56 protein-coding genes, 2 tRNA genes, 1 other RNA gene and 3 pseudogenes (1 of these 62 cut by a window edge) are annotated in these 54,262 nt (G+C 67.9%); 30 read left to right on the forward strand and 32 right to left on the reverse strand.

The window, feature by feature from the left end; all coding sequences use genetic code 11:
* Window positions 1-35: 35 nt before the first annotated feature.
* The 3 genes and pseudogenes from ACQI46_RS24250 to ffs all read right to left on the reverse strand — a co-directional run.
* A pseudogene (locus tag ACQI46_RS24250) lies at window positions 36-1,316 on the reverse strand (DNA polymerase III subunits gamma/tau); the annotation flags it as partial.
* 26 nt (window positions 1,317-1,342) lie between these two features.
* Complete coding sequence (locus ACQI46_RS24255; RefSeq protein WP_427096606.1) at window positions 1,343-2,644, reverse strand: aminotransferase class I/II-fold pyridoxal phosphate-dependent enzyme; 1,302 nt, start codon at window positions 2,642-2,644, stop codon at window positions 1,343-1,345.
* Window positions 2,645-2,681: 37 nt separating this feature from the next.
* An RNA gene (ffs, locus tag ACQI46_RS24260) (signal recognition particle sRNA small type) lies at window positions 2,682-2,776 on the reverse strand.
* A 61-nt stretch (window positions 2,777-2,837) separates the two neighbouring features.
* Here ffs and ACQI46_RS24265 point away from each other — a divergent pair.
* The 4 genes from ACQI46_RS24265 (at window position 2,838) to ACQI46_RS24280 (ending at window position 5,892) form a co-directional block, all read left to right on the forward strand.
* Window positions 2,838-2,923, forward strand: a tRNA-Ser gene (locus tag ACQI46_RS24265).
* A gap of 68 nt (window positions 2,924-2,991) precedes the next feature.
* The gene (locus tag ACQI46_RS24270) at window positions 2,992-3,711 is read left to right on the forward strand and encodes a hypothetical protein (RefSeq protein ID WP_427096607.1); all 720 of its coding nucleotides are present in this window, start codon (window positions 2,992-2,994) and stop codon (window positions 3,709-3,711) included.
* Between the two features lie 45 nt (window positions 3,712-3,756).
* Window positions 3,757-4,776 carry a S1C family serine protease gene (locus ACQI46_RS24275; RefSeq protein WP_427096608.1) on the forward strand — a complete coding sequence of 340 codons (1,020 nt, stop codon included), beginning with the start codon at window positions 3,757-3,759 and terminating at the stop codon, window positions 4,774-4,776.
* A 48-nt stretch (window positions 4,777-4,824) separates the two neighbouring features.
* Window positions 4,825-5,892, forward strand: a complete 1,068-nt coding sequence (locus ACQI46_RS24280; RefSeq protein WP_427096609.1) for a dihydrodipicolinate reductase — start codon at window positions 4,825-4,827, stop codon at window positions 5,890-5,892.
* 92 nt (window positions 5,893-5,984) lie between these two features.
* Here ACQI46_RS24280 and ACQI46_RS24285 read toward each other — a convergent pair whose 3' ends face one another.
* Genes ACQI46_RS24285 through ACQI46_RS24310 form a run of 6 tightly spaced genes read right to left on the reverse strand, consistent with a single transcriptional unit; the run spans window position 5,985 to window position 10,046 of the window.
* Window positions 5,985-6,734, reverse strand: a complete 750-nt coding sequence (locus ACQI46_RS24285; RefSeq protein WP_427096610.1) for a thioesterase II family protein — start codon at window positions 6,732-6,734, stop codon at window positions 5,985-5,987.
* A gap of 11 nt (window positions 6,735-6,745) precedes the next feature.
* Window positions 6,746-7,195 (reverse strand): hypothetical protein, encoded by a 450-nt coding sequence (locus ACQI46_RS24290; protein WP_427096611.1) that lies wholly within the window; start codon window positions 7,193-7,195, stop codon window positions 6,746-6,748.
* 24 nt (window positions 7,196-7,219) lie between these two features.
* On the reverse strand, window positions 7,220-8,278 hold the full coding sequence (ligD, locus tag ACQI46_RS24295) for a non-homologous end-joining DNA ligase (protein ID WP_427096688.1): 1,059 nt from the start codon (window positions 8,276-8,278) through the stop codon (window positions 7,220-7,222).
* Window positions 8,278-9,318 (reverse strand): ATP-dependent DNA ligase, encoded by a 1,041-nt coding sequence (locus ACQI46_RS24300; protein WP_427096689.1) that lies wholly within the window; start codon window positions 9,316-9,318, stop codon window positions 8,278-8,280. The genes ligD and ACQI46_RS24300 overlap by 1 nt, the downstream gene beginning before the upstream one ends.
* Before the next feature lie 39 nt (window positions 9,319-9,357).
* Window positions 9,358-9,756, reverse strand: a complete 399-nt coding sequence (locus tag ACQI46_RS24305; protein ID WP_427096612.1) for a DUF302 domain-containing protein — start codon at window positions 9,754-9,756, stop codon at window positions 9,358-9,360.
* A gap of 20 nt (window positions 9,757-9,776) precedes the next feature.
* Entirely contained in the window at window positions 9,777-10,046 is a 270-nt protein-coding gene (locus ACQI46_RS24310; protein ID WP_427096690.1) for a metal-sensitive transcriptional regulator, read from the reverse strand.
* 140 nt (window positions 10,047-10,186) lie between these two features.
* On the opposite strand from ACQI46_RS24310, the gene ACQI46_RS24315 reads away from it, so the two are divergent.
* From ACQI46_RS24315 to ACQI46_RS24345, 7 genes are all read left to right on the forward strand, one after another.
* Window positions 10,187-11,566: an MBL fold metallo-hydrolase gene (locus tag ACQI46_RS24315; RefSeq protein ID WP_427096691.1), complete on the forward strand. Its 1,380-nt coding sequence runs from the start codon at window positions 10,187-10,189 to the stop codon at window positions 11,564-11,566.
* A 49-nt stretch (window positions 11,567-11,615) separates the two neighbouring features.
* Window positions 11,616-12,389 (forward strand): sulfite exporter TauE/SafE family protein, encoded by a 774-nt coding sequence (locus ACQI46_RS24320; RefSeq protein ID WP_427096613.1) that lies wholly within the window; start codon window positions 11,616-11,618, stop codon window positions 12,387-12,389.
* A 20-nt stretch (window positions 12,390-12,409) separates the two neighbouring features.
* On the forward strand, window positions 12,410-12,589 hold the full coding sequence (locus tag ACQI46_RS24325; protein WP_427096614.1) for a hypothetical protein: 180 nt from the start codon (window positions 12,410-12,412) through the stop codon (window positions 12,587-12,589).
* A gap of 219 nt (window positions 12,590-12,808) precedes the next feature.
* Window positions 12,809-14,200 carry an FAD-dependent oxidoreductase gene (locus tag ACQI46_RS24330; RefSeq protein WP_427096615.1) on the forward strand — a complete coding sequence of 464 codons (1,392 nt, stop codon included), beginning with the start codon at window positions 12,809-12,811 and terminating at the stop codon, window positions 14,198-14,200.
* Window positions 14,201-14,215: 15 nt separating this feature from the next.
* On the forward strand, window positions 14,216-14,839 hold the full coding sequence (locus ACQI46_RS24335) for a TetR/AcrR family transcriptional regulator (protein WP_427096616.1): 624 nt from the start codon (window positions 14,216-14,218) through the stop codon (window positions 14,837-14,839).
* A gap of 90 nt (window positions 14,840-14,929) precedes the next feature.
* Window positions 14,930-15,484, forward strand: coding sequence for a nuclear transport factor 2 family protein (locus ACQI46_RS24340; protein WP_427096692.1), 555 nt, complete (start codon window positions 14,930-14,932; stop codon window positions 15,482-15,484).
* Entirely contained in the window at window positions 15,478-16,269 is a 792-nt protein-coding gene (locus ACQI46_RS24345; protein WP_427096617.1) for an SDR family oxidoreductase, read from the forward strand. The genes ACQI46_RS24340 and ACQI46_RS24345 overlap by 7 nt, the downstream gene beginning before the upstream one ends.
* Before the next feature lie 3 nt (window positions 16,270-16,272).
* Here ACQI46_RS24345 and ACQI46_RS24350 read toward each other — a convergent pair whose 3' ends face one another.
* The 4 genes from ACQI46_RS24350 to ACQI46_RS24365 all read right to left on the reverse strand — a co-directional run bounded on the left by ACQI46_RS24350 (window position 16,273) and on the right by ACQI46_RS24365 (window position 21,055).
* Window positions 16,273-16,680: a cupin domain-containing protein gene (locus tag ACQI46_RS24350; RefSeq protein WP_427096618.1), complete on the reverse strand. Its 408-nt coding sequence runs from the start codon at window positions 16,678-16,680 to the stop codon at window positions 16,273-16,275.
* An 11-nt stretch (window positions 16,681-16,691) separates the two neighbouring features.
* Window positions 16,692-17,282 (reverse strand): sigma-70 family RNA polymerase sigma factor, encoded by a 591-nt coding sequence (locus tag ACQI46_RS24355; protein ID WP_427096619.1) that lies wholly within the window; start codon window positions 17,280-17,282, stop codon window positions 16,692-16,694.
* A 61-nt stretch (window positions 17,283-17,343) separates the two neighbouring features.
* Window positions 17,344-20,193: a helix-turn-helix transcriptional regulator gene (locus ACQI46_RS24360; protein ID WP_427096620.1), complete on the reverse strand. Its 2,850-nt coding sequence runs from the start codon at window positions 20,191-20,193 to the stop codon at window positions 17,344-17,346.
* Between the two features lie 103 nt (window positions 20,194-20,296).
* Window positions 20,297-21,055, reverse strand: coding sequence for an SDR family oxidoreductase (locus tag ACQI46_RS24365; RefSeq protein WP_427096621.1), 759 nt, complete (start codon window positions 21,053-21,055; stop codon window positions 20,297-20,299).
* 162 nt (window positions 21,056-21,217) lie between these two features.
* Here ACQI46_RS24365 and ACQI46_RS24370 point away from each other — a divergent pair, with 162 nt between their 5' ends.
* Together ACQI46_RS24370 and ACQI46_RS24375 are read left to right on the forward strand one after the other, a co-directional pair.
* The gene (locus ACQI46_RS24370) at window positions 21,218-21,937 is read left to right on the forward strand and encodes an SDR family NAD(P)-dependent oxidoreductase (RefSeq protein WP_427096622.1); all 720 of its coding nucleotides are present in this window, start codon (window positions 21,218-21,220) and stop codon (window positions 21,935-21,937) included.
* A 77-nt stretch (window positions 21,938-22,014) separates the two neighbouring features.
* Window positions 22,015-22,911 carry an MBL fold metallo-hydrolase gene (locus ACQI46_RS24375; protein ID WP_427096623.1) on the forward strand — a complete coding sequence of 299 codons (897 nt, stop codon included), beginning with the start codon at window positions 22,015-22,017 and terminating at the stop codon, window positions 22,909-22,911.
* Here the strand turns inward: ACQI46_RS24375 and ACQI46_RS24380 are convergent.
* Window positions 22,905-24,089 (reverse strand): cytochrome P450, encoded by a 1,185-nt coding sequence (locus ACQI46_RS24380; RefSeq protein ID WP_427096624.1) that lies wholly within the window; start codon window positions 24,087-24,089, stop codon window positions 22,905-22,907. The genes ACQI46_RS24375 and ACQI46_RS24380 overlap by 7 nt on opposite strands.
* 43 nt (window positions 24,090-24,132) lie before the next feature.
* Between ACQI46_RS24380 and ACQI46_RS24385 the strand changes: the two genes are divergently transcribed.
* From ACQI46_RS24385 to ACQI46_RS24395, 3 genes and pseudogenes are all read left to right on the forward strand, one after another.
* The gene (locus tag ACQI46_RS24385; protein ID WP_427096625.1) at window positions 24,133-24,984 is read left to right on the forward strand and encodes a TIGR03619 family F420-dependent LLM class oxidoreductase; all 852 of its coding nucleotides are present in this window, start codon (window positions 24,133-24,135) and stop codon (window positions 24,982-24,984) included.
* 90 nt (window positions 24,985-25,074) lie between these two features.
* Window positions 25,075-25,443 carry a hypothetical protein gene (locus ACQI46_RS24390; protein WP_427096626.1) on the forward strand — a complete coding sequence of 123 codons (369 nt, stop codon included), beginning with the start codon at window positions 25,075-25,077 and terminating at the stop codon, window positions 25,441-25,443.
* A 1,730-nt stretch (window positions 25,444-27,173) separates the two neighbouring features.
* Window positions 27,174-29,588, forward strand: a pseudogene (locus ACQI46_RS24395) (cation-translocating P-type ATPase); the annotation flags it as partial.
* A 47-nt stretch (window positions 29,589-29,635) separates the two neighbouring features.
* On the opposite strand, the gene ACQI46_RS24400 reads toward ACQI46_RS24395, so the two are convergent.
* Window positions 29,636-29,860: an Rv1535 domain-containing protein gene (locus ACQI46_RS24400; protein ID WP_427096627.1), complete on the reverse strand. Its 225-nt coding sequence runs from the start codon at window positions 29,858-29,860 to the stop codon at window positions 29,636-29,638.
* Between ACQI46_RS24400 and ACQI46_RS24405 the strand changes: the two genes are divergently transcribed.
* The gene (locus ACQI46_RS24405; RefSeq protein ID WP_427096628.1) at window positions 29,828-30,100 is read left to right on the forward strand and encodes a hypothetical protein; all 273 of its coding nucleotides are present in this window, start codon (window positions 29,828-29,830) and stop codon (window positions 30,098-30,100) included. The genes ACQI46_RS24400 and ACQI46_RS24405 overlap by 33 nt on opposite strands.
* Before the next feature lie 3 nt (window positions 30,101-30,103).
* Here the strand turns inward: ACQI46_RS24405 and ACQI46_RS24410 are convergent, their stop codons facing one another.
* Window positions 30,104-30,535, reverse strand: coding sequence for a VOC family protein (locus ACQI46_RS24410; protein WP_427096629.1), 432 nt, complete (start codon window positions 30,533-30,535; stop codon window positions 30,104-30,106).
* A 2-nt stretch (window positions 30,536-30,537) separates the two neighbouring features.
* Complete coding sequence (locus ACQI46_RS24415; RefSeq protein WP_427096630.1) at window positions 30,538-31,308, reverse strand: SDR family NAD(P)-dependent oxidoreductase; 771 nt, start codon at window positions 31,306-31,308, stop codon at window positions 30,538-30,540.
* A 93-nt stretch (window positions 31,309-31,401) separates the two neighbouring features.
* Here ACQI46_RS24415 and ACQI46_RS24420 point away from each other — a divergent pair, with 93 nt between their 5' ends.
* Complete coding sequence (locus ACQI46_RS24420; RefSeq protein WP_427096631.1) at window positions 31,402-32,076, forward strand: nitroreductase family protein; 675 nt, start codon at window positions 31,402-31,404, stop codon at window positions 32,074-32,076.
* Here the strand turns inward: ACQI46_RS24420 and ACQI46_RS24425 are convergent.
* Both ACQI46_RS24425 and ACQI46_RS24430 read right to left on the reverse strand, forming a co-directional pair.
* Window positions 32,073-32,996 (reverse strand): TIGR03564 family F420-dependent LLM class oxidoreductase, encoded by a 924-nt coding sequence (locus ACQI46_RS24425; RefSeq protein WP_427096632.1) that lies wholly within the window; start codon window positions 32,994-32,996, stop codon window positions 32,073-32,075. The genes ACQI46_RS24420 and ACQI46_RS24425 overlap by 4 nt on opposite strands.
* Window positions 32,997-33,022: 26 nt before the next feature.
* Window positions 33,023-33,769 (reverse strand): SDR family NAD(P)-dependent oxidoreductase, encoded by a 747-nt coding sequence (locus ACQI46_RS24430; RefSeq protein ID WP_427096633.1) that lies wholly within the window; start codon window positions 33,767-33,769, stop codon window positions 33,023-33,025.
* Window positions 33,770-33,841: 72 nt separating this feature from the next.
* On the opposite strand from ACQI46_RS24430, the gene ACQI46_RS24435 reads away from it, so the two are divergent.
* Window positions 33,842-34,666, forward strand: a complete 825-nt coding sequence (locus ACQI46_RS24435; RefSeq protein ID WP_427096634.1) for a mycofactocin-coupled SDR family oxidoreductase — start codon at window positions 33,842-33,844, stop codon at window positions 34,664-34,666.
* 83 nt (window positions 34,667-34,749) lie between these two features.
* Here the strand turns inward: ACQI46_RS24435 and ACQI46_RS24440 are convergent, their stop codons facing one another.
* Window positions 34,750-36,351: a GMC family oxidoreductase gene (locus tag ACQI46_RS24440; RefSeq protein WP_427096635.1), complete on the reverse strand. Its 1,602-nt coding sequence runs from the start codon at window positions 36,349-36,351 to the stop codon at window positions 34,750-34,752.
* 97 nt (window positions 36,352-36,448) lie between these two features.
* Between ACQI46_RS24440 and ACQI46_RS24445 the strand changes: the two genes are divergently transcribed.
* The 5 genes from ACQI46_RS24445 to ACQI46_RS24465 all read left to right on the forward strand — a co-directional run bounded on the left by ACQI46_RS24445 (window position 36,449) and on the right by ACQI46_RS24465 (window position 41,702).
* On the forward strand, window positions 36,449-37,492 hold the full coding sequence (locus ACQI46_RS24445; protein ID WP_427096636.1) for a S1C family serine protease: 1,044 nt from the start codon (window positions 36,449-36,451) through the stop codon (window positions 37,490-37,492).
* A complete protein-coding gene (locus ACQI46_RS24450) occupies window positions 37,489-38,577 on the forward strand; it encodes an ATP-dependent DNA ligase (protein WP_427096637.1) in 1,089 nt (362 codons plus the stop codon). The genes ACQI46_RS24445 and ACQI46_RS24450 overlap by 4 nt, the downstream gene beginning before the upstream one ends.
* A gap of 41 nt (window positions 38,578-38,618) precedes the next feature.
* Window positions 38,619-39,275 carry an MBL fold metallo-hydrolase gene (locus ACQI46_RS24455; RefSeq protein ID WP_427096638.1) on the forward strand — a complete coding sequence of 219 codons (657 nt, stop codon included), beginning with the start codon at window positions 38,619-38,621 and terminating at the stop codon, window positions 39,273-39,275.
* A 167-nt stretch (window positions 39,276-39,442) separates the two neighbouring features.
* Window positions 39,443-40,324, forward strand: coding sequence for a tRNA glutamyl-Q(34) synthetase GluQRS (gluQRS, locus tag ACQI46_RS24460; protein WP_427096639.1), 882 nt, complete (start codon window positions 39,443-39,445; stop codon window positions 40,322-40,324).
* A 13-nt stretch (window positions 40,325-40,337) separates the two neighbouring features.
* Window positions 40,338-41,702: a flavin monoamine oxidase family protein gene (locus ACQI46_RS24465; RefSeq protein ID WP_427096640.1), complete on the forward strand. Its 1,365-nt coding sequence runs from the start codon at window positions 40,338-40,340 to the stop codon at window positions 41,700-41,702.
* Window positions 41,703-41,705: 3 nt separating this feature from the next.
* On the opposite strand, the pseudogene ACQI46_RS24470 reads toward ACQI46_RS24465, so the two are convergent.
* Window positions 41,706-42,922: pseudogene (locus ACQI46_RS24470) on the reverse strand (cytochrome P450).
* A 207-nt stretch (window positions 42,923-43,129) separates the two neighbouring features.
* Complete coding sequence (gene tgt / locus ACQI46_RS24475) at window positions 43,130-44,326, reverse strand: tRNA guanosine(34) transglycosylase Tgt (RefSeq protein ID WP_427096641.1); 1,197 nt, start codon at window positions 44,324-44,326, stop codon at window positions 43,130-43,132.
* A gap of 245 nt (window positions 44,327-44,571) precedes the next feature.
* Between tgt and ACQI46_RS24480 the strand changes: the two genes are divergently transcribed.
* A complete protein-coding gene (locus ACQI46_RS24480) occupies window positions 44,572-45,033 on the forward strand; it encodes a lipoprotein LpqH (protein ID WP_427096642.1) in 462 nt (153 codons plus the stop codon).
* A gap of 1 nt (window position 45,034) precedes the next feature.
* Here the strand turns inward: ACQI46_RS24480 and ACQI46_RS24485 are convergent, their stop codons facing one another.
* On the reverse strand, window positions 45,035-45,379 hold the full coding sequence (locus ACQI46_RS24485) for a DUF732 domain-containing protein (protein ID WP_427096643.1): 345 nt from the start codon (window positions 45,377-45,379) through the stop codon (window positions 45,035-45,037).
* A 44-nt stretch (window positions 45,380-45,423) separates the two neighbouring features.
* On the opposite strand from ACQI46_RS24485, the gene ACQI46_RS24490 reads away from it, so the two are divergent.
* The gene (locus ACQI46_RS24490; protein ID WP_427096644.1) at window positions 45,424-45,807 is read left to right on the forward strand and encodes a hypothetical protein; all 384 of its coding nucleotides are present in this window, start codon (window positions 45,424-45,426) and stop codon (window positions 45,805-45,807) included.
* A gap of 4 nt (window positions 45,808-45,811) precedes the next feature.
* Here the strand turns inward: ACQI46_RS24490 and ACQI46_RS24495 are convergent, their stop codons facing one another.
* Window positions 45,812-46,828: a dihydrodipicolinate reductase gene (locus tag ACQI46_RS24495; RefSeq protein WP_427096693.1), complete on the reverse strand. Its 1,017-nt coding sequence runs from the start codon at window positions 46,826-46,828 to the stop codon at window positions 45,812-45,814.
* A gap of 71 nt (window positions 46,829-46,899) precedes the next feature.
* Here ACQI46_RS24495 and ACQI46_RS24500 point away from each other — a divergent pair, with 71 nt between their 5' ends.
* Window positions 46,900-47,817, forward strand: coding sequence for an NAD(P)H-dependent flavin oxidoreductase (locus tag ACQI46_RS24500; RefSeq protein WP_427096645.1), 918 nt, complete (start codon window positions 46,900-46,902; stop codon window positions 47,815-47,817).
* Here ACQI46_RS24500 and ACQI46_RS24505 read toward each other — a convergent pair.
* A complete protein-coding gene (locus ACQI46_RS24505; protein ID WP_427096646.1) occupies window positions 47,810-48,037 on the reverse strand; it encodes a hypothetical protein in 228 nt (75 codons plus the stop codon). The genes ACQI46_RS24500 and ACQI46_RS24505 overlap by 8 nt on opposite strands.
* Before the next feature lie 37 nt (window positions 48,038-48,074).
* On the opposite strand from ACQI46_RS24505, the gene ACQI46_RS24510 reads away from it, so the two are divergent.
* Both ACQI46_RS24510 and ACQI46_RS24515 read left to right on the forward strand, forming a co-directional pair.
* A complete protein-coding gene (locus ACQI46_RS24510; protein ID WP_427096647.1) occupies window positions 48,075-48,728 on the forward strand; it encodes an SGNH/GDSL hydrolase family protein in 654 nt (217 codons plus the stop codon).
* A gap of 79 nt (window positions 48,729-48,807) precedes the next feature.
* On the forward strand, window positions 48,808-48,981 hold the full coding sequence (locus ACQI46_RS24515; RefSeq protein ID WP_427096694.1) for a CsbD family protein: 174 nt from the start codon (window positions 48,808-48,810) through the stop codon (window positions 48,979-48,981).
* 52 nt (window positions 48,982-49,033) lie between these two features.
* On the opposite strand, the gene ACQI46_RS24520 is transcribed toward ACQI46_RS24515, so the two are convergent.
* The 3 genes from ACQI46_RS24520 to ACQI46_RS24530 form a co-directional block, all read right to left on the reverse strand.
* Window positions 49,034-49,124: transfer RNA gene (locus ACQI46_RS24520), tRNA-Ser, on the reverse strand.
* A gap of 110 nt (window positions 49,125-49,234) precedes the next feature.
* Entirely contained in the window at window positions 49,235-49,690 is a 456-nt protein-coding gene (locus tag ACQI46_RS24525; protein ID WP_427096648.1) for a nucleoside deaminase, read from the reverse strand.
* Window positions 49,687-50,208 (reverse strand): tRNA adenosine deaminase-associated protein, encoded by a 522-nt coding sequence (locus tag ACQI46_RS24530; protein ID WP_427096649.1) that lies wholly within the window; start codon window positions 50,206-50,208, stop codon window positions 49,687-49,689. Before ACQI46_RS24530 ends, ACQI46_RS24525 begins: the two co-directional genes overlap by 4 nt.
* A 109-nt stretch (window positions 50,209-50,317) precedes the next feature.
* On the opposite strand from ACQI46_RS24530, the gene ACQI46_RS24535 reads away from it, so the two are divergent.
* Window positions 50,318-51,262, forward strand: coding sequence for a prephenate dehydrogenase (locus ACQI46_RS24535; protein ID WP_427096695.1), 945 nt, complete (start codon window positions 50,318-50,320; stop codon window positions 51,260-51,262).
* Here the strand turns inward: ACQI46_RS24535 and ACQI46_RS24540 are convergent.
* The 4 genes in view from ACQI46_RS24540 to ACQI46_RS24555 are tightly spaced (at most 4 nt apart) and all read right to left on the reverse strand, a layout consistent with a single transcriptional unit that may run on beyond the window.
* A complete protein-coding gene (locus ACQI46_RS24540) occupies window positions 51,225-51,824 on the reverse strand; it encodes a putative glycolipid-binding domain-containing protein (RefSeq protein WP_427096650.1) in 600 nt (199 codons plus the stop codon). The genes ACQI46_RS24535 and ACQI46_RS24540 overlap by 38 nt on opposite strands.
* Window positions 51,821-52,603, reverse strand: coding sequence for an ABC transporter permease (locus tag ACQI46_RS24545; RefSeq protein WP_427096651.1), 783 nt, complete (start codon window positions 52,601-52,603; stop codon window positions 51,821-51,823). Before ACQI46_RS24545 ends, ACQI46_RS24540 begins: the two co-directional genes overlap by 4 nt.
* Window positions 52,600-53,268, reverse strand: a complete 669-nt coding sequence (locus ACQI46_RS24550) for an ABC transporter permease (protein WP_427096652.1) — start codon at window positions 53,266-53,268, stop codon at window positions 52,600-52,602. Before ACQI46_RS24550 ends, ACQI46_RS24545 begins: the two co-directional genes overlap by 4 nt.
* A gap of 4 nt (window positions 53,269-53,272) precedes the next feature.
* A protein-coding gene (locus ACQI46_RS24555) for an ABC transporter ATP-binding protein (RefSeq protein ID WP_427096653.1) crosses the window boundary here: on the reverse strand, window positions 53,273-54,262 show its 3' portion. Its footprint extends 123 nt past the window's final position; the window shows 990 of its 1,113 coding nt (coding positions 124-1,113); the start codon falls outside the window, past its right edge — the gene reads right to left on this strand; its stop codon occupies window positions 53,273-53,275.

A 54,262-nucleotide genomic window follows, 5' to 3' on the forward strand; every position in this document is an offset into this window, starting at 1 on the left:
GCCGGCGGGGACGCGACCGGCTAGGCGGGTTGCTGACGCGCCGCCGGCGCGGCCGGCTGACGCGCGGCCGGCTCGGCCGAGGGGGCCTCGCTCTTGCGGACGAACTGCTTGCGCGGGGCGGCCGGTGCCTGGCCACCGACGTCGTCGCCGCCCGGGATTGACATGTCCAGCCGGGTCTCGATGCGTTCCACCCGCTGCAGCAGTGCTGCTTCGGTGTCGCTGGCCGACGGCAGCAGCAGCCGCGCACATGCCACTTCGAGCAGCAGCCGCGGCGCGGTGGCGCCGCGCATCTCGCCGAGCCCGGCGTGCATGACCTCGGCGTAGCGGGTCAGCGTGGCGGTGCCCAGGCGGGTGGCCTGTTCCCGCATCCGCTCGAGCTCGTCTTCGGGTCCGTCGACCACGCCACGCGCCACCGCGTCGGGCACCGCCTGCAGCACGATCAGGTCGCGGAACCTCTCGAGCAGATCGCTGGCGAACCGGCGCGGATCGTGTCCGGCGTCGACGACACCTTCCACCGCGCCGAACAGGGCCGCGGCGTCGCCGGCTGCCAGCGCGTCGATCGCGTCGTCGATCAGGGCCACGTCGGTGGCGCCGAGCAGCGCCAGGGCGCGCTGGTAGGCGACGTGGTTGCCGTCGGCGCCGGCAAGCAGCTGGTCGAGCACGCTGAGCGTGTCGCGCGGCGAGCCGCCACCGGCCCGGATGACCAGGGGATACACCGCGTCGTCGACGGCCACGCTCTCCGACGCGACGATCTTCTCGATCAGTGTGCGCATGGTGCGGGGGGCCAGCAGCCGGAACGGGTAGTGGTGGGTGCGCGATCGAATGGTCGGCAGCACCTTCTCGGGTTCGGTGGTCGCGAACACGAAGATCAGGTGCTCCGGCGGCTCCTCGACGATCTTGAGCAGCGCGTTGAAGCCCGCCGTGGTGACCATGTGCGCTTCGTCGACGATGAAGATGCGGTACCGGGACTGTGCGGGGGCGTAGAACGCGCGGTCGCGCAGTTCGCGGGTGTCGTCGACGCCGCCGTGGCTGGCTGCGTCGAGCTCGGTGACGTCCATGTTGCCCGGCCCGTTGGGCGCCAGCGCGACGCACGAGTCGCACTCCCCGCACGGGGTGGCCGTGGGGCCCTGCTCGCAGTTCAGCGAGCGCGCGAGGATGCGCGCCGACGACGTCTTACCGCACCCGCGTGGACCCGAGAACAGGTAGGCGTGGTTGATCCGGCCCGAGTTCAGCGCTGTGGACAGCGGCTCGGTGACGTGTTCCTGGCCGACGACTTCGGCGAACGTCGCCGGTCGGTACTTGCGGTAGAGCGCCACGGAAGCAGGCTACCGACAGCGTCTGACTACTTCTCAGCCGGCAACGTCAGCAGGTGCTCGGTGGCCGACAGCAGCGCACAGGTCGCGAGGCCGTCGATGGCCGCGCGCAGGTCGTCGGCGCCCGGGAACGTCGGTGCGATGCGGATGTTCTTGTCGTCAGGGTCTTTTCGGTACGGGAACGACGCGCCCGCCTCGGTGACTGCGATGCCGGCGTCCTTGGCCAGGGCGACCGTCCGCTTGGCGGTGCCGGGCAGCACGTCGAGGCTGATGAAGTAACCGCCCTTGGGTTCGGTCCAGGACGCGATCTTGGAGTCGCCGAGCCGGTCGGAGAGGATCTCCAACGCCAGCGCGAACTTCGGCGCCAGCAGCTCCTGGTGACGGCGCATGTGCGCACGTACTCCATCGGCGTCACCGAAGAACTTCAGGTGCCGCAACTGGTTGACCTTGTCCGGGCCGATCGACTTCTTACCCGCGTGCTGCAGGTACCAGGCGAGGTTGTCCGACGAACCGCCCAGGAAGCTCACCCCGGCGCCGGCGAACGTGATCTTCGACGTGGACGCGAAGACCAACGGCCGGTTGGCGTGGTTGGCCGCCTCGGCCAGGCCGAGCACGTCGACCGGCGGCAGGAATTCGTCGGTCAGCGTGTGCACGGCGTAGGCGTTGTCCCACATCAACCGGAAATCGGTTGCGGCGGTGTTCATCTGGACGAGACGGCGGACGACGTCCTCGGAGTAGACCGTGCCGGTCGGGTTCGAGTACACCGGCACGGACCACATGCCCTTGATGGTGGGGTCGCCCGCGACGAGCTCTTCGATCTGGTCGACGTCGGGACCGTCTTCGCGCATCGGCACGGTGATCATCTCGATGCCGAGGCTCTCGGTGATCGCGAAATGGCGGTCGTATCCGGGGGCCGGGCACAGGAACTTCACGCCGGTGCCGTCGACGATGTCGTGGATCCACGGCCGCGGCGAGTCCACTCCGCCGTGCAGAAGCGAGTACACGATCACGTCGTGCATGAACTCGAGGCTGGCGTTGTTGCCGGCGATCAGGTTGGGGACCGGGATGCCGAGGAGCTCGCCGAAGATCGCCCGCAACTCCGGCAGGCCGTGCAGACCGCCGTAGTTGCGGGTGTCGGTGCCGTCCCCATCGCGGTAGGTGTCCTGCCCCGGCAACCCCAGCAGGCCGTTGGACAGATCGAGCTGCGCCGGCGCCGGCTTACCACGGGTCAGGTCCAGTTTCAGTCCCTTGGTCTGCAGCTCTGCGTAGTTGCGCTGCTGCAGCTCGTGCTGGGCGAGCAGATCATCTGAGCCCAGTGACTGAAAAGACACCGCTCGCCTCTCACCGTCGTGTCCCCGTGCCGAAAAGATCAGGGGACCCCGCGTACCCGCCAGAGCCCGTTGACCCTTGCTGCCTTCCGGCCCTGGGGGAGTTCACAGGATGGACGCCACGCGGGGTCCACGGCGAGTCTAGTACCGCCCCGGATTTGGGGAGTCGCGGGGCGGGTCCGCTACCATGGCCGACGGAGGATTCGCCTAGTGGCCTATGGCGCTCGCCTGGAACGCGGGTTGGGTTAATAGCCCTCGCGGGTTCAAATCCCGCATCCTCCGCACTCAGCCCGGGGCGTGACCGGCAGCGATGCGCGGTCGCGCCCCGGGCCACACGACCGAGGAGGGGTATGGGCCGCACCGCCGCGGTGATTTGGCACGCGTCGTTCTCCCTCGCCGCCGGTGTCCTCTACTTCTTCTTCGTGCTGCCCCGCACCTACGAGTTGCTCGGCGCCACCTCCCCCACGCTCGGCACGGTCCTGCGCATCGTGACCGCTGCCCTGATCGGGCTGGCCGCCGTGCCGGTGCTGTTGACGCTGCTGCGTACACGTCGGCCCGAGTTCGGGACGCCGCAGCTGGCACTACGCCTGCGGACCACCTCGATCGCGCTGCACGTGCTGGCCGGGGTGCTCATCCTCGGCGCCGCGATCAGCGAGATCTGGTTGTCGTTGGACTCGGCCGGCCAATGGCTGTTCGGTGTCTACGGCGCCGCGGCCGCGGTCGCCCTGCTGGCCATGTTGTCGTTCTACCTGGCGTTCGTCGCCGAACTGCCGCCACCGCCGCCGAAACCGGTGAAGGTCAAGGAGCGCACGGCGCGCGGCAAGGCCGCAGACACCGACGCTGCGGTGGCAGACGAGGACGGCGACGACGACCTCGGGACCGCCGACACGACGGACGACACGGCGGACGACGAAACAGTCGAGACCACCCAGGACGCCGACACCGCCGAGCCCACCGAGGACGCCGAAGAGCCGGCGCCCGGCAAACTGAAGAATCAGCGCCCTACGGGCAAGACGGCGCTGCTCGGACGCCGTCGGCGCACGCGCGGCGGCGTGGCGGTCGAGGACTGAGCCGAGGGGCTGCGTCGACAGCAGCCCACGTCGCAGCCACTATTGATGAGTATGAGCCCGATTCGCTCGACGAGACGTTTGATGATCGCGCTGGCCGCGGCCGTGGCCCTGGTGGCGCCAGTTGCGCCGGCGGCAGCTGTACCCGCCGACCCCGTTGCGGCGTCGTCGCAGGTCGAGGCCGCCGTGGTGCGTATCGACACCGAGGTGGACTACCAGGGAGTGCTCGGGCTCGGTACCGCCTTCGTCATCGATCCCAACGGTCTGGCGATGACGAACTTCCACGTGGTGCAGGGTGCTGACCGGATCACCGCAACCGTCAACGGCCGCACCTACCCGGCCCAGCTGCTGGGCTATGACCGCAAGCGCGATGTCGCACTGATCCAACTGGTGGGCGCCGCCGGACTCCCGGTGGTGACTCTCGGCGACGCGAACGCGCTGGTGCCCGGAGAGCCGGTGGTCGCCCTCGGCAACGCACGGGGCACCTACGAACCGCTGACGCGGGAAGAAGGCACCGTCTCGGGCTTCGGGCGCACGGTCAACGCCGAGGACACCCTCACCGGCACCTCCGACGAACTCACCGGTCTCATCGAGTTCGCGGCTCCCGTGCGCGCCGGGGATTCCGGCGGGCCGCTGGTCAACAGCAGCGGCCAGGTCGTGGGCATCACCACCGCGGCATCGGTGAACTTCCGGATGGGCCCGGGCGGCAAGGGCTTCGCGATCCCGATCAACGACGCGGTCGTCATCGCCGACCAGATCCGCGCCGGTATCCGTTCCCAGAACGTGCACATCGGCCCGCCGACACTGCTGGGCGTCGGGGTACGCACCGCCCCGCGCGACACCCCGGGAGTGGTGATCCAGGAGGTACTGCGCGGCGGACCGGCCGAGCAGGCCGGACTGCTCGGCGGTGATCTGTTGGTGGTGCTCGACGGCGTGACGCTGGATTCGGCGACGACGCTGACCACCGTGCTGGACCGCCGTTATCCGGGCGACGTCGTCGACCTGACGTGGATCGACCGGGCCGGGCAGACGCGGACCGGGAAGGCAGCGCTGACCGCCGGCCCGTGATTTCGCGAAACCGCCGAGCACGGCACAGCAAATCCCTATGCTGAGCAAGTGCCCAACACTGTTTCGTACCGCGTCGTCCAGTGGACGACGGGAAATGTCGGAAAGAGCTCTGTCGCCGCAATAGCGAACAACCCGCACCTCGAGTTGATCGGCGGCTACGCCTGGTCGCAGGACAAGGTCGGTCGCGATCTCGGCGAACTGGTCGGGATCGAACCTGTCGGTGTGACCGCCACCAACGACGTCGACGCGCTGCTGGCGCTCAAGCCCGATGTCGTCGTCTACAACCCGATGTGGATCGACGTGGCCGAACTGGTGCGGATCCTGGAGGCCGGCATCAACGTCGTCTCCTCGGCCTCGTTCATCACCGGAGGGAATCTCGGCGCCGACCGCGAGAAGCTCGCCGAGGCGTGCCAGCGCGGCGGTTCGACCCTGTTCGGCTCGGGTGTCAGCCCCGGTTTCGCCGAGCTGCTGGCCATCGTTGCGGGCACCGCCTGCGACCGCATCGACAAGGTGATCATCTCCGAGTCCGCCGACACCACCCTCTACGACTCCCCCGACACCGAGCGGCCGGTGGGCTTCGGCACCGCGATCGACGATCCCAACCTGCAGCCGATGGCCTCGAAGGGCACCGCGGTGTTCGCCGAGGCTGTACAGCTGGTCGCCGACGCGCTCGGTATCGAGCTCGACGAGATCAAATGCGTGCCGGAATACGCGCAGACCACCGAAGACCTGGTGATGACGTCGTGGACGATCCCCGCCGGTCACGTCGCCGGCGTGTACGCCAGCTGGCAGGGCATCTACCACGGTCGGACCGTCATCGACATCAACGTGCGCTGGAAGAAGGGTCAGACCCTCGACCCGGACTGGCAGCTCGACGGCGACGGCTGGAAGATCACCATCGAGGGCCGGCCGACGGTGAACATGTCGGTCGGGTTCCTGCCGCCGCAGGACATGATCGAGAACGCCAAGACGATCGAGGACTTCTTTGTACTCGGCCACATCATGACCGCCATGCCGCCGATCCACGCCATCCCGGCCGTGGTGGCCGCAGCTCCGGGCATCGCGACGTACAACGATCTGCCGCTGCCGAACCCGCGCGGTGTGGTGCCCGCCTGAGAAGGACACCGGCCGAACGCAACAGCGTCACCCTCCGTCCAGTGTTGGGTTGATGCACGTCTGGACGCGATTCGCGTGCATCAACCCAACACTCACCCGAGGGTGCGCAGCTTCTGCGCGACCACGTCGATGACGCGGGGCGCCTGCTTCTCCAGGTAGAAGTGCCCGCCGGTGAAGGTGTGCACCTCGACCGGTCCGGTGGTGTGGGTGTCCCAGGCCCGCGCGTCGGCTTCACTGGTCTTCGGGTCATCGGTGGCGGTCATCACCACCAGTGGGGTACGCACGCCGACTTCCGGTCCACGCTGATACGCGGCCAGCGCGCGGAAATCGTTGCGGAAGGGCGGCAGGAACGTCTCCAGCAGGTCGCGATCGCCGAGCACTCGTGGATCGGTGCCGCCGAGCTCACGCATGACGTCGATCAGGTCGGTGTCCGTGCGCGATCGGCCGTCGTCTTCGTAGCGGCTCGGCGCGCGCGACCCGGAGACGAACACGACCAGAGGTGCGCGTCCGGTCTCCTCAAGTCGCCGCGTCACCTCGAACGCCAGCACTGCGCCCATGCTGTGCCCGAAGAACGCGGTGGGCGACTCGGTGAGGTCACCCAGCGCGCCGACGACGCGGTCGGCGAGTTCGTCGATGTTGTCGACGAACGGTTCGCTGTGCCGGTCCTGCCGACCCGGGTACTGCACCGCATACACATCGAACTCGGGCGACAACGCTCGTGACAGCGGGAAGTAGTAGCTGGCCGATCCACCCGCGTGCGGGAAGCACACCAGGCGCATACGGGCGTTCGGCGCGGGCGAGAAGTTGCGGATCCAGCGGCCGCGGTCGGACGATGTCGTCATAGCCGACTGTTCTACCCGATCACCCGCAGCACGTTGACCGACAGCACCGCACCCGGCGGGCCGTCGACGACGACGTCCTTGAGGACCTGCGCCTGCTGGCCCTCGACGGTGAACTGGCCCGGCTGCGGTTGATGCCCCCCGACCACCTCGTACTCGACGGTGAACGGGGTTTCCGGAAACGGGTGCAGCCCCACGTATTTGGGGTCGATCGTGTAGGTGTACCGGCACAGCCCGGCAGGGTCGCACTCCTGCGCGGTGACCTGGACCCCGATGAGGAACTCCTTGACCGTCGGCACCGACGGTGGCGGCGGAGTCGGTGGAGTGCGCACGGGGGCGGCCTGCTCGTCCGGCCTGGAGAAGATCATCACCGAGGCGATACCGACGCCGCTGGCGAGCATGCCGAAGATGGCCAATGCGGCGAGCAGTTTGCGGATGGTGTTCCACCTCTGAGGGGACGGCATGCACAGCAGGGTATCGTCGCCCCGCTAATCCTCTACACGGTTACCGTCTTCATCCCAGTGCGCGGCGACTTTCTTGCTCGGCTGCACCCGCGGCGGTTCGCCCGGCATCTTCGGATAATTCGGCGGATACGGCAGATCGCCGAGGCCCTGGTCGGCGTCCGCGTCGGCCATCTCCAGAAGCTTCGCGATCGACTGGGCCTCGTTGTCGATGTCGGCCCACGGGTCGGGCCGGCCGGCGAGAAAGTCCGGCACGGTGCGGATCGTGTAGTCGTCCGGGTCGGCGTCGCGCAGCTCGTCCCAGGACAGTGGGGTGGACACCGTGGCGATCGGGGTCTTGCGAGCCGAATAGGCCGACGCGAACGTCCGGTCGCGAGCGTTCTGGTTGTAGTCGATGAACAGTCGCTTCCCCCGTTCTTCCTTCCACCACGACGTCGTCACCGCGTCCGGTGCGCGCCGCTCGACCTCCCGCGCCAGCGCGATACCGGCGCGACGCACCGCGATGAAATCCCAGTCGGTGGCGATGCGCAGGAACACATGCACTCCGCGGCCGCCGGAGGTCTTGGGATAGCCGACCAGCCCCAACTCGTCGAGCAGCGGCTTGAGCACGTCCACCGCGACGCTGCGGGCCTCGGCGAAACCAGTTCCTGGCTGCGGGTCGAGGTCGATGCGCAGCTCGTCGGGATGTTCGGTGTCCGGACAGCGAACCTGCCAGGGATGCAGTGTCACCGAACCCATCTGGGCCGCCCACGCGATGGCCGCGGGATGGGTGATCTTCAGCGCGTCCGCGGTGCGTCCGGACGGGAACGTCACGGTGCAGGACTCGAGATAGTCAGGACGTTTCTGCGGCAACCGTTTCTGGTAGATCTCCTCGCCGTCGATGCCGTCAGGGAAGCGCTGCAGATGCACCGGCCGGTCGCGCAGCAGTGCCACCATCCGGTCGGCGACCGCGAGGTAGTAGTCGACCAGCTTGCCCTTGGTGCCGTCATTGCCCAGCTTCGGGAAGTACGGCTTGTCCGGGTTGGTCAGCCGGACCTTGATGCCGTCGACGTCCAGTTCGGTTGCGGCGGAGCTCTTTCCGGCCATCATGATCCTTCCAGCACGTCGTTCAGGTCGTAGGTCAGCGGGACGTCGAGTTGGACGAACGTGCAGCTGGCCGGGTCGCGGTCGGGGCGCCAGCGCAGGAACTTCACCGCATGACGGAATCTGTCGCCTTCCATCTGGTCATAGGCGACCTCGCAGACCCGTTCGGGACGCACCGGGATCCAGCGTTTGTCGGCGGCGGAGTTCCATCGGCTGGGTTCGCCGTCGCGCACATCGTCACCGATGCGCAGCGGTTCGAGGTCGGCCAGCAGCTTCAGCCGCGCTTTCGCGGTGAACGACGCTGCTCCACCGACCATCTGGAGTTCTCCGGCGTCGCGGTACAGCCCGAGCAGGATCGATCCGATTCCCTCCCCGCTCTTGTGGATTCGGTAGCCGATGGCCACACAGTCGGCATCGCGATGGTGTTTGACCTTGACCATCTCACGCTTGCCCGGCAGGTACGGTCCCTCGAGGCGTTTGGCGATCACCCCGTCCAGGCCTGCGCCCTCGAACTCCTCGAGCCAACCCGCGCCGATCGCCGGGTCCTCGGTGGTGCGGGTGACGTGACACCACGTCTTGCCCGTGACCGCGTCGACCAACGCCGCCCGCCGAACCCGGAAGGGTTGCTTCATCAACGACTCATCGCCGACGGCCAGGGCATCGAACCCGATGAAGTGCGCCGGGGTTTGTTCGGCGAGCATCGTGATCCGACTGGCCGCCGGGTGGATGCGCTGGCTCAGCGACTCCCAGTCCAGCCGGGTCCTCCCGGACATCTCCCGGGGGACGACGATCTCGCCGTCCAGCACACAGCGGGGTACGAGCTCGTCGCGCACCGCGTCGAGAACCTCGGGGAAGTAGCGGCCGAGGTCTTTCCCGCTGCGCGACAGCAGCACGACGTCGTCACCGTCGCGGAACACCAACGCCCGAAAGCCGTCCCATTTGGGCTCGTAGGACCAGACTCCGGCCTCGTCGGGCACTTTGGCCTGGGCTTTGGCCAGCATCGGTTCCAGGGGCGGCGTCACGGGTAGGTCCACGGTCTCCATACTCACGTAGACCGCCGCGCCGGGCCAGTGTCATCGCAGTCATGCAGTCAATGCTGCGATGGCGGCCTTGAGCTTTTCGGTGACTTCCTGGGCGACCGGTTGCAGTTGCGGCTCTTCGGTGACATCGACGAGGAGCTGTGGATTCATGGCCTCCACCAGCGTGGTGTCGGGATCGCCGGGGTCGCTGCGCACGACGACGTTGCATGGCAGCAGCATGCCTATCTGGCGGTTCGCCTCGATCGCGCGGTGCGCCAGCGGCGGATTACACGCTCCGAGGATCAGGTAATTCTCCATGTCCTCATCGAGCTTGTTCTTCAGCGTCGCCTTGACATCGATCTCGGTGAGCACGCCGAAGCCCTCGTCCGCCAAGGCTTTTCGAGTTCGTGCGACGGCGTCGTCGAAGGGGGTTCTGAGACTGGTGACCAATCCGATATCCATGATCGCTCCTTTGTTCTCGTTCAGGCGAGCGCGAGGAAGAGCTTCTCCAGTTCGGCTTCGGTCATGGGCCGGTCCTCGCCGCCCTGCTCTCCGGTAACGCATTCCCGCAATCCGGTGGCCACAATCTTGAAGCCGGCGCGGTCGAGAGCGCGCGAGACAGCCGCCAACTGTGTGACGACGTCTTTGCATTCGCGCCCCTGCTCGATCATCGAGATGACGCCGGCAAGTTGCCCTTGCGCCCGGCGCAGCCGGTTGAGCACTGCATCGATGGCTTCTTGGTCGCCGACCATGGTCATTCCTTTCGTTGCGACTTCACCACCTTACCCCCTGGGGTATACAGGAGGGGGGAATAAATACCCCTAGGGGTATTGTCGTAATGACCGTCGGGCGGCGCCTTCCTCCGCCCGGAACGAGCGACAAGGAACCGTCGATGATCCTGGAGCAGTACTACATCGAATGCCTCTCCCATGCGTCGTACCTCGTCGGCGACGAGACCACCGGCCGCGCGGTCGTCGTCGATCCGCGCCGCGACATCAGCGACTTCCTGTCTGATGCGCGCAGGTTCGGGCTGACCATCGAAGGGGTGATCAACACCCACTTCCACGCCGACTTCGTTTCGGGGCACCTCGAACTGGCCGATGCGACCGGCGCGTGGATCGGATTCGGAGACGCGGCAGAGACCGATTTCCCGATCCGCAGGTTGGCCGACGGGGAGCGCGTGTCACTGGGCGAGGTCGAGCTGGAGATCATCTCGACACCTGGTCACACCTGGGAGTCGATCAGCGTGCTGATTCGCGATCGCGCAGATGCCGACCCGGTGGCCGTGCTGACCGGGGACTCGTTGTTCATCGGCGACGTCGGTCGGCCGGACCTGGTCAACATCGGCGACAGCTCGACCAGCGATCTCGCCCGCGCGATGTATCACACCATTCACAACAGACTCCTGACGCTGCCCGACAGCGTTGTGGTGATGCCCGCCCATGGCGCTGGCTCGTCGTGCGGAAAGAACCTGTCCGCAGAACTCACCTCGACCATCGGCGAGCAGCGATTGAGTAATCCGTCGGTGCAACCGATGACCGAAGGCGCCTTTGTCGCAATGCTCACCGGCGGTCAGCCCGCGGCACCGGCGTACTTCGCGTCCGACGCCGCCCTGAACAAGCGGGTGCACACGCTGTTGCAGCCCGATCGCAGGATTCCGGCCATGACACCGCAGCAGATGCGCTCCGCCTTGGAGGGCGGTGTCCGTGTCCTCGATGCGCGCACCGTCGACGATTTCGCTGCCGGACATCTGCGCGGGTCGGTCAACGTCGGCTTCGACGGCCGGTTCGCCGAGACCGGCGGCATGGTCGCAGACATCGGAGAGCAGATCGCGCTGATCACCTATCCGGGCGAGGAGCAGGAGGCGGCGTTACGGCTGGCCCGCATCGGCTCGGACAACGCAATCGGCTATCTGAACGTGGATCGCGACGGAGCGTTCCCCGCCGAACTCGCCGACCTGCGCCAGAGGGCACCCAGGACCTCGGTGGCTGAACTGGACAAGTTGCTGGCCGAAGGCGCGGTGACGCTGATCGACATCCGTAATCCCGGTGAGCGCGAGGGCGGTGCCATCCGCGGCTCACTGCACATGCCGCTCGGCGGGTTGCGCCTGCATGTCGACGACATTCCCACCGGCAAGCCGATCGTGGTGCACTGCGCGGGTGGCTGGCGTTCCAGCGTGGCGGCATCTCTGTTGCGCGCCAACGGTTTCGAGCAGGTGTCCGACCTGCTGGGTGGATATCACGCATGGGTTGGCGCGCATGCGTCTGCGTGAAGCCATACGCGTGACGTCATTCCGCAACTGAACTGGGTAGGGAACTGTCATGGCAATCGCGACAGGGCTGACGCTCGGCGCGTTGATCGGCGTGCTGCTGGGCCTACTCGGCGGGGGCGGCTCGATTCTCGCCGTGCCGGCACTGGTCTACGGCCTGGGGTTCGACATGGAACGCGCGATCCCCATCTCGCTGATCGTCGTCGCCGCGGGCTCGGCGGTGGCGGTGCTACCGAAGATCCGCGCCAAACAGGTCCGATGGCGCATGGCCGGCATCTTCGCCGCCGCCGGCATCCCTGCCACCATCGCCGGCAGCGCCCTCAGCCGTCACCTGCCGCAGTCGGCGCTGCTGGTCGGCTTCGCCATCGTCATGGTGATTGCCGGCATCCGCATGCTGACCGACCAGGACACCACCGGCACGGCCTGCAAGGTCGAATCCGGTCAGGTGAACTGGCGCCGCTGCGCCCCGCGCTCGATCGGCGCCGGCCTACTGGTCGGGGTGCTGACCGGACTGTTCGGCGTCGGCGGCGGATTCCTCATCATCCCCGCACTCGTCGTGGTGCTCGGTGTCGAAATGTCCACCGCCATCGGGACATCACTCCTGATCATCATCGCCAACTCCGCCGCGGGCATCCTCTCGCACCTGCAGTCGATCAGCGTCGACTGGCAGGTCACCGGCGCGTTCATCGCCGCGGCGATGACGACCTCATTGGCCGCCGGACACCTCGGCACCAAGACCGACACCGCTCGCCTGCAGCGCTGGTTCGCCTACCTCGTGTTCGCAGTCGCCGCGTACGTCCTGGCCGACACCTTTCTTCTGAACTGACGCAAGACATAGGAGCAATCATGGACGTCTCGATCATCGAAACCTCGGGACTCGGTGACCGCAGCTATCTGATCACCCACGACGGCATCGACCGCGGCGTCTTCACCGGTGGTTCGACGCTGTACGGCACCACCGGATGCACCGATCTGATCAGCCCGGATGCCACCACAGTGGCCGTCAGGTCGCGACGACACGCGTGACGAATGGGGTCATGCCCGAGAGGCGGACCGGCGACACCTCGACGGGTTCCTCCCGGCCGCGACCCCCGTCGTCGTGGCAACTCCTTCCGCCCCTTGGTTAGGTGTATTTACTGGCGTAATTGACATCTGGTCGACTTGTGGCGAATGCGCGTTGGGACTGCTACCGTCGCCCTATCGCTGGTCCGGTGGGACGGATCAGGCACGGACGCAGGGGGCGCCATGCCGGTGCTGGGTGAACGGGCAGTCGTGTTGGGCGCGAGCATGAGCGGGCTGCTCGCCGCGCGGGTTCTGGCCGAGTTCTATCGCGACGTCACGCTCGTGGAGCGCGACGAACTGTCCGACTCCCCATCCCCGCGGCGCGGGGTACCTCAGGGCCGCCACCCCCACGCACTGCTGGCCAGGGGCGCGCAGACGATCGGCGAGTTGTTTCCCGGGATCTTCGACGATCTCGTCGCCGAAGGAGCGCCCGTCTGGGACTTCGCGATGTCCAAGATCTACATCTGCCTCAACGGTCACCTGGTGGTCCGATCCGGGCGGGCCGCCTACGACGACGACGCCACCCCGATGTACCAACCGAGCCGTCCGCTCCTGGAATGCCACGTGCGGCGACGGCTGCGCGCACTGCCCAACGTCACCATCGCCGACGGACACGAGGTCACCGAGCTGTGCACCTCACCTGACCGCGCCCGCGTCACCGGTGTCCGGCTCGTCGATCGCGAGACGTCCGCCGAGACGGTCATGCGGGCCGACCTGGTCGTGGATGCCATGGGCCGCGCCGCACGCACACCGGCATTGCTCGACCGCCTCGGCTACCAGCGACCGGTCGAGGAATGCGTCACGATGCACACGACCTACATGAGTCAGGCGTTACGGATCCCACCCGGAACGCTGCACGAGATGCTCGTGGGCATCGGTCCTGCAGCTGCTCAGCCGACGGGAATGTTCCTGGTGCGCAACGAGAACGATCAGTGGATCTTCACCGTGTTCGGGATGGGCATCGAACCACCCCGGGATCTTCCCGGCATGATCGCGTTCGCGCGGGCCCGCGCTCCCGAACACGTTCTCGCCGGGGTGGCGGCCGGCGAACCGCTTGGCCCGGCGGTGCCGCACAAGCTGCCCTCGAGCCAGTGGCGCCGTTACGACAAGTTGCACCGGTTCCCCGGCGGACTGTTGGTGATCGGCGATGCGATGTGCAGCTTCAACCCGATCTACGGACAGGGAATGTCGGTGGCGGCGACAGAAGCGACCGCGTTACGAGAGGCCCTGCGAAGGGGTTCTCACGACGTGGCCCGACGCTACTTCCACCTCGCCGCCAAGTCCGTCGGTGTGGCCTGGAGTCTGGGCGCGGGCACCGACCTCGCCTTCCCACAGGTGCAAGGGCGACGGACGCCTGTCACGCGGCTCACCCAGCGCTACGCGGACTGGATCCTGACAGCGTGTGAGACCGATGCCCTGGTACACGCGCAGTTCACGAAGGTGGCAGGGTTGGTCGATCCGCCTGCTCGGCTGTTCCATCCGGCGTTCGTGCGCCGCGTCGCACACGTCAATCGCGCTCGACGGCAACAGGGTCCGGGAAGCCGGCCGGGCGGGACCGTCCTCACCGCCCGGTGATGCCACAATACGTCCATGGCGACCTCGTCGCGGCGCGTCGGCGCCGAAACGTCCAAGACGCGCGACACCCTGCTCGACGCCGTCGAGAAGATGATGCTCGACGAGGGCTATGCGAGCGTCACCTACCGCGCCCTGGCCGCCAAGGCGGGTGTCACGCCGAGTCTGGTGCAGTACTACTTTCCCACCCTCGATGAGATCTTCATCGCCGCGATCCGCCGTTACTCCCAGCGAAACCTCGCCTATCTCAACAAGATCATCGAGAAACGCACCGAGGACCCGTTGCGGGCGCTGTGGGAGTACAGCTGGGACGAGGCCACCGGGACGCTGATGATCGAGTTCATGGCGCTCGGCAACCACCGCAAGTCGATCCGCACCGAGATCGCCGCTGTCACCGAAAGCGTGCGCAAAGTCCAGATCGATGCGCTGGCTGCGAAATTCGGTGAAGGCGCAAGACCGTGGGGCGACCTGTCGCTACCGGCGCTGCAGCTGCTGATCTCCAGTCTGCCGAAATTCCTGAACCTCGAGAAGGGGGTGGGTGTGGAGACTGCGCACGCCGAGCTCACCGAGGCCTTCGAACGCTACCTCGAGTCCATCGAGCCACCGGCCAAAGTCAAAGGCACACGCAGACGGTCGAAGTAACTCCCCGGCGATTGCCGAAGGGGCGGTCGACGTGGTGCTCGTTGTGCTATACACATGTACAACAAGTACGACTCGGCCAGGAAGGGCACCATGACCGGCTCCGACGAACTCGAACAACTCCGTAAGCGCGTGCAGTACCTCGAGGACCGCACAGCGATCCTCGACTGCGTCATGAACCAGGCCCGGGGCCATGACCGACACGACGCCGAACTCATGGGCAGCGTGTACTTCGAGGACGGCGTCGACGAGCACGGCCCAACTGTGAAAACCGGCCCGGAATACGGGGATTGGGCCAACGAGGCGCACACCGCGGTGTTCGAGGACCACCTGCACAACATCACCACGCACACGTGTGAAATCGACGGTGACCAGGCCCACGCCGAGAGCTACGTCATGGGCGCGATGCGGGTCAAGGGGGGCAAGATCGTCTCGCTGATGGGCGGGCGCTACCTCGACCGACTGGAACGCCGCGACGGCGTCTGGAAGATCGCGCTGCGCCGGTGCACCATCGAGTGGATGATCAGCGGCGACTCATCGATCCTGGGCAAGGGTGCGGTGCAGGGATTCATCAAGGGCCAGTGGGACAAGACCGACGCCTCCTACCTCCGCCCGCTGACGCTGGACGATCCCGTCAACCGGTGGTGAACCGGGAACTTCGGGGGCGGGTAGCACTGGTCACCGGCGGCGCGTCCGGCATCGGCCGCGCCACCGCGGTACGGCTGGCCGCCGAGGGCGTGCGTGTCTGTGTCGTCGACATCGACGGCGAGGCCGCGACCGGTGTCGCCGACGAGATCGGCGGAATCGGATTACGGTGCGACGTCACCGATCCCGACCAGGTCGATGCGACTTTCGAGGCGTGTGTCGACGAACTCGGCGGGCTCGACATCGCCTTCCTCAACGCCGGCATCACGATCCACTGGTCCGGTGATGTCGCCGAACTCGACCTGGCTGAGTACCGTCGATCGGTCGGCGTGAATGTCGACGGTGTGGTGTTCGGGGTGCGCGCGGCCGTTCGCACCATGCGATCCCTCGATCAGCGTGACCGGGCCGTGCTGGCGACGTCATCGTTGGCCGGACTCATGCCATGGCACCCCGACGCGGTGTATTCACTGGGCAAGCACGCCGTAGTGGGCTTCATGCGCTCGATCGCCCCGAATCTGATCGCGGAAGGCATTGCGGTGCACACCATTTGCCCGGGCATCACCGAGACGGGTGTGCTCGGTGACCGGCGCGCACTCGTCGAACGCATCGGGGTACCGGTCATGGAGCCCGACGCCATCGCCGATGCGGTGCTGGCTGCACTCGACGCGCCGGCCGAGGCCACCGGGTCCGTCTGGGTGGCCCAGCACGGAATTCCGCCGTGGACAATGGGTTTTGCATCGGTGTCGGGTCCGGACAGCAAGCTCAATGTTCCGGTGCGGAGATGCTGACGTTCAACCGGAGACCCGCAGGTGTGCTCGTGCCGCTAGCTCGGCGTCGTCCACCAGCACCAGCATGGGCTCGCCGGGAACGCAGAACATCGTGACCAGGAACCGGCTGCGCGCGTCATCGCGGTTGTTCGCGTCCGAATAGTGGATGACGTCACCGCCGGGTTCCCAGAACGCCTCACCTGCGCGAATGACCTGCGGGGCTTGGCCTTCGAGTTCGAAGAGCATCTCGCCTTCGAGCATGAAGCCGAACGCCGGACCGCCGGGATGCCGGTGCGGCGGGGTGCCCCTGCTGCCGGGCGGAAACTCGACCACCACGGTCATCGCCTCGGCTCGGGGTGAGATGGCAGGCGGCCGAACGCCCTGAACCATGGTGACTGCGGTCTTCCATTCGTCGCCGTACTGTGCGGACATCGGTTCATTCCTCACGCGGCGGCCGGCCGGTGTGCGACGGACTGGCGCGCGTGGTCCGCGTCGGCCAGGGCGCGGCGCAGTTGCGTCCGCGCCCGGAACACTCTCGACATCACCGTGCCCACCGGGATACCCATCAGGACAGCGGTTTCGGCGTAGGTATAGCCCTCGACGTCGGCGTAGTAGAGCACGGTGCGAAAGCCCTCCGACAGCTCCGCCAGGGCGTCCCGTAGCTCGCCGTCGGGCAACAGATCCATCACCTCGGCCTCTGCCGAAGGGCACGCTCTTGCCAGCAGCTGGCGGTCACTGATCGTGTCGGACAGCACCTCGTCGGGTCGACGCTCTTTCCGGCGGTACGCGTTGATCCACTGGTTGTACTGGATCCGGAACAGCCAGGCCTGCAGGTTCGTGCCGGCACGGAACGTCCGGAATCCCGCGTAGGCATGCACCAACGTCTCCTGCAGCAGGTCTTCCGCGTCGGCTTCGTTGCGGGTGAGCCGTCGGGCGCCTCGCAGCAAGACATCGACCAGTGGCCAGACGTCCTCGGCGAATCGGGCCTGCAGCTCGGTGTCGTGGGCTGCGGCGGGGACGGGTGTGACGGTCATGAACTCACCTCGGTCTCGATGTGGTTCGCCCGGAATCAGGGCGGCAACATCAGACTCGTCGTCACGATCCGTGGGCGGACCCTTGATCAACCGTGGTCTGCAGTCCGTAGTCCCTAGTGGGCCGGGCCGCGGACCGTAGTTGGCGACGGGAGGTGATACCCAACTTGACGAAGACCTTGCGCAGGTGCCACTCGACGGTGTGCACACTGATGAACAACTGCGCGCCGATTTCCTGGTTGGTCAGGCCGTCAGCGGCCAGGCGCGCGATTTGTGCCTCCTGGGCTGTGAGTTCGTCCCCAGAAGTCAAGGGCTGCTTGCGCACCTTCTCGCCGGCGGCGGTCAATTCCCGACGTGCGCGCTCGGCGTACGCGTGCGCTCCCATCGTGGTGAACATCTCGTGGGCAGCGCCGAGATGGCGTCGGGCATCTCCGCGGCGGTTCGCTCGTCGCAACCACTCTCCGTAGGAGAGGTGCGTCCGTGCCCGGTGCACCGCCACCCGAGAACGGTTCAAGTGGTCGAGCGCCTCGGTGAACAGCCGGTCGGCGTCCGCGTCGTCGGCAACCAGCGCGGCGGCGCTGGCCATCGCGCCAAGTCCCCAAGGTGTACCGCTGGCGCCCGCGCGGCCCTCGATCTGACCGACGGCCCACCGCGCGGCGTCGAGTTCACCGATGTGTACGGCGGCTTCGACGAGTTCGTGCAGGCTCCAGCTGTAGAAGCCCAGATCCTCGTATTCACACGCTCGTCGTGCGGCGGCGAAGGCTTCCTCGTAACGGCCCAGACCGTTGTAGAGCAGCGCCGTGGCGTATCCGGTCAACCCGATCAAGCGGCCCTCGCCCCGGGCAGTTGCGTCGGCCATGGCCGCCTCAATCAAGCGCATCGCCTCGGTGGGATCACCCCGCCAGGCCAGGATGGTCAACCAGTGGTAGCGGACCGGGCTACCGTGCCCGGTGGCTTCGTTGATCGCATCAGCTTCGGCGATCAGCGTTGCAGCAGTGGCGAATTCGCCTAGCAGGAGGTGCACTCCGGAGCGATACACCAGCGCTTGCGGCAGACCGGCCAGCGCAGCGGCCGCGCGGGCCTGCGTGACCACGGCCGCTGACAGGACATCGACGAGGTTCTCGTCCCACAGCTCGTGGGCGGCTGATTCCTGCAGGATCGGGAACGCGGGCACGAGCCAGCGCAACACCTGGGCCGGTTCTGTCTCCGCGAGCTCACACATAGCCGAAAGCCCGGTTCGCAAGTGCTTGGCGCCGTCGTGGATGCCGCCGCTGATGCGTTCGGTCATGCCGCGGAAGAACAGGTCCGCCGCTCGCGGTAGCTGCGCTGTCTGCGACAGGGCCGAACGCGCTGCCTCGGCGGCAAGCAGGAGCGCGTCCGGCTGATTGAACCGTCCGGCATACATCAGCGCGGCGAATCCTTCGAGATAGCTCTCCCGCGATGCGAAGTCATCGACAGGCTCCAACTGCTTTGCCGCATCCAGCAGCGCAGCGGCCGCGTCTCCGACCGTCGGTGCCCCGGCGGCGCCGACGCGGCTGGCGGTGAACGCCATCTGGGCCCGCAGGCGGACTGCGCGGGCACGTTGCAGCTCCGAAAGCGGTGACGACTCGCCGACGGCCAATAGTTCATAAGCCGCGTCCGTGTCGGCCGCGTCCCACTTCGCCTGTGCCGCGGCCATCGCCCGGTTTCCGCGTAATTCAGGGTCCGACGTCAGGACCGCCGCGCGTTCCAAGAAGGTGGCCGCCGCGGCGAGGCCGCCGCGACTCTGTGCACGACTCGCGGAGATCTCCAGTGCCTCGGCGACCGAGTCGTCGGTTCCCGCGACTGAGTTGGCAGCGTGCCAGGCGCAGCGGTCCGCATCGGCCGCAGAATCGGATGCCTCGGCCAGGGCGGCGTGGATTCTCCGACGATCGGCCAGGTCGGCAGCACGGTAGGTCGCCGAGCGCATCACCGGATGGTGGAAGCGCATACGAGGGCCGAACTCGATGATCCCGGCAGCCTCCGCGGGTGCCAGAGCGTCGACGGCGATACCCAGAAGGCCTGCTGCTCGCAGGAACAGCGCCGAGTCGCCGACTGGCTCGGCAGCGGCGATCAGCAGCAACAGACGGGTCGTCTGCGGCAGCGCTTGGATGCGGCGGATGTAGCTTTCTTCGATCCGGGTGGGCGACGTATGCGCAGCGACGTTCCAATAGCCCCCGGTCAGTTCGGCCGCCGAGTACGTACGAAGCACCTCGAGAAGTGCCAGCGGATTACCGCGGGTTTCGGCCACCATGCGATCTCGCACGCTGGGGTCGACAGCGCCGATTGCCATCTGCTCCAGGAACATCCGCGCATCGACGTCCGACATTCCTCGGACGGGCAGCTCGGGCAGCCCGTTCAGCGCCTGACATTCGCCATCGCGTGCGGCGAAGACCAGCGCGACCGGCTCGGCCACCAAGCGGCGTGCAACGAACCCCAGTGTCTGCACCGATACCTGATCGAGCCAGTGTGCGTCGTCGACGACGCACAACAGCGGCTGCTCCTGAACGGCGGCTGCGGCGAGCAGGCTCAACACCGCCAGACCGACAAGGAAGCGTTCCGGCGGTGTGCCCGTCCCCTGCCCGAACGCGATGCCCAGCGCATCGCGTTGTGGTGGGGGCAGATCGTCGAGGTGCTCCAGCAGCGGCGCGCACAACTGGTGCAGTCCGGCGTACGCCAACTCCATGTCGGACTCGACGCCGGAAACGTGCACGCAGCGCACGCCCTGAGCCTGGCTGATCAGGTGGTTCAGCAGCGCCGTCTTGCCGACGCCCGGTTCTCCCCGCAGCACCAGTACCTGTGATCTGCCGGACCGCATCGTCGATGTGATGTCGTCCAGGAGGGCGGTCTCGGCGGCTCGGCCGAACAACGGCCGTCCCCGCCCATGGTTCGACATATCGCACCACCGCGCAGAAGTTGGTGGCCGCCCGACTCATTGCCTCGGCCCCGATCGAAGTGATGCTACGACTTGGCACACCAGCGGTCCAGGCGACCACAGGTCAACTCTTCGCCGCGGTTTCCAGGACCCAGTCGCTGAAGCGCGTGTCGAACAGGGTGGCACCGTTCCCGGGGACCAAAGTGTCCTCGTCGATGTCGACGCCCCAGTAGCCGGCGTGCGGGTCGGTGATCACGTCCCGGGTGTCACCGTGTGCAGTCAGGGCCGTGCGGATGATGTCGGGGAGCCGGAAACGCTCGGGGCCGCCGACTTCGGCGATGCCGTTGACCGGGCGGTTCACCGCTGCGATCGCGACGGCCTCGGCAACGTCGGTGCCCGCCATCGGCTGGATGAACTTGTCCGGCAGGCGGACAGCGCCGTCCACAGTGGCCGAGTCGGCGATCGCGTCGAGGAATTCGAAGAACTGCGTCGCACGCACGATCGTGTACGGGATACCCGATTGGCTGATCAACGCTTCCTGTTCTGATTTCGCTCGGAAATAACCACTTTCGGTAGCCATTCGGTCGGTGCCGACCACCGACAGGGCCACGTGGTGCGCGATTCCGGCACGAGCTTCCTCGCGCAACAGGTTGGCGGTGGACACGGTGAAGAACTCGCGGGCAGCGGCTTCTTCGAATGACGGTGAGTTAGTGACGTCGACGACCACCTGCGCGCCGGCCAGCGCGTCGGCCAGTCCCTCGCCGGTGACTGCGTCTACCCCCGTCGACGGCGCCGCGGCCACGGCGTCGTGCCCGTGTTCGGTCAGGCCACTGACCACTTTCGACCCGACTCGGCCAGTGCCCCCGATGACGACGATCTTCATGATGTGCCTCTCTGTGACGTCGGTCGAGGCGGCGTCTATGCAGCCTCAGAGCGCCAGAACCCGCGGCCTGACATGAATTCATCCCGCGGTCGTCCTCTTCACAGTCGGATAGCTCGGTTCGCCGCCGGTGGTTCCGGGAGATGAGCCGACGAAAGGACTGTCATGCAATTACGTGGTTACCGAACACTGATCACCGGCGGCACCGCAGGAATCGGCCTGGCGTGCGCCCAGCTGTTCGCCGAAGCCGGAGCCGAGGTCACGATCACCGGCCGCGATGTCGCTCGCGGTGAGCGCGTGGCCGCCTCTGACGCCCGGATCAGCTTCATTCGTGCGGATATGGCGGATCTCGGATCCGTCGAAACACTGGTGCGACAGGTGTGTAGCGTCGACGTTCTCGTCAACAATGCCGCAACCTTTCCGGCGGCGTTGACCGTCGAGCAGGATGCCGCCTCGTTCACGCGGACCTTGGACACAAACGTGCGCGGCGCCTACTTCCTGACCGCCGGGCTGGTTCCCGGCATGCTCGAACGAGGGCGCGGAAGCATCGTCAACGTCACCTCGATGGTGGCCGCCAAAGGCGTGCCCGGGGCCTCCGTCTACAGCTCGTCGAAGGCGGCGGTGGAATCCCTGACTCGTACCTGGGCGGTCGAATTCGGTCCCCGTGGTGTTCGTGTCAATGCCGTCGCACCGGGACCGACGAGAACCGATGGGGTCCTTGCCGAGTGGGGCGAGACCAACGAACAGCTCGGTCGCAGTCTTCCGTTGGGTCGAACGGCCGATCCCACCGAGATCGCGCAGGCGGTGGTGTTCCTGGCGTCGCCGGCCGCGAGTTTCCTCACCGGCACGATCGTGCACGTCGACGGCGGCGGCATCGCACTGTGACGGTTACCGGGATGAGTTGCGGCGCCGGCCGCCGTTCTGGCAGGAGTCAGGGAGTCCTACCACTGAAGGAGACGACGATGAGCATGACCGAAACACGTGCTGACGAATTGGTTCCCTCACGCTACGCGGTGAATGTCGGCGACATCGAAGTGCTGGTGATCAGCGACGGCGTACTGCCCATCACGGCGTCGACGCTGGCGACCAATGCTGATCCGGCTGAACTGACGAGTTGGCTGCACGACATGTTCCTGCCACCGGATGTGCTCGACTGGCCGCTGAACGTCGTCGTGGTCCGCAGCGGCGACAGGACCGTGCTGGTCGACGCGGGTCTGGGCGTCGAGTTCCCCGGCTTCCCGCGCGCCGGCCAGACCGTGGCGCGGCTCGAAGCCGCCGGTATCGATCTCGGATCGGTGACCGATGTGGTGCTCACGCACCTGCACATGGACCATGTCGGTGGCCTCCTCACCGACGGGGTGAAAGCCCGGCTTCGCCAGGATCTGCAGATTCACGTGGCGGCCCGTGAAGCCGAGTTCTGGGAGGCACCCGACTTCTCCCGCACCTGCATGCCAGAGCCGGTACCCGAGGTGCTGCGGTCGACCGCCTCGCGATTCCTGTCCGAATTCCGCGGCAGTCTGCGGACATTCGAGACAGAGTATGAGCCCGCGCCGGGGGTCCTGGTCAGCCGTACGGGCGGCCACACTCCCGGGCACAGCGTGGTTCGGTTGGCGTCCGGCGGTGAACGGTTGACCTTCGCCGGTGACGCGGTATTCGTCCCCGGTTTCGACAATCCCGGTTGGCACAACGGTTTCGAGCACGATCCTGACGAGGCTGTGCGGGTCCGGGTCGATCTGCTGACCGAGCTGGCAGCGACGGGCGAATCGCTGGTCGCGACGCACCTGCCGTTCCCGTCGGTGTGCAAGGTGGCAACCGCGGGCGACGTGTTCCGGTGCGTGCCGACGGTGTGGGACTACTGACCCACGATCGCCGGCATCGAGTCCCAGCCCCGCACCGTGGCCGTCGGCGCCCGGGTTGCGTTGTCCTCGTCGATCGTCCACTCGGGCCAGCGCTTGAGCATCTCTTCCAGCGCGACCCGGCCTTCGATGCGAGCCAGCGACGCACCCAGACAGAAGTGGGCGCCGCGTCCGAACGTCAGGTGATTGGGGTTGCGCCGGATATCGAAGGTTTCCGGATCCTCGAAGCGACGTTCGTCATGGTTGGCCGCACCGGCCATCAGCAGCAGTGCGCTTCCCTTGGGCACCGTCTGCCCCTGGTACTCAACATCTTTGGCGACATAACGGGCGATGTGGTGGACCGGCGGCTCCAGGCGCAGGATCTCTTCGATGGCGCCGGGGATCAGCGACGGGTCGGCGACCAGTTCCCGGCGCTGGTCCGGGTGGTCGGCGAGGACCTTGCCCAGCCAGCCGAACAACCGGCCCACCGTCTCGGTGCCGGCGTTGGCGATCACGCCGAGGAACACCAGCAACTCCTCCTCGCGTAGTTTGCGCCGCTGCCCGTCGACATCGTCGAACTCGACGTTGAGCAACTCGGTCACCAGATCGTCGCTCGGATTGTCCTTGCGCCAGGCCACGTAGTCGCGAAACATGTTGCCGTTGAAGTAGTTGTCCTTCTTGACCGGCAACGGTTCACCGGGATTGTTGCGCAGCCGTGCGCCGGCGACCTTGCGGACGCTGCGTTGCAACGAGTCCGGCATGCCGACCAGCATGCCGATGACCTTCATCGGCATCTCCGATCCGAGATCGAGGGTGAAGTCAAAACGATCGCCGTCGCGCAGCGGATCCAGACAGGCCGCGCAGAACGTCCGGATCTGTTCTTCGATCGCCTTCATCTTCCGTGGCGTGAACGCCCGCGACACGAGCAACCGGTGCACGGTGTGCAGCGGCGGGTCCTCGTTGATGAACACGCCGTCGGGCATCACCGGTTCGGCCTTGACGACCTCGAGGATGTCGCCCTTGGCCGAGCTGAGGTTCTCGACGTCACGCAATGCCGCTTCCACGTCGGAAAACCGGCTCAAGCCCCAGAAGCCGAATTTCTCGTTGTAGTACACCGGCGCCTCGTCCCGTAGTCGCCGGTACACGGGATAGGGGTCCCGGTCGATCTCGACGTCATACGGGTCGTAATAGAGCACGCTCACTTGTACGATCGTACAGCACAGCCGACCGCTCGAGGGAGCATCCATGCACATCGGTTTCGTCAGCCTGAACACTCCGCGCGATCTCGCGCCGGATGCCCTTGCCGTGGAGCTGGAGCATCGCGGCTTCGAGTCGTTGTGGGTCGGCGAGCACCCGCAGATCCCGGTCTCGGCGGCCGGTTCGCTGCCGGCTGCCCTGCTGCATTCCCAGCAGCGGATGTGGGACCCGCTGATGTCACTGCTGCTCGCCGCGCGGTCGACCACGACGCTGCGTCTGGGAACCGCGGTCGCCCTGCCGCTCGAGCATGAACTGTTCACGTTCGCCAAGCAGGTCGCCACACTGGACCAGTTCAGTGACGGGCGGCTGCTGCTCGGCATCGGCGTCGGTGTCCGCACCGAACTCGAGACGGCGAGCTCGATCCGGTGGCCACAGCGCTACCGGGCACTGGCCGAGATGGTTGCCGCCCTGCGGACGCTGTGGACCGACGAGCAAGCCGAATTCCACGGCGCACACTACGATTTCCCGCCGGTCTGGTCCTTCCCGAAGCCGCACCAGCGACCGGGGCCGCCGATCCTGGCGGCTGCGACGGGCCCCACGGCGATCGGCGAATGTCTTCCGTGGGCCGACGGTTGGCTGCCCGGTGACGCCGCATTCCACGATCTGCCGACGGCCGTCGCCGACTTCCGGCGCCGCACCGAGGAGGCAGGCCGCGACCCCGCGACCCTGGACCTGACGATCATGGCCTGGGGTGACCCGTCGGCCAACCGGCTCGCCCGCTACCGCGATCTCGGCTTCACCCGCGTGGTGATCGGGGGCGGACGCCGCGACGCTGACGACCCCTCGACCACGTTTCCATTCCTGGACCGCTACACAGAGGTGCTCGGCGAACTCGGGTGACCCCCTGTTCCATAACAGTGCGGCCGAAATCGGTGTACAACGGAATCTACGGGGAAGACCACTCGCAAGCACCAGCGCGAGGAGCGTGCGATGAACATCGTTTCTGCGGCCACCCGAGCAGTGACCAAGACGGCGGATATGACGACGGCGGCAGCCGGAGCGGTGGGCGGCGCGGCCGTCAACGGCGCGGTCGGCGCCGTGCGGGGCGCGGCATCAGGAGTGCGCGCGGGCCTCGACAACGGCAGCCGGTCGCCGGCCGCCGCAGCACTGACAATCGGGGCCATCGGTGCAGCCGGGTTGGTGGAGTGGCCGGTACTGCTCACCGTCGGCGGAACCGCGCTGGTGGTGCATCAGCTGTCTCAGCGCGGCAACATGCCCAGCGAAGCCGAGGAGCCTGAGAAGCCACCCTCGCGACCCACCAAGAAGGCGACCGCTTCGCGACGCGCAACCCAGAAGTGAACCTGTTCGGGCGGCTCTTCGACAGCGCCGCCGCAGCCGTCAAGGAACTCGCAGGCGGCACGCCCAGCCGTCGGTGCTGGCGCAACGAAAACCGCTGCTGGGTCGAGGTGCGTGGCCTCGACGGCGACAACGGCAAGCCACTGGGACGTGCAGTGCTCCGCACCGCCCGCGCCGAACCCGGGGTTCGGACTGTCGGGCTGAATCACTCGCTGGCTCGGCTGGTGGTGACGGTCGACGAGGACGGACCGTCGCTGGCTCGCCTGTGCGAATTGGTCGCCGACGTGGAGCGCGACGTTTCGGCGGACGCCGAACCGAACGCCGGACGCATGCCGACCGAGCTACCTGCCGACGGCATCGTCCTGGCCGGGAAAGTCATCGCGGCCACCGCCAGCGGCGTCGGGCTGTGCGCGGCGGTCATGGGCCGGACGCTGGCATGGCCGGTGTTGCCGTCAGGCCTGACCGCGGCGGTCACGCTGATCGACTACGAACCGCGCTTGCGCGACCTCGTGGAACGGCGACTGGGGCACAACGCTGCCGACACCGCGATCGCGATCGCCGCCGCAACCGTGTACGCCGCGACCACGACCCCCTCCTCGCTGGCCGTCGAAACGGTTCGGCACCTCTACTCAGTCGGCGAAGCACTGGCCAACTCCCGCGCCTGGCAACGCCGCGAACCGGTGCTCGCCCGCCATCCCGACGATCCGCATCCAGGGCCGCTTCCCCAGCGTCCATGTCCGGCGCCACCCGGCCCCGTCGAGCGTCATGCCGGTCGCAGCGGTGCGGCACAGGCAACGGCCGCGGCGGCGGTCGGCATGTTCACTCGCGACATCAACGCCGCCGGCACTGCGGCGGTGGTCACCACCCCGAAAGCCGCGCGCCACGCCCGCGAGGGTTTCGCCGCCGCGCTGGGCCGCGGCCTCGCCGACAAGCACGACATCGTCGCCCTCGACCCTCAGGCCATCCGCCGCCTGGACCGGGTCGACGCCGTGGTCGTCGACCCGCGCGTCCTGTTCACCGGGGACCTGCGGATCGGCCGGCTTCGCGGCATCTCCGACCATGACCGGACCGCGGCGTGGCAGTGGGCGCGCGACAGCCTGGAGCGCGGCGAACTCAACGTCGGGTGGCACCACCCCCCGGTGCGCACCAACGGCAACGGCGCCTCCCGCGCCGAGGTGCTGGTGCGCCATACACACCATCCGCTGGCAGCCGGTGTGCTCGGTGAGGTGCGCCGGGCGGGAGCCGAGCTGGTGTCGGTGCGCAGCGACGAACTCGACGACCTTCGGCCGTCCTTCGACGAGTTGTATCCGCTGAACGGATCCGTCGACGCGTCGCTGTTGGGCACTGTCCTTGCGCTGCAACAGGCCGGCCGCACCGTTGCCGTGATCACTTCGGCTGCACCGCAAGCTCTCTCGGTTGCCGATGTGTCGATCGGGCTGGTGTCCGGCGGCGACGCCCCGTGGCGGGCCGACCTGCTGGCCGCCGACCTGGCCGCGGTGTGGCGGGTCATGCATGCCCTGCCTGCGGCGCGCCGAGCCAGCGAGCGCGGCGTGCAACTGGCCACAAGTGCCAGCGCGCTGGGTGCCTTGCTCATGATCCCCGGCGTCCGCGGGCGCGGACCTGGACCGGTGACCGCCGGCGCCGCCGCGGGATTGACCACCGGTCTGATGCTGGCCCACGGGACCCTACGGGATCCGACGCCGAGCCCGGTGATCACCCATGAGTGGCACTCCATGTCACCCGACGAGGTACGACAGGCCCTGCCGCCGCCGGAACGCGCACCGGCTCAGGACAACTCGCTGATCGCCTCGGCGACTCAGGCGTCGTTCACCCTGGCGTCCCGATTGACTGGTCCACCACTGCGGCTCACCGCGGATCTGGTGGGCGCTCTGCGCCGGGAGCTTTCCGACCCGCTGACCCCGATCCTCGCCGTCGGCGCCGGGGCGAGCGCTCTGCTCGGATCGCCGGTCGACGCGATCCTGGTGGGCTCGGTGCTGGCCGGCAACTCGATTCTTGCTGCATCGCAGGAAGTTCGGGCGGAGCGACTTCTGGGTCGTCTGCTGGCCGTTCAGGTACCTCCGGCACGGCTGGTCACCGATGACGGCTACCGGACAGTCGAGGCCGCACAATTGCGTCCAGGTGATCTGATCGAGGTGCGCCCCGGTGAGGTGGTGCCTGCCGACGCGCGGATCATCGACGCGAGCGATGCCGAACTCGACGAGTCCGCGTTGACCGGCGAATCCCTTCCGGTGCCGAAAGGTGCCGCCGCCACTCCGGGCGCGGCTCTCGGCGAGCGCAGCTGCATGCTCCACGCCACTACGACGGTGGTCGCGGGGACTGTCGTGGCCGTCGTCACCGCGGTCGGCGAGCACACGCAGGCGAGCCGGGCGGTACACGTCCAATCGGCGGGCAGGTCCGCGGTCGGACTCCAGGCGCAGTTGCGCGAATTGACCGACAAGGCACTGCCGTTGAGCCTGGCCGGTGGCGCGCTGGTCAGTTCCCTGAGTCTGCTGCGCCTGGCACCCCTGCACCGCGCGGTGGCCAGCGGCGTGGCCGTCGCGGTTGCCGCGGTACCGGAAGGTATGCCGCTGATCGCCACACTTGCTCAGCAGACGGCGGCACGTCGGCTCACCCGTGCCGGGGTGCTCGTCCGCAGCGCGCGTTCGGTGGAGGCACTGGGACGCGTCGACGTGGTCTGCTTCGACAAGACGGGCACGCTCAGCGAGAACCGCCTGCGTGTTGCGCAGGTTCACAGCGCCGAGGGCCTCGCCGAGAAACAGGTGCTCGAGTACGCCGCACGTGCCACTCCGCCGAGGAACGGCCATCGTCACGACCACGCCACCGACGGTGCGGTCGTCGAATCGGCCGGCGACGTGCCGCCTCCGGGCCCGGGCACGATGTACCTGCCGTTCCGCTCCGGGCGGCCGTTCTCGGCGTCCCTGGACGGCAGCGATCTGTTCATCAAGGGGGCACCGGAGGTTGTCCTGGCCGCGTGCACGGGCTTGGACCCGCAGACCCAACGTGCGGTGCAGGACATGGCGAAATCCGGTCTGCGAGTCATCGCGGTGGCCAATCGCACTCTGACCGAGCGGCAGTCCCAGGCCGCGCGCCGCACCGACGACACGCTGATCGACCTGTGTAGCAAGCGTTTACAGTTCGTCGGTCTGCTGGGCTTGTCCGACACCCCACGCGCGGAGTCGGCATCGTTGCTGGCGACGCTGCGCAGACAGCACATCGGGATTCGGTTGATCACCGGCGATCACCCGGTGACCGCGGCGGCGATCGCGACCGAACTCGGGCTGGCGGTGACCGCGGACCAGGTGATCAGCGGCGCTGATTGGGGTGCACTTTCCCGGCGCGACCAGGAACGGGTGGTACGCGATGCCCTGGTGTTCGCGCGGATGACACCCGAGCACAAGGTGCAGGTGGTGCAGACGCTGGAACGTACCGGGCAGGTCTGCGTGATGGTCGGAGACGGCGCCAACGACGCCGCGGCGATTCGCGCGGCCACCGTCGGCGTCGGGGTCGCGTCGCGGGGTAGCGACCCCGCGCGTACAGCCGCCGATGTGATGCTCCTCGACGGACGAGTCGGGTCCCTGTTGGATGCGCTCGACGAGGGACGTCAGCTCTGGCGACGGGTGCAGGCCGCGGTGTCGATCTTGTTGGGCGGCAATGCCGGCGAGGTGGCGTTCTCCGTCATCGGGTCGGCGTTGACCGGCAGTTCACCGTTGAACACCCGACAACTGCTGCTGGTGAACATGATGACCGACGCGCTGCCCGCCGCGGCACTGGCCGTCAGTCCTGCGCGACGCAACGGCGACGACGTGACACACGGCCCGAACCATGCGGCGATCTGGCGGACCGTTGCCATCCGGGGGACGACGACGGCCGCGGCCGCCACGTCGGCCTGGGTGCTCGGCGGCTTCACCCTGACGCCGCGGAGAGCATCGACGGTGGCACTGGTGGCGCTGGTGACCACGCAGTTGGGGCAGACGCTGCTCGATTCGCACAGCCCGTTGGTGGTCAGCACCGCGGTGGGATCGCTCGCCACACTCGCCGCTGTGATCAGTACGCCGGGACTGAGCCACCTGCTGGGCTGCACGCCTTTGGGGCCGTTGGGTTGGGCGCAGGCCCTCGGGACGGCCGGCGTGGCGACCGCCGCCGCGGGCTGTGCACCCCGGCTGATGAGCCGAGTTCAGTCGCCGATGTCGATGACACCGAGCCGCCAGAGCACCGCGTACAACTCGCGCAGCGGTACGGCGAAGAGCCCGGAGACCACGGTCACCGGGTCGGACGACGGTGTGAGCGCAGGTGAAGCAACCACGTTGTCGACGGTCCGCACCAGGAGCGTCCAGACGACCAACGCTTGGTGACGGGAAGGTGACGAATGGCGGAATCCTCGAGAACCGGGGCATCGCACGCCGATGCGGTCCAGCGCGTCCGGGAGGCTCAGTCGTTCGCGATCGACCTACCGATCATCGGGCACATTCGCATCCCGCGACCGGAACAATTGGCGTTCTACGGGGCACTGGGCCTGCTGGCCGCGACGGAGATCATCGAGTGGCCGGTGGCCCTGGTGCTCGCCGCGGGCCACGCGCTGCAACAGAACGAACACAGCCGGGTGGCGCAGGAAATCGGTGAAGCGCTCGAGGATGTGTAGGGGCTACGCGTCTGCGGGGACGGGTCGTACCCGCTCGCTGACCAGCTCGAGCAGCTGACCGTCCGGGTCACGCACCATGCACGCGTATCCGCCGCCCGGATCGGCGATGACACCGCCACCGTGTGCGGTCACCGCCGCCTGTGCGGCCCCCATGTCCGGCACCGCGATCGAAAGATGCGTCAACCCGGCACCGACCATGCCGCGCTCGGGCTCGTCCGGAACCGGATAACCCGAGAAGGTCAGCAGCTGCAGCACGACGCCCTCGTTGCGCAGGTAGGCCGCTTCGAAGCCGATGGGAGGCTCCAGCCCCAAAAGGGCCTGCGCCATCTGGTCGGGCACCTTCAAACGCTTGACCTCACTGAAACCGAGCGCCTCGTAGAAGGCTCTCGACGCGTCGATGTCGCGCACCCGCAGACCGATGTGGCTGACGTTCATCGTCACACTCCTGCCGGGCCGGGGCCGCCGTGCATGTACAGCGTCTGCCCGGAGCAGTAGCTCGATGCGTCGGAAGCGAAAAACAGCACGCCGTAGCCGATCTCGTCAGCCTCGGCGATCCGGCCCGAGCCGTTGGTCTGACCGATCATGTCGATGTCGAAGCCTTGCCGCTTCGCGTCGGCCTCCAGTCCGGGGGTACGGACGGCACCGCAGGCAATGCAGTTGACCCGCACACCCTTTCGCGTCCACGCTGCAGCCATCGATCCCGTCAGGTTCTGCAGACCGGCTTTGGCGGCACCGTAGATCGGCGCCTGCGGCATGGCCAGCAAGCCGGCGCCCGACGAGATGTTCACGATCGCTCCCTTGCCCTGGGCGATCATCGGTTTGGCGGCCGCCCGGGACAGATACCAGGCACTGGACAGGTTCAGGTCGAGCACCTGGTGCCACTCGTCGTCCGTCCACTTCATCAGGGACTTGGTTTCCCCTCCGCCGGCGTTGTTGAGCAACACATCCAACCGCCCGAACTCCCCGACCGCGGCGTCGATGAGAGCTTGGCACTGCTCGGCGCTGGTCACGTCGGTCGGCACAGCGAGGGCACGGCGTCCCAGGGCCTCGATGTCGGCCGCGGTCGCTTTCAGCGGCTCCTCCCGTCGGCCGGCCAGCACGATGTCGGCGCCGCGCTCGGCCAACACCAGCGCCGAGGCCCGGCCGATCCCGGTGCCGCCACCGGTGATGACCGCCACCCGCCCCTCCATCGAGAACCTGTCGCTCACAGCATCACTCCCGTCTCCACATCCGATATGCAGTACGACTGTACAGCACGAAGGTTCTCGACAAGCCCGCTTACGTCGAGTACACCAATGGACATGCCGCATCCGACCGACGATGTCTGGGAAGTCCTGTCGACCGCGCGATCCATCCGGCGGTTCACCGACGAACCCGTCGACGACGAGACACTGGACCGCTGCCTGCAGGCCGCCACCTGGGCTCCCAACGGCGCCAATGCCCAGCTGTGGCGGTTCATCGTGTTGGACGGCCCCGAACAGCGCGCGGCGGTCGCAACGGCCGCCAAAATCGCCTTGGAGTCAATCGAATCCATCTACGGCATGTCCCGGCCGGCACCCGACGACGACAGTCGCGCCGCGCGCAACAATCGCGCCACCTACGAATTGCACGACCGGGCAGGCGAGTTCACCTCGGTGTTGTTCGCCGCGTACAAGAACGAGTTCTCGTCGGAGTTTCTCCAGGGCGGCTCAATTTACCCGGCGCTGCAGAACTTCTATCTCGCCGCCCGCGCGCAGGGATTGGGTGCGTGCATCACGAGCTGGGCATCCTACGGCGGCGAACAGGCGCTGCGCGACGCGGTCGGCATCCCCGACGAGTGGTTCCTGGCGGGGCATGTGGTGGTGGGATGGCCGCGCGGTCGGCACGGCCCGGTGCGGCGCCGTCCGCTCTCGGACGTGGTTTTCCGCAATCGTTGGGATCCCGAGCGTGCCGACATCACCTATGGCCGCGGCGCACGCCCACGCGGCGGCGGTTAGCCGAGCAAGGAGCGCAGGAGCGCGCGGGTGCGCCCCAGCGAGGCTTTGCGCTGATCGCGGTCAGCTCCGACCGCGACGGGTTGCGCCCACACATCGGTCGCCCCGACGTCGACCAGCTCGGTGAGCCGGCGCGCCACCAGGTCTTCGTCACCGACGATTCCGACGTCCGCGGCGGCGGCGCCACCGCCCGCCTTGATGATGTTCTGGTAGTTGACCATCCGCTCGTAGCCGCCGGCGGTTGCGGCGATGGCGGCGCGCGCTTCGGCGACGTCGTCGTGCACTGCCACCGGCAGGCCGGCCACGATCCGCGGGGGCGGCTTGCCCTGCGTGCGCGCGGCGTCGCGCAGGACCGGGGCTATGCGCTCGCCGATCACCGCAGCCGAGGCCATCCACAGCACCACGCCGTCGGCCAGATCGGCGGCCACCGCAAGCATTTTCGGTGACAACGCCGACAACAGCACCGGAACCGGATACTCCGGTGCCACGATGCGTCCCCCGCTGTGGGTGCTCCAGTAGGTGCCGTCGACATCGGCCTCGGCACCGGACAGCAGCGTGGTCACGATCTGCAGATACTCGCGGGTGTTGCGTGCCGGCTGCTCGTAGGACAACCCGAGCACATCGCGGACGATGGGTTCGTGCGACGGTCCCATTCCCAGCGTCAAGCCGGGCCGACCCATCGCGTTGGCCGCCGCGACAACGCGATTGGCCTGCAGCAGCGGATGGCACGGATAGGTCTGCAGCACCGCGGTACCCAGCTCGATCGACGTGGTGGCCCGGCCCGCGAGTGCCATCGCGACCAACGGGTCGCCGGCCACCGAGCTGGCGTACCACAGCGAGGTGAAGCCGTCCTCCTCGGCGCGCTGGGCCTGCGCCACGATCTTGTCGACGGTGGTGGCGCCGCCGGTCAGTCCGATCCGCATGGGCCGCGCAGCATCCTGAGCCGACGTCACAACACCGCACCGCCGTTCACGCCGATGACCTGGCCGGTGACATAACCTGCCGCCTCCGAGCACAGGAATGAGCAGACTGCGGCGACGTCTTCGGGTCCGCCGACCCGGCCGGCGGGGATGGCCTGGGTGAGGTATTCGTCCGGGGGCAGCTTGCCCTCGGCCTGCTGCTGCCGCAGCATCGGCGTCTCGATCGCGAAGGGGGGCACAGAGTTCGCCGTGATGCCGTGTTTGGCGTAGTCGCGTGCGACGGTCTTGGTCATCGCGATGACTCCCCCTTTGGTCGCCGAGTAGTGGCCCTGGCGCGGCGCGCCCTGCTGACCGGCTGCCGACGAGATCGTCACGACGCGGCCCCACCGCGATTCGACCATGTCGGCCAGCGCGGTTCGGATGCTGAGGAATGTGCCGGTGAGATTGACCGCCAGATAGCGGTTCCACTCGTCGAGGGTGATCCTGTCGAATCGCGTGAAGCCGCCGATCGCCGCGCTGGTGACCACGATCTGCACCGGCCCGAATTCGTTTCGCACCGAGGTAAACGCGGACTGCACCGACGCTTCGTCGGAGACGTCGACGCCGATCGCCACGGCCTGTCCGCCACTCTGGCGTATCCGCTGTGCGACACGTTCGGCGGCCTCCCCGTTGAGGTCGAGCACCGCGACGCGGTGACCGTCGGCGGCAAGAGCGCCACAGATCGCCTCACCGAGGCCCGAGGCGGCCCCGGTCACCACTGCTACCCGTCTCACCATTTCTCCTCACCAATACTGTACGGATGTATAGCACAGGCTATATTCGCGGACAACCAACCGTCAGGAGAGTTCATGCCGCAGGAATCGCCACGCCGCGTCGCCGTGATCACCGGTGCCGCACGGGGTCAGGGGCGTAGCCACGCCGTGGCACTGGCCGCGCAGGGCATCGACATCATCGCCGTCGACCGCTGCGCCGACATCGAGTCGATCCCCTACCCGCTGGCGACCGAGCAGGACCTCGCCGAAACCGCCGAGCAGGTGCGTGCGGTCGGCGGGGAGATCGAGACCGTCGTCGCCGACGTACGCGACCTCGCTGAGCTGCAGAACGGCATCGACCGAGGCATCGCCCGGTTCGGCGACATCGACATCGTGGTGGCCAACGCCGGGGTCGTGGCGATCGGCTTGCCGGATCCGACCGACAGCGCGGTGTACCGGGACATCGTCGATGTGAACCTGGTCGGCGTCTGGCACACCATTGCTGCGACGGCGCCGTCGATGATCCGTCGCGGTATCGGCGGGTCGATGGTGTTGGTCTCGTCGATGCAAGGCCTGGTCGGCCGTGGCGGCGATGGCAGCGCGGCGACCTTCGCCTATGCCGCTTCCAAGCACGGGGTGGTCGGGCTGATGCGCTCGGCAGCCAATGCCTATGCGCAGCACAATATCCGGGTGAACTCCATCCACCCGACCGGTGTCGCGACGCCGATGATCTTCAACGAGCACATGGCCAACGTGGTCGCGGCGAATCCGGAAGGCACCGGAATGGGCGGGAATCTGCTGCCGGTGCCCTACGTCGAACCGGAGGACGTCACCGCGGCCGTCGTCTTCCTCGTCAGCGACGGAGCCCGCTACATCACCGGTACCGCGCTGCCGGTCGACGCCGGCAACGCGGTGATGTGAACCCCTCGCCGAGATTGCATCCCCTGCGCTGATTTGGCGACTTGACGCGCGTGGAATGCAATTTCGGCGGTGATGTGAACGGGCTAGCCCCCGTGCAGGATGAAATCGGCGGCGCGCCAGGCCATCGCCATCATGGGCCCGTTCAGGTTGCCGGCGACGATGGTCGGCATCACCGAGCAGTCCACCACCCGTAGGCCTTCCACTCCGCGCACCCGCAACTGATCGTCGACGACATCGTGGTCGCTGGGCCCCATGGCACACGTGCCGACGGCGTGGTAGCCGCAGTAGCCGCCGTCGAGTGCCGCGTCGACCAGTTCGTCGTCACTGCGCACCTGCGCTCCCGGATAGGTTTCGCCGCTGAGGCGTTCGGCAATCGGCGACTGCGCGAAGATCGAGCGCATCGTGCGGAGCAGCTTGGCCGTGGTGTCACGGTCGTAGTCACTGGTCAGGTAGTTCGGGGTGATGCGCAGCGCGGCCGCGGGATCGGCCGAGGTAATCTCGAGGTGCCCCTCCGAGGTGGGCCGCAACACCATCCCGAGGCAGGACGCCCCGGGCTCGCGCTGGATCGCGACGGGCTCGCCGACGTTGTAGGGCGGCAGCGTGTAGGGACCCATCATCACCTGGCAGTCGGGGCGCTCGGCGTCAGGCTGCGCCTTGACGAACCCGACGACGTCGAAGGACGGCGCAGACAGGGGCCCCCGCCGGTTGGCCAGGTACTTCATGCCTGTGAGCGCCTGGCCTGTGGCCGTCGCGAGGTACCTGTTGTAGCCGAGGTCCTCGTTGAGGCCGAATCGGAGTGTGGCGCAGCGGTGTTCGTGCATTCCACGGCCCACCAGGTCGCGCTCGACACGAACCGGGACACCGGCGGCTGACAACACGTCACGGGGGCCGATACCGGAGAGCTGCAACAGCTTCGGTGAGTTCAGGCTGCCGAGCGACACGATGACCTCGCGGCCGGCACGTAACTGCTCGACGCCGCCGGAAGTGCGGACTTCCACGCCGACGGCGCGGTCGCCCTCCAGCAGCACGCGCTGAACGAGCGCGCCGGTGCGGACTGTCAGGTTGGGGCGGCGCATCGCGGGCTTGAGGAACGCGGTGGCTGCGCTGACCCGGCGGCCGTTGCGGATGGTCGATGTCGCGTAGCCGATTCGTTCACCGTCGGATTCGTTGATGTCCTCGACGCGCCACATGCCGATCCGCGTTGCGGCGTCGATCATTTCCTCGCACAGCGGGTCGGGGTCGCGGGGCACCGAGATGTTCAGTGGCCCGCCGGTGCCGCGCGTGGCGGAGGGCCCGAACTCGTTGTGCTCGAAGCCCTTGAAGATGGGCAGGATCTCGTCCCAACCCCACCCCTTGTTGCCCAGACGTTCGAGCCCGTCGTAGTCGGCGCGGTTTCCGCGGTTGTAGATGAGGCCGTTGATCGCGGAAGAGCCGCCGAGCACCTTGCCGCGCATCCACTGTTCGACGTGGGGCTTGGGTCCGAACGGGGTGGTCTCGTAATGCCACATGTACTTCTCGGTCTCGAAGACCTTGCCCGCACCCTTGGGGATGTGGAACCAGGGGCTGCGGTCCCCGCCGCCGGCCTCGAGTACCAGAACGCGCACGTTCGGGTCTTCCGAGAGGCGATTGGCCAGGACGCACCCGGCCGAACCGGCCCCGGCGATGATGTAGTCGTAGCTGGTCACTGGCTGAATCCGCCTCTCGCTTGACGCTGTACGTTCGTATAGTACGCACGATGCGAATCGGCCACCGGCGATTGCGGCTACGGGTTAATCTGAGCCGATGAAGCCGGCACGGATCGCCGCCGTGGGAGTCGCCGTGCTGGCGATGGCTGCGTGCGGACAGAGCCCACAGCAGGATTCGCCGACCACAGAGGCGTCGCCACCCCCCGCCGCCGCGACCACGACGACGCCGGCTCCGGCGGCGTCTCTACCGGCGGCCGGTTTCGCCGACCTCGTCGAACGGGTCAGCCCCAGCGTCGTGACCATCCAGCTGCCGAACGGTGTGGGCAGTGGCGTCGTGCTGCGCCCCGACACCATCGTCACCAACGCGCATGTGGTCGGGAACGCCCGCGAGGTCACGATCGGCTTCGCCGACGGCGTCAACGCCACCGGACAGGTTCTGGCCACCGACGAAGTGACCGACCTGGCGGTGGTCCGCTCCCAACGCGGAGATCTGCCGGTGCCGGAGTACCGCAGCGATCTGCCCCGCCCAGGTGAGATCGCCATCGCCATCGGAAGCCCGCTCGGGTTCGAGAACACCGCCACGGCCGGCATCATCTCCGGGCTCAACCGCAACATCCCGGACTCGGCGGTGGCCAGCTCGTCGCTGGTCGACCTGATCCAAACCGATGCGTCGATCTCGCCGGGGAACTCCGGTGGAGCGCTGCTCGATGCCGAGGGACGAGTGGTGGGCATCAACGAGGCCTACATCCCGCCGACTGCAGGTGCGGTGTCGCTGGGGTTCGCGATCCCGACCTCGACAGTGCTGGACGTCACCGAGCAGTTGCTCACCAACGGCCGCGCCACGCACCCCTTCCTCGGGGTCTCGACCAGCCGCCTGACCCCCGCCATCCGCGAAGAGTTGCGGGTGCCCGTGGAGAGTGGCGCGCTGGTCCGCGGTGTGGAGCCCGGCAGCCCTGCCGCGGCGGCCGGTGTACGACCGGGCGACGTGATCGTCGGACTGGGTGGCGAGCAGGTGGAATCCGTGGAGGATCTGCTGGGTGCGCTGCGCCGCACCACACCGGATTCACGTCAGCCGCTGGTGGTGATGCGCGGCCGTGACCGCGTCGCCTTGGAGGTGACGATCGGGTCGCGCGACGGGTGAAGCTCCCCGTCCTGCCGCCGGTGTCGCCGATGCTGGCCAAGCCGGTGTCCGAGGTTCCGGGCGACCCGACCGACTACCTCTACGAACCCAAGTGGGACGGGTTCCGCTCGATCCTGTTCCGCGACGGCGACGAAGTCGAGCTGGGCAGCCGCAACGAGCGGCCGATGACGCGCTACTTTCCCGAGCTCGTGGACGCCGCGCGCGCGGAGTTGCCGCCACGGTGTGTGATCGACGGCGAGATCGTGATCGCCACCGACGACCGGCTCGACTTCGAGGCGTTGCAGCTACGCCTGCACCCAGCGGCGTCACGGGTGCGGATGCTGGCCGAGCAGACACCTGCGGCATTCATCGCGTTCGACCTGCTGGCGCTCGGCGACACCGACTACACCGGTGCGCCGTTCGTCGAGCGCCGGGGCGCACTGGCCGACGCGCTCGCCGGCGCGGGTACCTCGATCCATCTCACGCCGCTCACCGACGATCCCGCGGTCGCCCGGACGTGGTTCACCGACTTCGAGGGCGCCGGCCTCGACGGCGTCATCGCCAAGGCGCGCGACCTGACCTATCAACCGGACAAACGAGTCATGTTCAAGCTCAAGCATCAGCGCACCGCCGACTGTGTGGTGGCCGGCTACCGTCCGCACAAGTCGGGCCCCGACGCCGTGGGGTCGCTGCTGCTGGGGCTCTATGACGACGACGGGTCGCTCGCGTCGGTCGGTGTCATCGGCGCGTTCCCGATGGCTCGCCGTCGCGAGCTGGTGACCGAACTGGCGCCGCTGGTCACCACCTTCGATCAGCATCCCTGGGACTGGGCCGCGCAGGCTGCCGCCGATCCGGAACTGGCCCGCCGCTACGGCGGCGGTTCGCGCTGGAACGCCGGCAAAGATCTGTCCTTCGTCCCGTTGCGCCCCGAGCGGGTGGTCGAGGTCCGCTACGACCACATGGAGGGCCGCCGGTTCCGCCACACCGCCCAGTTCAACCGCTGGCGCCCAGACCGGAATCCCCGCTCGTGCACTTACGACCAACTCGAGCGACCGGTGACCTACCGCCTCGGCGACATCGTCGACGGCCTGGGCCGTCGGAGATGACCTCTTGACCTGAACAGCGCTTCAGGTTGCAGGCTCGTGGCATGCGAAAAGTATTCGAAGACCTGCTCGAAACTCAGGTCGATTCCCCGTTTCCCGGTCTGACCACCCACGCGTATTTCTGGACGCCGCACCGGGTGTTGTTCTACTCCCCCGCCACCAGCACCGAGTTCGACGACCTCGCCGCCCGGGGTGGAGTCGCCCACCAGTATCTGTCGCACCGCGACGAGGCCGGACCCGTGCTGGCTGAACTCAAACAGCGGTTCGACACCGAATTACATGCTCCTGCAGGTGATCTCGCCGATATCGTCAAGCACGCTGCCGTCGATGTCCCGGTGCACGACCGCGAGATCGACGCCCTCGGCGTCGAGGTCATCCCTACGCCTGGGCACTCACCGGGCGCGGTCTGCTACCTGGTACCCGGCGTCGAAGGCCGCTATCTGTTCACCGGTGACACCCTCTTCCGTCTATCGGACGGCCGCTGGCGTGCCGGTTACATCGAGAGCTTCCACCAGCCCGCTGACGCCGACACGATCGCCGACAGCCTCGATGTCCTGGCCGGCATCACCCCCGACGTGGTGATCTCCAGCGCCTTCCAGGGCGACGCCGTGCATCGCGTCGACGCGCGACAGTGGCTTGAGGCACTGGCCGAAGCGAAGCAGAGCCTGCCTACTCGTAGCGCATCCAGCCGCGGCCGCTGAGGTACTGCTCGGCCAATACGACTGTGGCCTCGGCAAATACGTGAGCCGAGCGAGATCGTCGTATCCCACGGCGTCCGGCCCCTCCTCGGCGGTGCGCGCGTAGTCGTGGCAATCGGCTGGCACACCGGACAGCTCCGTCGGTCTGACCCGCCGTTACCCTGACGGTCGTGACGAGCCCTGCTGGCGCGGGCCGGTTCGCCCCGAGCCCGTCGGCCGACCTGCACATCGGCAACCTGCGCACCGCGCTGTTGGCGTGGCTGTTCGCCCGCTCCACAGGACGCCGCTTTCTGATGCGCGTCGAGGACCTCGACGACCGCACCGACACCGACATCGCCGAGCGCCAACTCGCCGATCTCGCCGCGATCGGGATCACCTGGGACGCTCCGGCGGAACGGCAGAGCGTGCACCGGCACCGTTACGATGCCGTCGTCGACGAGCTCGACGCGCGCGGACTGTTGTTCGAATGTTATTGCAGCCGAAAGGATATTGCGTCGGCACCGCGTGCACCACATGCGCCCGAGGGTGCCTATCCCGGCACCTGCCGCAACCTGACCGACGACGAACGCGCTGCCAGACGGCTGCAGACCGGGCGTCCACCCGCGCTGCGTCTGCGCACCGATGTCACCTCCGCCACGGTGCACGACGTGCTGCACGGCGACTACACCGGTCTGGTCGACGACTTCGTGGTGCGCCGCGGTGACGGTGTGCCCGCCTACAACCTGGCGGTGGTGGTCGACGACGCGGCATCCGGCATCGATCAGGTGGTCCGAGGCGATGACCTGCTGTCGTCCTCGCCCCGCCAGGCTTACCTGGCTCGACTGCTCGGCCACGTCCCGCCGGTGTACGCCCATGTGCCGCTGGTCCTCAACGCCGACGGCGCCAGGTTGGCCAAGCGCGACGGCGCGGTGACGCTGGCCGAGATCGGCGTAGAGCGGGCACTGGCCCAGATCGCCGAATCTCTCGGCTACCGCGCGACCACCGCCGAGGGCATGCTCGCCGACTTCGACCCGCAGCGATTGCCACGCTCGCCATGGATCTTCTCGCCGTGAGAAAGTGTCAGCCATGGCACGCCGCGAAGCTGACGTCATCGTCGTGGGCGCAGGGCTTTCCGGGCTGATCGCAGCGCGCACCCTGTTGCGCGCCGGCCTGACCCCGCTGGTCCTCGAAGCCGACAGCCGGGTGGGCGGACGCATCCTGACCGAGGAGGCGCTGCCCGGTCTGCCCGTCGAACTCGGGGCCCAGTGGATCGGCGACACCCACGAGCTGATGTTCGCGCTAGCCGCCGAACTCGGCGTCGACACCTATCCCCAGTTCGACGACGGCGAAACCTCCTATGAACTGGCCGGTTCAGGTGTGCTGCGGCAGAACGTCTTTCACGAGCGGTTCGCCGACGAGCTGGCCGCCCTGAAGGGCGTGTTGCGACAGCTCGACGAGCTGGCGGTCGCGGTGCCGCCTGCCGCGCCGTGGACGGCGCCGCGCGCCGCCGAATGGGACGCGATCACCGCGGGCGCCTGGTATGACGCCCAAGGCCTGTCACCTATCGCGCGAGAACTTTTGGAGATCTGCACCGTCGGCATCCTCGCGGTCCCGACCGTCGAGGTGTCATTCCTGCACCTGCTGTTCACGATCCAGACCTGCGGCGTCTCCGCGGAGTTGTTCGCCGAATCCGAGGGCGGGGCGCAGACCACCCGGTTCGTCGGTGGCACCGGCGAAATCACCAACCGTCTGGCAGCACAACTGTCCGAGCACATCGTTCTCGAGGCGCCGGTGCAGACCGTCGAACACAGCGCCGACGGCGTGACGGTGTCGTGTCGCGGCGGGCTGGTGGCGCGCGGGCGACGGGTGATCGTGGCGATCTCGCCGACCCTGGCCGGGCGCATCATGTACGACCCGCCGTTGCCCGGCGACCGGGACCAGCTGACCCAGCGGGCACCCAACGCATCGGCGATGAAGGCGTTCTTCGTCTACGACGAACCCTTCTGGCGCACAGACGGTCTCAACGGACAGCTGATCTCCGACGTCGGTCCGGCGCGCATGTCCAACGACACCTGTGTGCCCGGCGACGACCACGGCGTGCTCCTGCTGTTCCTCGAAGGTGAGCAGGCCCGCACCTACGGGCGTCTGCCGCAGGCCGACCGTCGCGCCGCCCTGACCGCCGAACTGGTGCGCCACTACGGCGGGCGGGCGGCGCGTCCGGAGTTCTATGTCGACGGCGAATGGTCGGACCGGCAGTGGACGCGCGGCTGCTACAACGCCAACCTCGGACCGAAAGTGTGGACCGCCTACGGTCACACGCTGACCGCGCCGATCGGGGCGATCCACTGGGCGTCCACCGACACCGCCACCCGCTGGAGCGCTTACATGGAAGGTGCGGTGGAAGCCGGCGAGCGCGCCGCACGGGCAGTCATCGAGGAGTTGGCGCAGTGACTCTCACACCGCGACCAGGAGCTCCGACATCCCGCGCAACGTGACGTTCGGTTTATAGCCCGGCTCGGCGGTCAGCTCCGCGTGCGGGAACCGTCGGGTCAATGCGGTCAAGGCCACCGTGGCCTCGAGTCGAGCCAGCGGCGCCCCGAGACAGAAGTGCGGCCCCTTGCCGAAACCGAGGTGACGGATCGTCGCGCGGTCCGGATCGAACCGGTCGGGCTGATCAGCCGCCGACGGGTCGCGGTGCGCAGCGGCGAGCAAGAGCAGCATGTTGTCGCCCTTGGGTACGTCGACGCCGCCGATCGACATGTCCTCGCCGGCCACCCGTCCCACCAGCTGCACCGGCGGGTCGTAACGCAGCGTCTCCTCGATCACCGCGGCAGCGCGGGTCTGGTCGTCGGCCAGCGCCTGCCACTGTCCCGGGTCACGCAGCAGCGCCAGCGCCGCGTTGGCGATCAGGTTCACCGTCGTCTCGTGCCCGGCGACCAGCAACAGATTGCAGGTCGCCACGATCTCGTCCTCGGTGAGTTGGTCGCCGGCCTCTTCGACCGCGATCAGCGCCGACATCAGGTCCTCGCCCGGTTGCGCCGGCGCTCGGCGATCAGGCCGCGCAGATACTCGCGCAGCCACAGCCCGGCAGCCAGGCGTTCCTCGAATCCTTCGCCCGCGGCGCCCGTCACCGTGATGAACGGATCCAGCGACTGCGCGAGAAGCCCTGACGCCTCGCTGAATCGGGGTTCGTCCTCCAACGGCACCCCGAGCAGGCGGCAGATGACCGCGACCGGAAGCGGATACGCCAGGCCGGAGATGACGTCGAACGTTCCGTCGGCTTCGTCGAGCAGTTCATCGACCAGGGTCACGATCCCGGGTTCGAGGTTCTTGACGACCTTCGGCGCGAAGGCTTTGCTGACCAGCCCTCGCAGCCGGGTGTGGTCGGGCGGGTCCAAGAACAGGAAGCCCGGGGTGCCGACGGGGCGGGCGTCGCCGCCCTGGGCGATCATCCGCTGCGTCACCGTCGACTTGAGCCGGTCGCTGGCCGAGGCCGGGTGGCGCAACACCTGATCGCAGTCGGCGTAGGAGGTGAAGACCGTCAGGTTGAGGTTCGGTAGCTGTAGGGGCCCGTACTCGCGGATCTGCCGATAAACCGGGTACGGATCCGCCCGGTGGGCTGGATCGAGCATGGTCACCAGCAGCGACTGTGGATCCGCGGCGGTCGTCATACCCCCGATTGTGCACGGGCTCGGTGAGTGCCTGCCTTTCCCGCTGGGCGAGTGCCCGTCTTTCCCACGAGCCCCAGGTATCCGCTTTTTGCAGGGAAAGTTCGAGTAGACCCCTGAAAAACGTGGATAGGTGAGACGCATGGGACTCGGCGGGGCAACCGGCGGCCCAGCGGGCGGCCAGCGCCCCAACCAGCCCAGCGCCCCGAACTAGCGCGCGAGGGACTTCGCGTAGTAGCGACCCAGAACGTGCTCGCGCAAATCCTCGAAGCGACCCTCTGGAATGGCCGCGCGGATCTGGTCGACCAACCGGATGATGAACCGCTCGTTGTGGATCGTGCACAGGGTCGACGCCAGGATCTCCTTGGCCTTGAACAGGTGGTGCAGATACGCCCGGGTGTAGTGCGCGCAGGTATAGCAGTCGCATTCGGCGTCGATGGGCGTGAAGTCGCGGCGATAGCGCGAACCGGTGATGTTGTAGCGACCGTCGACGGAGTAGACCGCGGCGTTGCGCGCCACCCGGGACGGGGACACGCAGTCGAAGGTGTCCGCACCGGCCTCGACGGCGGCGAACAGGTCGTCGGGCTCACTGATGCCCAACAGGTGGCGCGGTTTGTCGGCGGGCAGCTCGCTGGTCACCCAGCCGACGATCGTCGCCAGGTTCTGCTTCTCGAGAGCTCCGCCGATACCGAAGCCATCGAAGCCGAGTTCTGCCAAACCCCGGGCCGCCTGCCGACGCAGATCCTCGTACTGGGCGCCCTGCACCACCCCGAACAGTGCCTGCCGCGGCTTATGCGACCGCACCTCCGACAGCCGCCGGTGCTCGGCCAGACACCGCACCGCCCACCGGTGGGTGCGTTCGACGGAGCTTTCCTGGTAGCCGCGGGTGTTGACCAGAGTGGTCAGTTCGTCGAACGCGAAGATGATGTCCGCGCCCAGCTGGTGCTGGATGCCGATCGAGACCTCCGGGGTGAACCGGTGGGTCGAGCCGTTGAGGTGCGACCGGAACGTCACGCCGTCGTCGTCGACATGGGCGAGCCGTTCCTTGCCTTCAGCGATGACGTCGTCGGCCTGGACCCGGTTGGCGTCCATCGCCAGCACCTTGCGGAATCCCGCCCCCAGCGACAGCACCTGGAATCCGCCGCTGTCGGTGAACGTCGGGCCCGGCCAGTTCATGAACGCACCGAGTCCGCCCGCCTCGTCGACGATGTCCGGGCCGGGCTGCAGGTACAGGTGGTAGGCGTTGGCCAGGATCGCCTGCGCGCCCAGTTGCCGCATCGTCTCGGGCAGCACGGCCTTGACCGTGGCCTGTGTGCCGACCGCGATGAACGCCGGGGTCTGGATGTCGCCGTGCGGGGTGTGGATCACCCCGGTGCGGCCCTGCCGTCCGGGAAGTTCAGCTTCCACGCGAAAGAATGGACGACTGTTATCCGGGGCTGCCACGTCGTCGATTCTTGCACTGTGATTTCCCGACGGTTGCCGGCCGCATCGGCTGTCGTGGCCGCGCTGGTCGCCGGCACCTCGGCCCACATCAGGATCGCGTGTTGATCACGATTCCACGGGAAAGGCCACGCTCGGCTAAGAGCGGCGCAACATACTGCTATGGACGGCCCGTCGCCCCCGACGGGTCGCGCAACCAAAGGAGAACCGTGGTGAAACGTTCTGTCCTCGTCGCCGTCGGCGGCGCAGCGATCGTCGTCGCCGGCCTTTCGGGCTGTTCCTCCGACGACAAGTCTGAAACAACCGGCGAGACCTCTTCGGCCGCGTCGGCCGAAGGCAAGAGCACCGTCACCATCGACGGTCAGGACAAGGAAGTAACCGGCACCGTCACCTGCGCCTCGATGGGTGGAAACATCAACCTGGCCATCGGCGACCCCAGCGGCGGGATGGGCGCGGTGCTCTCCGAAGGCGACCCGCCCACCGTGGTGTCGGTGGCGCTGGGCAACGTGGACGGCATGAACCTCGGCTATGCCCAGAACGCAGGCCAGGGCGAAGCCACTGTCGAAAAGGACGGCAACACCTACAAGATCTCGGGCACCGCGACGGGTATGGACATGGCCAACCCGATGCAGCCGGTGAACAAGCCGTTCGAGATCGAGGTGACCTGCCCCTAGCTCACGCGGGGGTGTAGCCGGCGGCCGACTGCCGCAGCTGCCAGATCTGCGCCGGGCACAGTTCGTTGACGGCCTGATTGATCAGGTACGCGCCCTGGTAGTAGTCGGTGCTGCGGAAGTCGGCCTTCACCTGGTCGACCAGTTCGGCGTAGGGCATCTGCCCGCCGACGCGGTCGCAGACGCTTCGTCCGTAGCCGAGCGCAGCATCGGCGTTGGGGAAGTTGTAGCCCGGCCGGACGTGCACATTGACCAGATAGGCGACCTCGTCGGCGGCGGCGGTGGGTGCCGCGACGAGCGCGGCGGGGAACAGCACCGCCGCAGAAAGGACTCTTACCAGCAACTTCATGAGATGTGACCCTACGCTGCGCAGCGACACCTACGCTATGGCGCATGAAATTGATCGCCGCGGCCGCGTTGGCCGGTGGACTGCTGGCGGCACCGTTGAGCGTTGTCGGTGCGGGTTTGCCGTCGGCCTCGGCATCGCCGTCGACGTGTGACGGGCTGGAGTGCGTCCCCTACGTCAAGCGGGGCGTGCAGGCCGGCGATCGCTGCAACCAGTCCATCCGGTTCAACTTCGGTCTGGACGCGGCAGGAAACACGATGCAGTGCAGCTCGAGGAGCAAGTGGATCTCCTGGCCGCCGCTGGTCGGAGTGCGCACGCTGCGGTCGGCATGCGACCAACCGTCCGCCTCTGCCCAGACCCCCGACGGCTACGCGCTGGCATGCAAGGGCGGGGCGTGGACGGCCGACCACACGGCCACGTTCTACCGCTAGCCGGCTACTGCGAGAAGGCCGCGGCGTTCCTTATCAACGGGAGCGTCGCCGACGTCGCGAAACCCGGCGGTGCCTCGCACACCGCCGGCACCGCGTTGAGGACCTGCATCGCGGTGGCGACGTTCGCGGACCGCACGTGCTCGGCCATTTCGGCGGCACGGCTGAAGCTCGCCAGCGAGAAGAAGTGGGTGCGCATCGACGGGTCGCCCTCGATGGTCAGCGTCCAACCGTGCTGCGGCGCCGGCCAGTGCTCGGGGTACTCGCCGCCGACGGTCCACAGCGTCTCGATCTCGATCCGTGGTTCGCCCTGCCGCAGCCCGGTCCAGCGCCAGCGTTGCCCCGCGGTGGTACCCGCGCGGAGCACGTGGTCGAATATCTGGTGATCCTGTTGTGCGGCAACAGCTTCGACAGAAGCGGTCACCTCGTCGAGACCGGCACCCAATTCGTCACCGAGGAACCACACCTGCTCGCTGAACAGCGCGCTGTTGAAGGACAGGAATTCCGTTGCCGTCGGCGTGATTTCGTCGACCGGGCGACCGAAGCACATGTTGTCGAACGTGATCGCGGTGCTCTCGTACACCGACCAGTCCGCCCGCTCCTGCAGCGTGATCTTCTCGATGGTGCGGCTCATGCCCGACAGCGCCAGCGGCAGCACCCCGGACAGGTTCCCCGGGTTCAGGCCGCTGCCGTGCACTGAGCTGTGTCCCGTCGCGCAGGCCGCCTGTAACCGGTCTCTGTCGTCGGGCGGCAGACGGCGCGGATGGAAGAGAAATGCCGTCGTTGCAACGTTTTTGCCGCTGGCCAGGAGGGCGCACACCTCGTCGAGACGGGCGATGCGCGGCGTGTAGAGCACGCAGTCGGCATCGAGCGTAAGCAGCGCGTCGACGTCGCGGGTGGCGGCCACCCCGATCGGTTCTCGTCCGACGAGTTCACCGAGGTCGGCACCGTCCTTGTCCTCGGAGTAGACCTTGGCGCCGACGAGCTGCAGGTCGGTTCTGCGGTCCAGGATCGCGGCGATCATCTCGGTGCCGACCGCGCCTGTACCCCACTGGATCACCCGATACACGCCCGGACCGTAGCAGGATGGGCAACGTGACCAATCGTGTTCAGGAATTGCTCGGTGTCCGCTATCCCGTGGTGCAGGCACCGATGACCTACATCGCCCGCGCCGAGCTTGCCGCGGCGGTGTCCGAAGGCGGCGGGCTCGGCATGATCGAGACGCTGACCCCGCAGGGCCGCGAAGACCTCGTCCGGGTGCGGACACTCACCGATCGGCCGGTCGCGGCGAACCTGATGATCCAAGGCTGGAAACGCGATCCGTCCATCGTCGACGTGCTGGTCGCCGCCGGGGTGCGGCACGTCTTCACCTCCGCGGGTGATCCCGCGCTGTTCACGTCACGGCTGCACGACGCCGGCATGACGGTCGTCCACGTGGTGGGTTCGTTGAAGGCGGCGTTGAAGGCCGCCGACGCCGGTGTCGACGCGCTGGTGGTCGAAGGCGTGGAGGGCGGCGGGTTCAAGTCCGCGCTCGGGGCCTCGACGATGGTGCTGCTGCCGCTGGTGGCCGAGCGGGTGGACCTCCCGATCATCTGCGCCGGCGGGGTGTGCGATGCCCGCTCGTGCGCGGCCGCGGTGGTGTTGGGCGCCGAAGGTGTGCAGATGGGCACCCGCATGCTGGCCAGTGTCGAAGCGGCAGTGCACGCGAACTTCAAGGACGCGATCGTCGCCGCCGACGACGCGGGCACGGTGATGCTCAGCGTGCCGGGCAACCCGACGATGCGGGTGCTGCGTACCGGGCTGGCCGCGACGCTGAGCGACCAAGGCGAACAGGCCGAGTTGCTCGGTCGTATCAACGATCTGTACTTCGAGGGCGACCTGGATGCCAGCGTCGCCAACACCGGTCAGGTGTCGGCGCGGATCACCGGCTTGGAGCCGGTCGCCGAGATCGTGCGGCGCACATGGACCGACGCCGGGGCCGTGCTGGATTCGGCGCGCGAGCGGATCAGGTGACGGGGCGGCCGGTGACCCGGTCGATCACCTGTTGCGCCTTTCGGTGCAGCTGGTCGTTGGCCACCTTGGCGTTGCGCACGGCGGGGCCGGCGGGATCGTCGTCGTCGAGTTCGCCCAGGAAGTCGCACAGCTGAGCGAGCGCCATGTCCGCCGCGTCGACGACATCGCGCACCCGCGCGGCGAGTTCGTCGCGCGGGCCCGGCACACCAGGGTCGGTCACAGCCGGAGCCTACGCCGGTGCGCGTTACGGTGGTGATATGACAGTGAAAAGGATTCTGTGCTTTGGAGATTCGCTGACATGGGGTTGGGTGCCGGTCGCTGACGGCATGCCGACCGAGCGCTTCCCGGCCGATGTCCGGTGGACCGGCGTGCTGGCCGACCGGCTGGGTGACGGCTTCGAGGTCGTCGAGGAGGGGCTGTCGGCGCGCACCACCAATCTCGACGATCCGACCGACACACGGCTCAACGGCGCGAAGTATCTGCCGTCGTGTCTGGCCGGCCATCTGCCGCTGGATCTGGTGATCCTGATGCTGGGCACCAACGACACCAAGGCGTACTTCCATCGCAGCCCCCTGGACATCGCCCTGGGCATGTCGGTGTTGGCGACGCAGGTGCTCACCAGCGCCGGCGGCGTCGGCACCGGCTATCCCGCGCCGCAGGTGCTGGTGGTCGCGCCGCCGCCGATGTCGGCGACGCCGCATCCGTGGTTCCGGCTGATCTTCGAGGGCAGCCAGGACAAGACCGCGCGTCTGGCCGAGGTGTACAGCGCGATGGCGTCCTTCATGAAGGTGCCGTTCTTCGATGCGGGCTCGGTCATCTCCACCGACGGCGTCGACGGGGTGCATTTCACCGAGGAGAACAACCGGGCGCTCGGCGAGGCGCTCGCGGAGCAGGTGACGCAGTTGATCTGAGGGTTTCGATGTCTGTGCTCGAAGGTATCCAGCCCGCATGGCCCGAACCCGGGCCGGCTGCACTGCGGAAGGACGCAACATGGGTGCCGACGACAAGGCAAGCAACAAGGTCGACGACCTCGGCGGCAAGGCCAAAGAGGGTGTCGGCAAGCTCACCGGTGACAAGAGCACCGAGAACGAGGGCAAGGTCGACCAGGCGAAGTCCAGCATCAAGGACGCCGGCGAGAAGATCAAAGACGCGTTCAAGAAGTAGACCGCTCTAGCAGTCAGCCCTGTCATCACGTGATGACAGGGCTGACTGCGTATGGCGGTGGCGGAGGGATTTGAACCCTCGGACGGGGGTTACCCGTCACACGCTTTCGAGGCGTGCTCCTTAGGCCGCTCGGACACGCCACCGTGTGGCAGCTTACCGACCCACCCGCCACGATCCCAAACCGCGAGGCGCCGCCAGTGTGCGCACAGATCGCCAACGGGGCCGGAATCGCAATCTGGGCGCACACGATCGCTCACCGCTGCCGGGCGAAGAACTCCTCCAGCGGGCGCGCGCATTCAGCGGCCAGCACGCCGCCGCGCACCTGCGGGCGGTGCGTCAGTCGCCGGTCGCGCACCACGTCCCACAGCGAGCCCACCGCGCCGGTCTTGGGCTCCCAGGTGCCGAACACCAGCCGCCCGATCCGGGCCATCACCAGCGCGCCGGCGCACATCGTGCAGGGTTCGACGGTCACGGCCAGCGTCGCGCCTTCCAGCCGCCAGCCGTCGCCGAGCACCGCGGCCGCCGAGCGCAGGGCGAGGATCTCCGCGTGCGCGGTGGGATCGCCGAGCGCCTCGCGTGCGTTCGCGGCGCGCGCCAACTCTGTGCCGTCTGCGGCGACGACGACGGCGCCGATCGGCACGTCACGCTCACCGGCGGCCGAAGCCGCCTGCAACGCCGCCCGGATCAGATCCTCGTCGGCGGAATTCACCTGCCCATACGGTCCAGGACCGCCGACAACTCGTCGGCGAACCCCATCTCGCGGGCAATCCGGCCGACCTGCTCGTCGGCGTACAGGTCGGTCTCGGACAGGATCACCGACAGCACCGGTTCGGGCAGCCCGACATCGGAGAGCACCGCGAGGTCGCCCTCTTCGAACGGGTCGGCGTCGTCGAGTTCGTCGTCGTCGATATCGGCGTCGAGCCGCTCGAGCACCTCGGCGGCGATGTCGTAGTCCAGCGCGGCCGTCGCGTCCGACAGCAGCAGCCGGGTGCCGCGCGGCGCGGGTCGCACGATCACGAAGAACTCGTCGTCGACGTCGAGGATCCCGAAAACCGCTCCGGCGCTGCGTAGTTCGCAAAGCTCCGTTTCGGCCGCCGTCAAACTGCTCAACGCCGCCGGCCGCATCGGGCTGCATCGCCACTTGCCGTCCTCGCGGACGACCGCCACACCGAAGCCGTCAGGAACGTCGACCGCCTGCTGCTGTGTCTGTGCACGCTGCGCTCCCATGGCAGCTAACCGTAGTCCTGAGTCAACGCGTTGACCAGCGAGTCCGCGCCGCCTGGCCGCCGCCGCCACGGGCCGGTGTGCCAACCTGGAAACCGTGGCGAAGACACCGGTGTGCGTGCTCGGTCTGGGCCTGATCGGCGGCTCTCTGATGCGTGCGGCCCGCCAGGCCGGGCGCGAGGTGTTCGGGTACAACCGGTCGGTCGAGGGCGTCGACGCTGCCTGCGCGGACGGCTACGACGCGTCGGCCAACCTCGACGCAGTCCTCCAGCGTGCCGCCGAGACGAACGCGCTGATCGTGGTCGCGGTACCGGTCCCCGCACTGCCCGTGATGCTGCGTCACATCCGTGCCGTCGCGCCACAGTGCCCGCTGACCGACGTGACGAGCGTGAAAGGCGCCGTGCTCGACGAGGTCGCCAAGGCCGGGTTGCTGGACCGGTTCGTCGGCGGCCACCCGATGGCCGGAACCGCGCACTCCGGCTGGGCGGCCGGTGACCCCGGCCTGTTCCACCACGCGGCCTGGGTCGTCAGTGTCGACGACCACGTCGACGCTGAGGTCTGGACCGAGGTGATGACGCTGGCGCTGGACTGCGGCGCGGTGGTGGTGCCGGCCCGCTCCGACGAGCACGACACGGCAGCGGCCACCATCTCGCATCTGCCGCACCTGCTCGCCGAGGCCCTGGCCACCACCGCCGGCGAGGTGCCGCTGGCCTTCGCATTGGCGGCCGGCTCGTTCCGTGACGGCACCAGGGTGGCGGCGACCGCGCCGGATCTGGTGCGCGCGATGTGTGAGGCCAACGCCGATCAGCTGCTGCCCGTGCTGGACGAGACGCTGCGGCTGTTGGCCGACGCGCGCGAACATCTCGCGCATCGGCAGTCGGTGGCCGAGCTGGTCGAGGCGGGTCATGCCGCGCGCATCCGCTACGAGCGCTTCGACCGGCCCGACATCGTGACCGTCGTGATCGGCGCCGAAGACTGGCGCGACGAACTGGCCGCGGCCGGTCGCGCCGGCGGCGTCATCAGATCCGCTCTGCCAACCCTGGGTAATCGACGATGAAGCCGTCCGCGTCGACCGAGATGGTGGTGTCGGCAACCGGCGAGTGCAGTTTGATCCCGTCACCACCGGGCGCGTAACTCATCTCGGCGCCGTCGACCGACAGCTCCGGCAGCACCCGCACGTAGACGACCGGCAGCGTGACCGGCGCACCGTCGAGGTGCAGCCCGAGGCGACGGATCGACAGGGAGTTGAAGAACGGGCTGAGCAGCACGTCGACGTCGAGCGCGCCGTCGAACGCGGAGCGCCGCGTCTGTCCCGCATGCTCCTGCACCAGCCACATGTTCTCTTCGTCGCGCGCGATGGAGAGCTGACGCTCGCGTTCGGCCAGCGTCACGGTCAGCGACAGCCGTTTGGTGGCGCCGTGCTCATCGGTGACCAGGTCGTAGGACGCGCTGAACGCCGGATGCGTCGAGGTCGCCGCGTTGACGATGCGGCCGTAGGCCTTGATGCGTTTACCGGAGAGCTGCACACGCGTCGACTCCATGCGCGGCTCATGGTGAGCCCGCCAGGTCAGGACTGACCGGTGCACCTCGCGTTCGCCAGAGCGATCGGCTTCACTCATCCCTCTACCGTATGCGACGGCTTCCGGCGGTCGCCGCCGGATGCACCGGATCGCGGTGCGACGGTCTCCAGAGTCACCTCGTCACCAAGGAACGGCTGCGGCATCCGGCGCAGCCGGTCCCATCGGCCGCTGCCCGGGACCGAGAGCCACACCGCGAACGCGAGCACTGCGTCGAGGAGCAACGCGAGCGCGGTCACCATCAGGGCGCCGACCAGCGCCAGATAGAACTCGCGGACCTTGATGCCGTCGATCAGGTAGCGGCCCAGCCCGCCGAGGCTGGCGTAAGCCGCGACCGTCGCGGTGGCGACCACCTGCAGCGTCGCGGTGCGCAGCCCGCCGAGGATCAGCGGCATCGCATTCGGCGTCTCGACGCGCAGCAGGATCCTGCGTTCGGTCATGCCCATCGACCGGGCGGCGTCGACGACGGTCCGGTCGACGTTCGCGATGCCCGCATAGGTGCCGGCCAGCAGCGGCGGGATGCCGAGCAGCATCAGCGCCACGGTGGGCCCGACGAGTCCCAGACCCCAGAGCAGCACACCGAGGAGCAGCACACCGAGCGTCGGCAGGGCGCGTAACGCGTTGACTCCGGTGACGACGAGGAAGGTGCCGCGTCCGGTGTGCCCGATGACCATGCCCAGCGGTACGGCGATCAGTGCGGCGAAGACCACTGCGAGGGCGGTGTACTCGAGGTGCTCGGCGATGCGCGCGGTCAGTCCGGCCGGTCCACCCCAGTTGGCTGCGGTGAAGATGAACGACAACGCGTCCTGCAGGAAGTTCATGCGGCCGCTCCCGCCTTCGCCTTGGGGCTGCGGTCGGCCCGAGTCCAGGGGGTCAGCATCTTCCCGATGACCATGATCAGAGTGTCGATGACGATGGCGAGCACGAAGATCGCGATGATGCCGGCGATGATCTGGTCGCTCTTGTTGGCCTGGTAGCCCTCGGTGAACCACGTGCCGAGCCCGCCGATGCCGATCACCGAGCCGACCGCGACCATGGAGATGTTCGTGACGGCCACCACCCGCAGGCTGGCGATCAGCACCGGAAGCGCCAGGGGCAGTTCGACTCTCAGCATCCGGGTCAGAGGCTTGTAGCCGACCGCGGTGGCGGCGTCGAGGACTGCCGGGGACACCGCGTCGAGGGCCTCCGGCACCGCGCGCACCAACAGCGCCACCGTGTACAACGTCAATGCCACGATGACGTTGGCTTCATCGAGGATGCGGGTCGGGATGATCAGCGGCAGCACCACGAACAGCGCCAGCGACGGGATCGTGAAGACGATGCTGGCGGTCACGGTGGTCAGTCGCCGCAGTACCGTCGTGCGTTGCACGAGCGCACCGAGCGGCACCGCGATCAGCAGGCCCAGCACGATCGGAATCAGCGACAACCGCAGGTGGATCACTGCCAACGTCCACAGGTCGTCGAGGTGGGTGACCAGGTAGCGCACCGGCTCAGCCTTCGGCTTGCCGGGCGGTGCGCTGCTTGTCCAGCGCGTCGATCACGTCGTCGGCGCGGATCCCGCCGATGACCTGGCCGTCTGCGTCGACAGCCACTCCGAGCCCCGAGGGCGAGGACAGCGCGGCATCCAAGGCCAGCCGCAACGTGCCGTCGGGCCGGAACAGAGACCCGCCCGCAGTGGTGCTGTCGTAGAGCGAGCGTCCGTCGCGGTGCAGGGCGACGCCGGCGGCGTTGATCCATCCGTACGGTGTGCCGTCGGGCCGGGTCACCAGCACCCAGTCGTCGGGACCGAGTGTCAAAGAGTCGATTTCGGGTTCGCCGACGTGGCGGATGTCGAGCAGCGGCACGCCGGTCGCGTGGAAGAACTGCAGACCCCGGTATCCACGGTCGGCGCCGACGAACGCGGCGACGTCGTCGTCGGCCGGATTGGACAGCAGCCGCGCGGGTGCGTCGTACTGGAGGAGCACTCCGCCGCGACCGAAGACCGCGACCCGCTCGCCGAGTTTGACCGCCTCGTCGATGTCGTGGGTGACGAAGACGATCGTCTTGCGCAGTTCGCTCTGCAGTCGCAGGATCTCGGTCTGCAGATCCTCGCGGACCACCGGGTCCACCGCGCTGAACGGTTCGTCCATCAGCAGGATCGGCGGGTCGCCGGCCAGGGCGCGTGCCACCCCGACCCGTTGCTGCTGGCCACCGGACAACTGAGCCGGATACCGGTCGGCCAGCTTGGGATCGAGCCCGACCCGCTCCATCACCGCGATCGCGGATTTGCGTGCGCTGCGGCGGGATTCGCCACGCAGCACCGGGACCGTGGCGACGTTGTCGACGACGCGCAGATGCGGCATCAGCCCGGCGCTCTGGATGACGTAGCCGATGCCGAGGCGCAGCTTGACCGCGTCGACCTCGGTGACGTCCTTGCCGTCGACGGTCAGCGTGCCCGACGTCGGCTCGATCATCCGGTTGATCATCCGCATCGAGGTGGT

It is taken from the genome of Mycobacterium sp. SMC-4, assembly GCF_050205565.1.
Lineage (GTDB): Bacteria > Actinomycetota > Actinomycetes > Mycobacteriales > Mycobacteriaceae > Mycobacterium.

What these genes read in the sequence shown, in the direction of transcription:
- ACQI46_RS24300 (WP_427096689.1), bottom strand. Translation starts at nt 9,318, where the DNA reads ATGGAGACCGTGGACCTACCCGTGACGCCGCCCCTGGAACCGATGCTG.
- ACQI46_RS24365 (WP_427096621.1), bottom strand. Translation starts at nt 21,055, where the DNA reads ATGAAGATCGTCGTCATCGGGGGCACTGGCCGAGTCGGGTCGAAAGTG.
- ACQI46_RS24485 (WP_427096643.1), bottom strand. Translation starts at nt 45,379, where the DNA reads ATGAAGTTGCTGGTAAGAGTCCTTTCTGCGGCGGTGCTGTTCCCCGCC.
- ACQI46_RS24465 (WP_427096640.1), top strand. Translation starts at nt 40,338, where the DNA reads ATGGCACGCCGCGAAGCTGACGTCATCGTCGTGGGCGCAGGGCTTTCC.
- ACQI46_RS24355 (WP_427096619.1), bottom strand. Translation starts at nt 17,282, where the DNA reads ATGACCGTCACACCCGTCCCCGCCGCAGCCCACGACACCGAGCTGCAG.
- ACQI46_RS24350 (WP_427096618.1), bottom strand. Translation starts at nt 16,680, where the DNA reads ATGTCCGCACAGTACGGCGACGAATGGAAGACCGCAGTCACCATGGTT.
- ACQI46_RS24340 (WP_427096692.1), top strand. Translation starts at nt 14,930, where the DNA reads ATGACCGGCTCCGACGAACTCGAACAACTCCGTAAGCGCGTGCAGTAC.
- ACQI46_RS24290 (WP_427096611.1), bottom strand. Translation starts at nt 7,195, where the DNA reads ATGCCGTCCCCTCAGAGGTGGAACACCATCCGCAAACTGCTCGCCGCA.
- ACQI46_RS24420 (WP_427096631.1), top strand. Translation starts at nt 31,402, where the DNA reads ATGCCGCATCCGACCGACGATGTCTGGGAAGTCCTGTCGACCGCGCGA.
- ACQI46_RS24370 (WP_427096622.1), top strand. Translation starts at nt 21,218, where the DNA reads ATGCAATTACGTGGTTACCGAACACTGATCACCGGCGGCACCGCAGGA.
- ACQI46_RS24430 (WP_427096633.1), bottom strand. Translation starts at nt 33,769, where the DNA reads ATGGTGAGACGGGTAGCAGTGGTGACCGGGGCCGCCTCGGGCCTCGGT.
- ACQI46_RS24425 (WP_427096632.1), bottom strand. Translation starts at nt 32,996, where the DNA reads ATGCGGATCGGACTGACCGGCGGCGCCACCACCGTCGACAAGATCGTG.
- ACQI46_RS24325 (WP_427096614.1), top strand. Translation starts at nt 12,410, where the DNA reads ATGGACGTCTCGATCATCGAAACCTCGGGACTCGGTGACCGCAGCTAT.
- ACQI46_RS24445 (WP_427096636.1), top strand. Translation starts at nt 36,449, where the DNA reads ATGAAGCCGGCACGGATCGCCGCCGTGGGAGTCGCCGTGCTGGCGATG.
- ACQI46_RS24315 (WP_427096691.1), top strand. Translation starts at nt 10,187, where the DNA reads ATGATCCTGGAGCAGTACTACATCGAATGCCTCTCCCATGCGTCGTAC.
- ACQI46_RS24390 (WP_427096626.1), top strand. Translation starts at nt 25,075, where the DNA reads ATGAACATCGTTTCTGCGGCCACCCGAGCAGTGACCAAGACGGCGGAT.
- ACQI46_RS24335 (WP_427096616.1), top strand. Translation starts at nt 14,216, where the DNA reads ATGGCGACCTCGTCGCGGCGCGTCGGCGCCGAAACGTCCAAGACGCGC.
- ACQI46_RS24545 (WP_427096651.1), bottom strand. Translation starts at nt 52,603, where the DNA reads ATGAACTTCCTGCAGGACGCGTTGTCGTTCATCTTCACCGCAGCCAAC.
- ACQI46_RS24455 (WP_427096638.1), top strand. Translation starts at nt 38,619, where the DNA reads ATGCGAAAAGTATTCGAAGACCTGCTCGAAACTCAGGTCGATTCCCCG.
- ACQI46_RS24490 (WP_427096644.1), top strand. Translation starts at nt 45,424, where the DNA reads ATGAAATTGATCGCCGCGGCCGCGTTGGCCGGTGGACTGCTGGCGGCA.
- ACQI46_RS24360 (WP_427096620.1), bottom strand. Translation starts at nt 20,193, where the DNA reads ATGTCGAACCATGGGCGGGGACGGCCGTTGTTCGGCCGAGCCGCCGAG.
- ACQI46_RS24510 (WP_427096647.1), top strand. Translation starts at nt 48,075, where the DNA reads ATGACAGTGAAAAGGATTCTGTGCTTTGGAGATTCGCTGACATGGGGT.
- ACQI46_RS24435 (WP_427096634.1), top strand. Translation starts at nt 33,842, where the DNA reads ATGCCGCAGGAATCGCCACGCCGCGTCGCCGTGATCACCGGTGCCGCA.
- ACQI46_RS24310 (WP_427096690.1), bottom strand. Translation starts at nt 10,046, where the DNA reads ATGGTCGGCGACCAAGAAGCCATCGATGCAGTGCTCAACCGGCTGCGC.
- ACQI46_RS24385 (WP_427096625.1), top strand. Translation starts at nt 24,133, where the DNA reads ATGCACATCGGTTTCGTCAGCCTGAACACTCCGCGCGATCTCGCGCCG.
- ACQI46_RS24515 (WP_427096694.1), top strand. Translation starts at nt 48,808, where the DNA reads ATGGGTGCCGACGACAAGGCAAGCAACAAGGTCGACGACCTCGGCGGC.
- ACQI46_RS24375 (WP_427096623.1), top strand. Translation starts at nt 22,015, where the DNA reads ATGAGCATGACCGAAACACGTGCTGACGAATTGGTTCCCTCACGCTAC.
- ACQI46_RS24270 (WP_427096607.1), top strand. Translation starts at nt 2,992, where the DNA reads ATGGGCCGCACCGCCGCGGTGATTTGGCACGCGTCGTTCTCCCTCGCC.
- ligD (WP_427096688.1), bottom strand. Translation starts at nt 8,278, where the DNA reads ATGGCCGGAAAGAGCTCCGCCGCAACCGAACTGGACGTCGACGGCATC.
- ACQI46_RS24285 (WP_427096610.1), bottom strand. Translation starts at nt 6,734, where the DNA reads ATGACGACATCGTCCGACCGCGGCCGCTGGATCCGCAACTTCTCGCCC.
- ACQI46_RS24530 (WP_427096649.1), bottom strand. Translation starts at nt 50,208, where the DNA reads ATGGGAGCGCAGCGTGCACAGACACAGCAGCAGGCGGTCGACGTTCCT.
- ACQI46_RS24330 (WP_427096615.1), top strand. Translation starts at nt 12,809, where the DNA reads ATGCCGGTGCTGGGTGAACGGGCAGTCGTGTTGGGCGCGAGCATGAGC.
- ACQI46_RS24305 (WP_427096612.1), bottom strand. Translation starts at nt 9,756, where the DNA reads ATGGATATCGGATTGGTCACCAGTCTCAGAACCCCCTTCGACGACGCC.
- ACQI46_RS24495 (WP_427096693.1), bottom strand. Translation starts at nt 46,828, where the DNA reads ATGATCGCCGCGATCCTGGACCGCAGAACCGACCTGCAGCTCGTCGGC.
- ACQI46_RS24275 (WP_427096608.1), top strand. Translation starts at nt 3,757, where the DNA reads ATGAGTATGAGCCCGATTCGCTCGACGAGACGTTTGATGATCGCGCTG.
- ACQI46_RS24405 (WP_427096628.1), top strand. Translation starts at nt 29,828, where the DNA reads ATGGCGGAATCCTCGAGAACCGGGGCATCGCACGCCGATGCGGTCCAG.
- ACQI46_RS24320 (WP_427096613.1), top strand. Translation starts at nt 11,616, where the DNA reads ATGGCAATCGCGACAGGGCTGACGCTCGGCGCGTTGATCGGCGTGCTG.
- ACQI46_RS24410 (WP_427096629.1), bottom strand. Translation starts at nt 30,535, where the DNA reads ATGAACGTCAGCCACATCGGTCTGCGGGTGCGCGACATCGACGCGTCG.
- ACQI46_RS24540 (WP_427096650.1), bottom strand. Translation starts at nt 51,824, where the DNA reads ATGAGTGAAGCCGATCGCTCTGGCGAACGCGAGGTGCACCGGTCAGTC.